Consider the following 45,588-nt stretch of genomic DNA (forward strand, 5'->3'; position numbering starts at 1 on the left):
GGAAAACGATAAACCAAATCGGGTACGGCTTGGCCCGATTCACGAAGATAAAGCTAGTCCCATTCTGGCAGAGACGGAACGGCAACTGAATGAGTATTTCGCGGGAAAAAGAAACTGTTTTGAGCTTGAGCTGGATTTTGCTGGAACCGAATTTCAAAGAAAGGTTTGGGAAGCGCTGTTGACGATTCCGTTCGGAGAAACTCGCAGCTACGGGGAAATCGCGGTACAAATTGGCAATGCCAAGGCAGTCCGGGCGGTGGGTGCTGCCACTGGAAAAAATCCGATCTCTATAATCACTCCTTGCCATCGCGTAATAGGTGCATCGGGTGATCTCACGGGATTTGCTGGTGGACTCGGAGCAAAAAAGATGTTGCTCACTTTAGAAAGTGGTGTAAAGAAAGATGCGAGAAGCGCATTCAGCCATTTCCAGATGGCAGACAGCCTAGGGATATCTGAGGCTACTGAAAAATTGAAGGAAGTTGAAAGTAGCAGGTCATCAAACAACAAAGATTGAAATCTGTGGATCTACTCCAAGTAATAATCAAAAACGTGATTACGGAGAGGCGTTATACGTACTCGAGCTGCCTAGAAGCGCTAGTCCTGCCACAGTAAGAAGCCATTGTTCAGGCTCTTTAGATGATCTGGGTTCTTAATTTACCAGGAGCAAAACCATGAAAACGGCACGCAACTTCAAAATCCCCAGCCTTATTCTCGTCGCAACGGTGAGTGGCGGTTTCGTGTTTCCTGCCTTTGCTGAGCAAGTGACCTCATATCTAGTTGACCTCAACACCAGGCGGGTGACCAGTCCCGGTACTCTTGGTGGAAACAATATCCCTTGGGGTATTAACGCTTCCGGGCAGGTAGTGGGAGACTCCCTGATCCCCTCTGGAGATTCTCATGCTTTTATTACCAGCCCCAACGGCGTGGGCATGACCGATCTCGGTACTTTGGGCGGAGCTAATAGTTCTGCCCGAGGTATTAACAATTCCGGACAAGTGGTGGGAAACTCCCAACCGACCGCGTCCAAGGACCCGTTGACCTCATATTTTGGTCATGCTTTTATTACTGGCCCCAACGGCGTGGGCATGACTGATCTCGGTACTCTGAACGGAGACTATATTAGTTTTGCTTTCGGTATCAATGCTTCCGGACAGGTAGTGGGATACTCTAAACCCATCAGCGGATACGCGCATGCTTTTATTACCGGCCCCAACGGCGTGGGCATGACCGAGCTCGGTAGTCTGACGGGAACCTTTAGCGAGGCTTATGGTATCAACGATTCCGGGCAGGCAGTGGGATACTCTTATACGGCCTCAGGTTATCGGCATGCCTTTATGACCGGCCCCAACGGCGCGGACATGACCGATCTCGGTACTCTGGGCGGAAACGATAGTTATGCTACTGGTATCAACGCTTCCGGACAGGTAGTGGGATACTCTTACACCGCCTCAGGTGATAGCCACGCTTTTATTACCGGCCCCAACGGCGTGGGCATGACCGATCTCGGTGGTCCCACGGGAGGCACTAGCGAAGCTTGGGGAATCAACGATTCTGGGCAAGTGACGGGATCCACATGGACCGCCGCCAATGGCAACCGTGCTTTTATTACTGGCCCAAACGGCGTGGGCATGGTAGACCTAAATTCCCTAGTTCATCCATCTGGTGGGGGAATTTTCATCATAGCTCACGGCATCAATAACATGGGGCAGGTCAGTGCTATCGGAGTCGTTCCGGAGCCCGAGAGCTACGCGCTTCTTCTTCCCGGCTTGGCCCTGATCGGATTTGTGGCACGGCGAAAGAAGATAGTCGTCCCTAGCCTTTAGCTTAGGATAGACCCAGATAAATTTTCGCGTTAATAACTTACCTTCCGCCGCTGGCAGATTTCCCCATTTCGCCGGCCGACAAATTCGATGATATTTGCCTGGGGCCGTGGCAATTCCCATGTTCCATCACTTATTTTACGCACTGCCTCGAACGGCCGCCCATCCGCATATGTTTCCAGTTCATCCAGACCGTTTGTGGTCACGGCTACGGTATCGCCGTTAATCTCCACTTTCAGTACCGTGCGCGGGATACCCGCAAGAAATCCGGCACAAAACGCAATCATTTCCCTATTTTCGTGGAGCAAATCGTCGAGGGTCATTTCATAAGGAATTCCCGGAATACCCAGATCCTCTATCGGCGTCCCATCGGCAGCACCGCTGCGAAGCGCGCGGCGAATGGCCACCGTATAGCCGACATCAGCGGGCAGGCCTTCAAGCTCAAAAGGCGTACCCACCAAGGCCTCGCGAAGATCATAATGCGTCCAGACGTTGGCTCCCCCCGCGCCGCTGCCCTCCCCCACGCATACCAGCGTGCCTATCGCATTGTCGACAAAGCCCGCGGCGAACAGATCACCTGCTGAATACGTATTGGGGTCCACTACACACACGACCGGCCCGCTATAGCGCTGGCCGATATCATTGCACCAGGCAGGATCGGTCAACGGCAAGGGTTGTGAATAAGCCTCTCCCGTGGCGATCGCCGCTTCAAGAGACGGCAGCCAGGCTTCGAACTCCATCCGGTTGAAAGGACTGCGCGCCAGGGCCCGCATCAGCGGAGTCGCCAGCACGCTAAAGCGCGCAGGCGTAACGGTATTCGGCGTAAACAGCTGCAGCAATCGCTCGGCCGCCCAGATCAGCCCCCCGGGGTTGCCGCGTAAATCAAGGATCAGGCCGGTCTCCGGCAAAAGATCCAGCAGCCGTATCACCTCGGCGATGAAGGCGTCATCATCATCGACATCGAAGCTCCAGATACGCAAGTAACCCAGCTCGCCCTGCGCCTTGTTTTTGATGACCTTGGCCGCGAGCGTATCTTGAAACCAGGTCTTGATCCATCCCTTGTCGCGTGCAACGGCGACACCACTGCGCTCAGCCTGCCACACACTTCCTGAAAACATCATTTTCTTCGCGCGCCGCACGACCTCCGCTGCCGGGTTCGCGGCAATATAACGTGATGCACGCGAACCCGGCCGCTGGCTGGTTTCCGCGCGGGCGGGATGGACGACGCGCCAGGGAATACGGATCTCCCGGCGCGTCTCGCCGGACAAAATCCGGTAGCCGATGTCCACCAGCATCTCATCCGGTGGCGGCCCTCCCTCAAGCGCCCTGAAAGTAAGGGATTCCAGCGCCCTGGCACGGCGCGCGTCCGGACGTCCGCCGGTTTCCCGATCTGAGTACAAATCCACCGCCCTGGCAAAGGGAATGCTATTCCAGCTTTCCAGCACGACGCCCGCCGTAAATTTGGGATCGCGCACCAACTGGGGTGCCGACACTTTTGAAACCACGAAAACGGGATCATCGTGCGAACCGTATTGCTCAACAAGAAATGGGAGTGTCGCCACCGCCCCTTGACCGGCCCTGGGTCCGCTATAACGGGTATGCGCATCGCGCAAGCCCAGAACAATCGAGGTAAGCGCCAGATGGAATTCCCCCTCCGACAACTCGGCGACGCGACTGCGCAGCAGATGTAATGCCTGCACCGGATCAAGCGCATAGGCGGCACGTTTTTGGGGCAAATGACAATAGGCACCGCTGATCACGGTAACCAGCGCATCGATAATGCGCAGCCGTTCCCCGCCATCCAGCACGTACGCCAGTTCTATCCGGGCACCCGCCTCGCCACCCGTCTCCCCGCGTCTGGCACGTGCCGCCGGGGGGGCCGTGCCAAAAAGAAATTCACTGAGGAGTTGCCCGGTCTGCGCTCTCAAGAGGGTGGTATCGGCGTCCCTGCCGCGGATCAGATTGATCATGTCAATGTTTTTACGTATAAAAATCGGTCAGTCCGTCAAGCAACCCCCCATGGAACCCGCGGCCTGGAATCGAAGCAAAGAATTCGTTATCGTGGGCAAGCGGCTGAATTGGCGGAACGATAATCTTTGCCAGATCTTTTGGCAGCCCCCCCACCGGCACCTTTCCCGTGGGCATGTCCAGGGCAAGACGCAGGCGCGGCGCGCCGCCCGAGCGAATCGATGCGAACGCAAGACGGCGCGCACGCTCGATGGCCGTCTTGGGATCGGCCCGGACTTCTTCCAGGCGCTTGAGGACATCTCCAAAAGACCAGGGCTGAGCGTCCGCATCATCAAACCGGGTGAGGGCAAGGCGGCGCGACTGGCCACTGAGTAGCCCATTGAGCTTGATCTCACTGGTTTGCGTCGCCCCACCCTGCCTCATGAGCGCTTCGGTACCGTACAAAGGCCGTCCGTTCACTACCACCAGCCGTACGTCGGCTTCGGTGGCATGAAGGATCGTTTTGAAGGGGTCGGCCTTGGGCTTGGCCGCGATCACAGCCACATCGCCCAGCGCACCGGGTTGCAGGCGTCCCACTTGCCGTTGCCATGCCTCGGCCAGCACGTCTCCCGGATTGGCAGTGATCATTTTAACAAGATCGAAATCCGTCAACCCCCATCCATTGGCTTCGCTCACCAGCGAAGCCACCTTTAATTCGCCGAGCACGTTTCGTGTGCCCGAGGGACCCCAGTCCGAACCCACGCAGAGGTTGATGCCCCGCACCAGCGCCGCCGGGGCATCGGTCGTAGTACCGTACAACCAAAGATTTGAAAACGGTGACCAGACAATCGCACCCGGTTCACGCCACGTATCATAGGCTGCCGGGTCGACCGAATTGGTGTGGATGGCGACAAGGTGGCGCTGCAAGCAGCCCGCAGTGCGGGTTGCCAGATACTCCCGCTGCACGATCGATCCCGGCCGTCCCTCGGCGCAATGGTAAATAAACGTCGCTCCCTGGCGCATGCGGGTAGCCCGTTCGCCGAGTTGCTCGGATTTGAGCGTGAGCGTTGACGCCAGCACCTGGTGGCGGCCGACCTCGCCACCCAGCGTCTCATCCTCGATATTGCGCACCAGCCATCCATCCAGTGGACGATTGCTGGGTGGCGAACCCTGGATGCTGGTCGTGCCGCCAATCAGTGCACGTATTTCGGCGTAGGCGAGCAGTTCCACCGGCGTCGACTCGATAAATGCATAGGCGGGCCAGGTCACGCTCTCGGGATAGGTTGGCCGCGTGGGCCATATATCATGATGCGGGAAGGGTACGGTACGATTGGGCTCGACCCAGAGGGGAAGCGTTGCATACGCGAGATGGCTGTGCAGATCGATAAAACCGGGAATGACAAGATCGTTATCGACATCCACCACCGGCGCGGTCTCGAATCCCGCGGGACCTTGGGCGGAGCCTTTGGTAACCGCGGCAATGCGCCCGTCATCCCCGATCCATACCTTGCCCTGAAAGGTCGCGGTCTCGCTCGGCGCGACTTTCAGGGCCCGGCTGAGCGGGACAATGCGGCCGGCAACGACAAGGCTCATTGGGTCATGGACGCAACCCTAAGCGGGAAGCACCCCTTTGGGTACACGCACGACAATGGTTCTGCGCTTCTCCAGCGGGGTCTCGCCCTTTCGAGTTGCCCAGCCCTCCTCAGTGCGCATCCATGCCGGTGTACCCGGCGGCAGATCATCCGGCAGGATATCCGGTAAATCACCGTCAGCAAAGGTGGTCCCATACGGTACCAGCGGTTCCGTTGTATCAGGGTGGTGAATGACTGGCCTGAGCGCCGCCAGTCCTTCGTTCCAGTTCTCAAGCATTTTCGTCACCGCCACCTGCCGCTCCGCGTTGGTGTCGGCCGAGCTCTCAGGCCAGGTCGGATGCGTCAGATGCCGGAATGGCAGTGGAGAACGTCCGGCCGCATCGGGAGAAGCGAGCCAGCTCTGCCATGCCGTGTTCGCGAGTCCACCCAGGGCCATAACTGCTTCAATCGGGCTGCCATCGAGAATAGCCTTGATCCACCGGTTGCGATAAGCGGTAATCCCGGGGTCCCCGATATGGCGGGTGCCGCCGCCCTGACCGTACACGCTATAGAGAAAAGTATTGATAAAAACATAGCTGCGAATGATGCCGAGACGCCGCAGGAAGCCTTGCGCACGCTTGCCCGCCGTTCCGACGAGAATTCGCCGCGTGACCACTTCGTGCTGCGCGGGGTCCTGGCCAATGATGAGCACGCGTGCGCTGCCATCCAGCCGGCCCCGATGAAAAACAGGACCCCATTCCACCCGGAAATCGGCTGAAGGATAAATATCTTCCGCTGGATATTCCGATACAAGCTTGGCGAAGGGCTGCTTGTAATAGCCACGATCAAACGGAATAGCCATGGATTTTCCCCTTTCCGGACACAGGTCTTTCGCAGCTCGCCCGGTTTGCGCCGGTACACGGTTGAGTCCGGCTTATTTTCTGAAACCGAATACTATGGTGTGATGGTTAAACCTGAATCCAGCGATTGACCGCTTACCTTTTTGTTTAACACAACGCCACGTATAGATTTTTCATCGCTTGATCGTCGCCATGCCGGACTTGTCGATTATCCCTCTCCATTTCTGGATGCCGGGCATACCAGTCAAAATCACGGATAGCATTTCAGAAGGACAGAAATTGCAACCTCCCCCCTTGCAACTTCCGTCCGGTTGAAAATTTACGCTCAACATACTGCTGTGTCAACGATGCCTTCTTCCGACGGCACACTTACCGTCCGCTCACACGGTACGGTTATTTGGCAAGCTCCATCAATTGATCGAGCAATACCCTCTTCTGCTCGCCTAATTCAGCGTAACGCGAATACAAGCGATTAAGATCGCGGGTGTACTGCTCGATACGTTCCTGGCGCTCCCTCTGCATCCGCACGTTATCATCATAACTTTGAGGAGGATTGTCCTTGAGGCCGCCCATGGCGTAAGGCGCCTGCATCATCGAGTGGGGCGTTTGTATCGACTGGGGATAATTCTCCTGAATCTCATTGCGGCGCAACTCCTGCGTCATCTGGAACTGCTGGTACACCGCCTGCTGCTCCTGCTGCACGTGATTCAATGCCATTTCCAGCTGAGCGACGCGGGGATTGGGTATCGGGGGGGCGGTTTTTGGATAGGGATTCGAAACAGTTTGTGCCAGCGCGGAACCGCCCAGACCTGAGCCTAGTAAAAAAAGGGCAAGAATGATCGGCTTCATGACTCCTCCTGGTAATGGGCAGGGGATTCCGTTACGATAGCCACGGTGATAACCTGCTTGGCAATACCTACTTGCATGTTGTGATCTACCCAACAACACAGTATATCCGAGACCATCATGTCTGGCGATGATCCTGATGCAGACGCACCGCCACCATGGGTACAACCCTCCTTCAAAGGGCGGAAAGGCCGAGGCGCGGCGTCGAATCTGCAGGGCCGCTATGAAGTGCTTGCACGGGAAGCTATTGACGACGGCTGGTCTTGTGGTAATACCGAGACAGGTGCCGAACATCATACCGGCGGCGATAACTTGTCAATCCTGAAGACGCAAGTCATTGAGGAGCAGGCCAAATCCATCTTGACCCGCAATCAGTCTCCCGATGTGCCATTCAGCGTGTCGCTAAATCCGTATCGCGGCTGCGAGCATGGTTGCATTTATTGTTTCGCCCGGCCCACGCATAGCTATCTCGGTTTGTCGCCGGGGCTGGATTTCGAGAGCAAGATTTTTGCCAAGATCAACGCACCCGAATTGCTGCGGCGCGAGCTGGCGAAAACCTCGTACGTACCGGAACCGATAGCGCTTGGCGTCAACACAGACGCCTATCAGCCCTGCGAGCGAGACCTGCGGCTGACACGCCGCATACTGGAAGTGCTGCATGCGTGCGAACACCCGGTGGTACTGATTACCAAGTCTTCGTTGATCGAGCGCGACATTGATCTGCTGGCGGAAATGGCTTCCAGGCGGCAAGCGGCGGTCGCGATAACGCTCACCACGCTCGACCACGCCATGGCACGTACCCTGGAACCGCGTGCGGCAGCCCCGGCACGCCGCTTGCGCACCATTCGCACCCTGACCGACACAGGGATTCCGGTCGGAGTCAGCATCGCGCCGGTAATTCCTTTTATCACGGAGCCCGATCTGGAACGGGTCATGGCGGCAGCGGCGGAAGCCGGCGCCATCAATGCTGGCTATGTCATGCTGCGCCTGCCATGGGAGGTGAGTCCGCTATTCCGGCAATGGCTGCAGGCACACTTTCCCGACCGCGCGCAACGCGTCATGAACGGGGTGCAGGATATGCGCGGCGGCAAAGACTATGACGCCACCTTTGGCAAGCGGATGCATGGCGAGGGTATATGGGCTGACATAATCCGTCAGCGCTTCGAAAAAGCAGTCGCGCGTCTTGGCATCGGCGTGCGCTCAGGGCGCTTCAGGACGCTGGATACTTCGTGTTTCCGTCCGCCTTCGGCGACTCAACCAGCAACGCCTGGTTGCATGCCAACTCCTGCTCTCTCGAATGCGAAAAATAATAAAACGGGAAATTCAAGCAAACAGTTGGATCTGTTTTAGCGACTCTGGCGTCGATCAGGCTGCCCCCACTCATAAACCACCCTCAATCTTATGGCATAATTCAAATTAATATCTCATATATGTAGAAATATCACTACCCTCTGCTGACTATTAGGGATCTACTGTCCTCCAATGAAAATACCTGTATTCGTCTCTTCACCAACCAGCTTGTCGCCGTCGCAAGAAGCGGCCCGAACAGTTATCATTCAGCAACTGGAAAATAATGATCTGGAACCTCGCGCGCTGGGACGCTCCGACTATCCGACTGAACTTCCTTTGCGCGAAGTGCTTCTGATCGCGCGCCACTGCTCGGGTGGTATTATTCTTGGATTCGAGCAATTTCGCGCTGAAACTGGGATAAGCAAGCCGGGGAGTATAGGCGAAAAACGAATCAGCACACCGGTGCCATTCCCAACGGCGTGGAACCATCTGGAGTCCGGCATTCTGTTCGGCCTGCGCCTCCCTATCCTCGTTTTCCGTGAGGAAGGGATTACCGGGGGTGTATTCGATAACGGCGTTTCAGATGTCTTTATTCATCCGATACCATCGCCCGGAATCAAGGGTCCTGCAAAGGACGCACTAAGGCAAGTCTTCCAGAGATGGGCAGGCAAGGTTCGCGATCACTATTATGATGACAGACATGCCTGATAGTCGGGTCGAATCAATCCTTTATCCACTCCTGTCCTTGCTGGTGGTGTGAATTCCATCTGGTTCCGCTACCGCTCTGCCAACGGGAGCCGTCGCCCCTGGAGACCACAAACCACTTCTCGCTAGAAAAATTCTCAGATATGGGGGAACAATATGACAACTGAAACACCTGATAATGATCAGGAAAATGCTAGAACTACGAGAGCGGATACCAATGAGCGCGCGAAAATTGGAAGAAATATAGTCTATTTTGCGTTGAGTGTTATAGGTATTCTTGGTTTGACCTCGATTCTGGCCGCATCCTTCGGAAAAGCCGGAGACAAGAGTTTCGAACAGGTAAAAGACATACTGGGAATACTATTGCCGGTTCTTGGTACATGGGTGGGAACTGTACTCGCCTTTTATTTTTCAAGAGAAAATTTTATCGCTGCCGCGCAACAAACCTCCAATCTAGTGCGCCAGTTAACACCGGACCAGAAATTGCAGGCTATCTCAGTCGAAGAAGCAATGATATCGATAACTGCCCCAACTACCGTCAAACTAACCCTGAATAAAAAAGAAGAAGAAATTAAACTCAAAACAGACATACTCGATGCGTTGCTTCCAGAGGGTGGTAAGAACCGTCTACCCTGCGTCGATCCGGAAGGAAAAATCAAGTATGTCATTCATCGCAGCATAATAGAAGGATACATATCCAAGCAGGCTTTTTCAGGGAACGCCAATCTTGCGGATCTCACGCTCGGGGATATGCTGGCAGTCAGTCAGATCCAGCGCATTGCAACTGCTTTTGGCGCCGTGGGCCAAAACGCCAAACTGAATGCTGTCAAAACACTTATGGATGGCAGTCCGGAATGCTCGGATGTCTTTGTGACCACGGATGGGACGAAAAGCGGCACCGCCGTAGGATGGATAACCAACATTATTCTGACCGAAAAGTGCAAGGTTTAACCCAGATAATCCATTAGTCGGCTCTCCGAGCCTACCCGATTGCTGGCGGTCTGTTTGCGGCCATTTCCGCTGCTTGCTCGGCGTCCATAGACCAGGCTATGAACTTCTCCCAACCGGCAAAACTGCCTCGCAACCTGCCTCACCATCGTCTCACATCCTAAAGGATTATCTGGGTTTAATTGACCGAAGTCCAGTACCTGGCCATTTCACCCGCGTCAACTTCAGGCTTGGTTTTATCGATCCTGATTCGATGTTGCTATGCTGCTTTCCAGGCTGCCCACGCATCAAGAGTTTTTACGGAAGCACGATCTGCTAAAACATCCACCAACCTCGGCAGCCACTCCGATTCAGGATGATTAGCCTTAAGTGCTTGGGCAATGACGCCGGAGAAGTCCCATTCATCTGTGCGGATGGAGAATTCTCTAATTAGGCGCTTAAGTTCAATGAGTGCATTGGTGTATGCCAGGGGAGCACAGCAATAAGCATACATCCAGCACTCCGCGTTAATTGTGGCGGGTTGTTTACCATCCAGCAGGTCTATAGCAATATCCAAGACGGATCTCGCTTCGTCCATCTGACCTCTGGCAAACAGTAAACCAGCGTAGTTGCCCAACGTGTTAATGTTCTTATAATTATCGGCTTCCAGCGCATGCTTGTACATCATCTCTGCGGCATCCAAGTCCTTGCGATAGTTTGCCAGAAAGATGGCATAGTTGCCCAAGGTAATTGCCCTCTTCGGATCGGCTTCCAGCGCACGCTTGTACATCGCTTCGGCGACATCAATGTCACTGTGATTCCTTACCAGAAAGTTGGCGTAATTGCCCAAGTTATTAGCGTGCTTAGGATCAGCTTCCAATGCGCGTTTATACATTATTTCTGCAACATTCGAATCCTTACGGTAATTTGCCAGGAAGTTGGCGTAATCACCCAAGCTGTCCGCATTTTTAGGATCAACTTCCAGTGCGTGCTTAAATACTACCTCAGCAGCGTCCAAATCTTTACGTTCACACGTCAAAAAAATGGCGTAGCTCCTTATTAAGTCTACACTTGAGGGAAGTGTTGAAAGCCCTTCGAGGTAGATATTATTACGTTTCTCTGGATCAGCTTCGGCACGAGCCCGCATTTCCCACGACCACCAATTATTCGAATCCTTGAACGCATCCGCCAATACCTGGCGGGTCGCCTCTTGATCGACGCTCGAAACAGTGGCCGCGTCACTTTCTTTTAGGAGATTCTGTACTTGGTTACGGTAGTTTTCGGCTCTTGCATTACCACGTTCTTCAAGGCGGTTGAGAATTTTTCCCATCTCGAAATTGGGAATCAATGTCGCGGCCAACTGCAACATAAATATGTCAAAACTGGGTATCGCCACCATTACTCCGTCATGTTTTGCCAGCAATTCCTGCACTATGGCAGACGGAAGCGAGCCGACACGATAGCACCAGATGATTCGACCCGTAATATCTCCGGGTTTCAAACTGTTCAAGAACCCCATCAGGCTGCCATCGTTGCCACCGTAGCCAATCACGAGCGGCATATAATGCTTGAACAGGCGGGTGAGCGCATCTATCCACCCTTGTTCAAGAGTGCTCACCCCCGCTTTGTCACTCTTGGGCTGAAGAAACAGATCGCGATGTATCTTGGCGACTAGCGGTCTGCGCAATGCAGTTCGCACATATCCGGTAAGCGATTCATGGCCGACGATCAGTGGCGGTTTGTAGGCATGAATGGCTAAAGCATCGGCTACCAGATTGTCGAAGTTAGTAGTGACAACGACCTTGTGTCGGGTTTGTTGTATAACCTCGGCCAGCATCGAATAACCGATGCTGGGTTCTTTCCCATCCATGGCCACTTCGAGCGCGGCAAATCCGGATTCAGGGTCGCCGCGAAAACGGCGCTCAAATATCAGGGGGTAGAACTCAGCCGCATGATCCCATGTGAGACCGTCAATGCCCAGCGCATTGGAGGCTATCCATGTATCACGATCTAAATCGTCGCGACACTCACGCAGATGTAACTCATTCAGCCAGTTCTCCGCCATTACTTTTCCGGTAGAGATACCGGATGAAAAAGAGGCGCCTGAACCGAGCACGAAAGACAAGGAACGGTCCGGCATGGACTTATTGAGGCTCGCTATTTCCTCAAGAACACCCGCTACTGTCCACTCCAGTGGAGATTTTTTAGACGCTGGCTCATTCATCTATATGCCTTCATACTGTTTTCCGTAGAGTGGGTGAAACGCAGCAAGATAGACTTCCGCCAGCAATTCCGCATCCAGCAGCGCCGTGCAATGTGCGCCGGGAATTATCGACCTTATAGCGCTCACTAAACACATCCGGATGATTTCTCGTTCTGGATAACGCTGTTTGGCTATTTTCAAAGGTATCGGTTACCGAATGGCATATGTGTTCAATGGTTGTAATTCGGCCAACCCCAATTCATGATCGAGAAATGCAACATTCAACACGGTGTCGTGCATGATAAGCTCCGTTCCTCAAAAAAATCGAGCAGCTTGGGCGTCGAACGATATAACGTAGTCACAGGATAATCGTCGCCCGGTTACGAAAAGCTCTCAGGTCTATTCGCTCCCCCGTTCGCCCGTACTGATACGTCCACTCTCGTTTACGTCGAGGACATAGACCTTACCGGCACCATGTTGATGAGTGTTGGCAACCGTCATTACTTCATTGAAAATACATTCCACCAGATTATCAGGGGCAAAAATTTCAATGCGCTTTTTTGGTACGTATGGCGTGAAATCTCGTCCAGTAATTAGTTTGACTCGCCCGAAGCCCTCGCAATCGGATACGCTCATACCCGGGAAATCAGGTATTTCAAGCAGCGTCTGGGTGAGTTTTGATAGCATGAAAGGCTCGATATAGGCGCGGATTTCTTTCATGGCGATGCCTCAAGGATGCGGTTGTTCAAAATTGCGGTAGAGTGCTGGGAGCATGGTCAAGGTTAACAACGTCGCGGTAATCAGTCCACCAATAATAACCACGGCAAAAGGTTTGATGGTTTCTGATCCGACGCCGGTGGACAACGCTGCGGGCAACAATCCCAGCATTGCCATCAGCGCCGTCATCACCACGGGACGTAAACGGCTGACAGAACCCTGCAAAATGGCTTCATTTAGCGAAATGCCCTCGCGCCTGAGTAAGTTGATCTGCGATAGCAGGATTACACCGTTTTGCACGGCAATGCCAAACAGCGCGATGAACCCAACCGCTGCCGAGACGCTTAAATGGATGCCGGTTAATAGCAAGGCTATCAATCCACCGATCATCGAGAAGGGAACGTTCATTACAATCAAGGAGGCATTCTTGATCGAGCGGAATGTCCAGAATAACAGTACGAAAATCAGAATAAAACTGACGGGAATGATAAAGGAAAGTCGCTTCATTGCGCGTTGCTGGTTCTCGAACTGGCCGCTCCAGACTATGCTATAACCCGGCTGCAGGTGAACCTGTTGACCGATTTTTTTCTGTGCCTCGGCCACAAAACTACCTAGATCGCGCCCTATCAGGTTACATTTGATGGCGATACGGCGCATGTTATCCTCGCGGCTAATACGCGAGGCACCTTGACTCGTCTTGATCTCCGCCAATTCGGCCAATGGAATACGGCTGCCATTCGTGGATAAAACGGTGATATCTTCAATTGCCCCCACTGAATCGCGTGCCGAACTGATGAGTCGCACGGTAATGTCGAAACGGCGTTCCCCCTCCAGCATTTGGGTAGCGGTTTTACCGCCAACCGCCATGGAAATCACGTCCTCCACATCAGACACATTGATACCATAACGCGCAATTTTGTCCCGATCGATGGAAATGACCAGCTGAGCCAGCCCGGACTGCTGCTCGGCGGCCACATCGGTGGCGCCTTCTATGGAGCGCAGGAGGCCAGTGATCTGATTGGCCTTCTCCTGAAGAATGTTTAGATCTTCGCCGAAAACCTTGATGGCAATTTCGCCTTTAACGCCGGAAATAGCTTCTTCCACGTTGTCCTGAATCACTTGGGAAAAATTGAACTGCAAACCGGGGAATACCGCCAGGCGTTTCTGCATCGCTTCGACAAGCTCATCCTTGTTGCGATGATGCCAGGTATCCTTTGGCTTGAGATCGACAAGAACCTCCAGATTATTGAAACCTTTAGGATCGGTACCATCCTCCGGGCGCCCCAATTGCGTAAGTATCGACTTCGCCTCGTGGAATTCAAGCAGGCGCGCGCGTATATCTCTTTCCAGATCCTTGGCCTTATTGAGGGAGACCGGCGTTGGCAACGTTATGGTCAGCCAGACATTGCCTTCATCCAGCTTGGGCATGAATTCCGTACCAATCAGTGGAAAAGAGGCCAGAGACAAGGCCAGCATTAAACCTGCGCCTGCGAACAATTTGCGCGGATGGCGCAACACGGCCTCCAGCAACGCCAAGTAACGCCGCTCCATGCCATGGATAAGCGGATTGTGCGATTCGGTGAGTCGAGGTCCCACCAGATAACTCAATAGCACCGGAACCAGGGTCAAGCTGATGAACAGCGAACCCAGCAAAGCAAAAGTAAGCGTGAGTGCCATCGGAGAAAAGATTTTTTCTTCAACGCGCTGAAAGGTAAAAATAGGTAAAAAGGCGATAATAAGAATGGCTTTGGAAAAAAGTATCGGCCGGGCCATTTCAGCCGTTGTCATGAGCATGGATTGGCGCATATGAGCCACACTTGCCTGTTGACGCATCTCCAGAGTCACTTTGACCATGACGGCTTCTACCAGCACCACGGCGCTATCCACAATAATGCCAAAGTCGATTGCGCCCAGGGAAATCAGGTTGGCGGAAACCTGCATGGCATCAATCAGGATAAAGGCAAATAACAAGGATAGCGGGATAACAACAATAACCACCGCTGAAACCCAGACCCGGCGGAGAAAAATAATCAGAACTACCAGAATAAGTGCGGCGCCCTCCAGCATATTCCGCTCGACCGTATGAACGGTATGCTGTATCAGTTCCGTACGATCATAAATGGGGACAATTTTGACGCCTTGGGGCAGGCCGTAATTATTAAGATGCTCGATTTTTGCCTTTACCCCATTTATTACTTCAATGGCATTTCTGCTCTTGATAAGCAAAACGATGCCCTGAACCACATCGTCGTCGTCGTTGTAACCAACAATGCCAGTACGCGGTTGGGAATCCACGACCACCTCGGCAATATTCTTGACAAAAATTGGAACACCTTCCTGGCTGGCAACAACGATGTTTCCAATTTCGTCACCGGATTTCAACAAACCTGTGCCACGCACTACCAATGCCTCATGGCCATGATCGAGATAACCGCCGCCGATATTGGCATTATTGACAGCGATAGCCTGATAGACTTGAGGAAGCGTCAACCCGTAATTCCTGAGCTTGCCTGGATCGATCTGCACCTGGTATTGCTTGATGCCTCCCCCGAAAGCGACTACATCAGCTACCCCCTGGACGGAGCGGAGCGTGCGCTCGATCATCCAATCCTGTAACGCCCGCTGTTCCACCAGCGGAATGCCAGGGGCTTCGATACGATAGCGAAAAATCTCGCCGATACCGGTCGTCAAGGGGCCCAGTATGGGCTTTACTTCCGCCGGAAGGCTAACCGTTTTTAGCCGCTCCAGCACCAGCTGCCGTGAAAAATAATCCTCGGCATCGTCATCAAATATCAGCGTTACCACCGACAAGCCGAAAATGGATACCGAACGCATATTAATCATATGCGGCAGACCATTCATTTCCCTTTCGATGGGCAGGCTGATCAGTTTTTCCACTTCTTCCGGGGCTTGGCCGGGATATTGCGTCACCACTTGTACGAAAACATTCTGCACATCGGGAAAGGCCTGTATCGGCAAGCGCTCGAACGACAAAGCACCCAGGGCAGCCAGAAACACGGACGTGCTGATAATCAACAGGCGTTGTTGCAGGCAGAAGGCGATGATCCTGTGGATCACGGCGCACTTTCCCCACTTTGCTGCTCGGTATCCTGTTCAGTACGCAGCAGCAAGGCCCCGCCCACTACGAGCCTGTCCCCGGGCTTCAATCCATCAAGAATCACCGCCCGGTCTTTCAGGCGCAGACCCACCGTAACCGGACGCTTCTGATAATGATAGTCGCCAATATTTACATATGCCCAGTCGGATTCCTTGTCGGCAAATATTGCGTTCAAGGGAACAACCACAGCCAGATCATCGGCATCACTTTGTACCGTGATGCTTGCGAACATGGCCGGCAACAACCTTCTCTCCGCATTGGGCAAGATGCACCGCACCTTCACTGTGCGGGTCGTTTCATTCACCACCTGGCTTATATAGCCGACGGTTGCGGTAAAATCTTCTCCCCGGTAGGCGGGAACTTGCAGCAACACCGTGGCACCGGCATGAATCAGTCCGATATCTTTCTCAAAAATATCCATCTGCACCCATAACTGATCCAGATCGGAAATAACGAACAACGGTACGGTCAGATCAGAGCGGACCTCCATGCCTGGATTGATATTGCGTTCGGTGATCGTTCCTGAAAGCGGCGCATGCAAAACAAAGCGGTTATCGGGGCGCTGGCTGCGAACACCCAGATTAACCAGTTTCAGGCGCGCCCGTTCGGCCTCGCTACGAGCCCGGATCAGGCTATCCTCCGCCTGCTCACGCTCCTTGCGCGGAGCGATGCCATTATCATAAAGCTCCTGTATCCGCTGGAAAGTCCGGTTGGCGAGATTCAAATCGGACATGGCTCCCGCATAGGCCGATTGCGCCTGCCCCAGTTCCGGGCTGTTCAGTTCAGCGAGCGTATCGCCTGTCCGGACATACGCACCTAACGCCGCAATGCCACCGGTCACCCGACCTGCAATCGGTGAGGAAACACGAGCGGTGCGGGTTTCGTCATACGTGATTTTTCCCGTGACGGCATCCATCAACGGACGTTGAACCAGCTCGATAGTTGTTTCTTTTATAAAATCGCGCTTGGGTGAATCCAGGCTGAGTATGACCTCGTCCCTGGGGTGATTGGCGGCTGGCAATGGTTGCTCATGACTTTGCTGCTGACAGGCTACAAGCGACAAACTCAGCAATCCGATGGCAAGATGCGTGACAGCGAAAAATCTCGTGCCTATAAGCTTTACCTGGCCTGGATTCATTCGCTTATCTGGACCGGGAGTCCACAGCGGGAAACCATCAGGCAGCTTAACCATTGCTGCCCGCCAGACCTCGGGAGGAACCTTTGGTTTCCTCTCCATATGCCATTAACAGATCTGCCCAGGCTTTACTGCGATTTGCCAGGGCAGTGTAATAATCCAGCATTATTGCTCTATAGCTGCGCTGTGCATCGATCAAATCCAGCACGCCCACCGCTCCTTTTTGATAAGCGATTTCCTGTGCTTTACGCAAGGTCTCGATGCGCTTGACCACCGATGTCTCGAAGCGCCGGGCTATCGCGTCGGCGCTCTGCCACGATGCCGAGGCTTTCATCACCTCCGCCCGGATGTCCTGCTCAGCCTGCGCCAGCGCCAGTTCAGAATTGGTTACACTCACACGAGCTTTGGAAATTTCACCTTTTTGCTGATAAAACACGGGAATGGGTAAACTGATACCGACGCCGCCCGTGCGCGGGAATTGGTTGCCCTGATCCTGGTCATAAAAAGCGGTTATAGTCACATCGGGGATGATCTGCCGCTGCGCCAGGGTCAGCATCTTCTTGGCTTGTGCGATGCGCACCCTTGCCGCACGCATATCCGGTCGCCGTTCCAGTGCGCGCTCAACCAACTGGTCTTGCCTGGCCAGCGCAATCTCTGGTGACGCTTCGGGCCAGGTTTCCACTGCGGTAATCTCTATGCTGTTTTCGGGCCAGCCCAGCAGCAGGAGCAGATCGGCTCGCGCCTGATTTAACGCCGCCAGGGCCTGATCCTGATCACCCTGAACCTTCAGGCTTTCCACTTCGATACGAATAAAATCGACTGTTGCGACATCCCCTACCTTAAGCCTGACTTCGTTGACCCGCAGGATTTCCCGGTAACGCTCAAAGTTATCGCTTGCCGCTTTAAGTATCTTTTGCGCCAGCAAAAGACTGTAATAACTGCGCCGCACAGCGTTGGTGAGCACGCGTGCGACATCCTGCACGTCAAACTCGACCGCTTCGGTGGCGAGTTCGCTGCTTTCTATCCGTAAACGGCGTTTTCCGGCAGTCACGATGAGTTGTTCAATTTGCGGGAGTATCGCCGGTACCGCCAGGTTACGGCTCTCCCGTGCAAATGCCCTCGGAGCCAGTTCTGAAGTGGTGAGCCTGAATACCGGGTTAGGAATCGCGGCAGCAATAATTTGCTCTGCCTCGGCACTATCAATGTTGAGGCGTGCCGCGATCAAACCGAGGTTGCGCTGATAAAATAGCGCGATAGCCTGCTGTTCGGTAATAACGAGCTGATCCGTGGGCACGGCTTCTGCCCGCAGCGTTACCGCCCATGAGACCAGCAGTATACATGCCAGAATTCGCAGGCTTGACGCCGCCTTTAGCAAACTCGGCACATCAGTAGTGTCCGTGAATTGCCATGATCGACATTTGCCTGAATGAAGCGGTGACGACTGCTGGCATCCAGGATGACAGGCAGTGTGTGGATGCCTGGATTAAAGGGAGAGGGCAGCCGACGGTCAGCCAGAGGTGGAAATTGCATTGCCATACAAGGTATTTTCCCTTGCCTGATGAGCGAATTTCGTCGATGTTGCTCCCGACGATGCAAAGTGGGAACAAATTTTATTATAGTACGGCTGCCAGCCGTCAATCTTGCAATCGCTCATCCAACCCCTCGCTCCGAATCCACCTTTTTCCAGGAGCCTTCACCGCTATTGCGTAACTAGCTCCCTATTGGCGCATCGGATTCCAACCGTTTCCATAGACACTTACCCTTGCTTTCGTGTTCAATCAATTCAAGCTGCTGTGCGTGGGCTTCCAGTTCCTCCGCGCTGGCGGGCAGTATTGTCAGCCGTAAATCCCGCAGATTGGCGGCGATCTCAAGCGCGGAGGGCGCCTCCAGTTCCATGAGGAGGCTGTCCTGTCCACGCGTCATGGCAAGATAGACTTCCGCCAGCAATTCCGCATCCAGCAGCGCACCGTGCAGCGTGCGCCGGGAATTATCAACCTCGTAGCGCTCGCATAACACATCCAGATTGTTTCGCTTTCCGGGATGCAGCTCTTTTGCCATTTTCAACGTATCGGTCACCGAATGGCAATATTCACTCAATGGCTGCAACTCGGCCAATCCAAATTCATGATCGAGAAACGCAACGTCAAATGAAGCGTTATGCATGATGAGTTCAGCCCCCTCAAGAAATTCAATCAGTTCGGGGACGACGTCACGAAATTTCGGTTTGTCCTGGAGAAACTCGACGGTCAGGCCATGAACCTGCAATGCCCCCTCATCGATCTCCCGATCCGGATTCAGATAGCGGTGAAAGCGGCGGCCGGTCAGTCGTCGGCTTAGCATTTCCACCGCAGCAATTTCGATGACGCGGTGGCCGAGACGGGGTTCCAGACCGGTGGTTTCAGTGTCGATAAAAATCTGGCGCACAGGTTTATATTCCTATTCAAAACTCATTTTTATATAGCCTTTTGCAGCTGAAATAGCTTAACCTCTCTCATCTGCTTATAGCATCTGTCTTGTCATTTATTCACTCTCCAGCACCGATTGCACACCGCGGTTAGCAAGTACGTCCGCCTGTTCGTTACCTTCGTGACCGGAGTGGCCGCGCACCCATAACCACTCGATTCGATGGCTCTGTGTCAACTCATCCAGTTCTTTCCATAAATCATCATTTTTTACGGGCTTTTTATCAGCGGTGCGCCAAGCACGCTTTTTCCAGGAGTGGATCCATTCGCTGATGCCCTTTTGCACGTACTGGGAATCCGTATGCAGCCGCACTTCGCACGGCTCCGTCAGGGCTTCCAGTGCGCGGATGACCGCAAGCAGCTCCATCCGGTTATTGGTCGTCAGCTTTTCACCACCATACAACTCCCGTTCGTGACCGTTATATCGCAGCAGCGCGCCCCACCCGCCAATGCCGGGATTGCCCTTGCAAGCGCCGTCGGTAAAAATTTCCACTACTCCGTCACGCTTCGCTTTCACTCTCCGCCTTGCGTAGGTGTCTTCACCAGAATCCCATTGCGCGCGGCCAGGCGCGGCTCTTGCCCGGAAGTATCGGCGCCGAGTTTTTGCGCGACCGGAGCCATGCCTCTCCTCGCGGCGCGCACCTCATTCCATTCAGGCTTGATGACGCGCATACCATGCACGCGCTTGACTGCCGTCAGGAAGTAAATACCGCCGGAGAATGGCCACCAGCGATCACCTGCGGCCTCCATGAAATTAAATCGTTTCAGCCATTTTTCCTGACTGAAAGGGGGTGCGTAGCAACATAAACGATCTTTAGTGATCTCGAAATCCAATAATGTCAACCAGTCCTTGAGCCTTGGCAGTGCAATGAACTTGCCGTGCCAGGGAAAATGCTTCTCCACCGGCGCGTCTCTGAGCTTCGGCATCAAATTGCCGCGCCAGGGAAAACGCTCCTCCACCGATCCGAAAAACCCTCGCACGCCCCAAAGACTGCGAGGATTGAAACCACAGACGATGACATGCCCCTCGGGCATGAGCACCCGTTGCACCTCGCGCAGAATCTGATGGGGATTGGCACTGAATTCGAGCACATGGGGCAGGAGCACCAGATCGATGCTGTTCGTTTCAACCGGCAGAAACTCAGGGGCTGCCCGTAACGCAGCACTTTCTTCAATGGCTGCACAGAATCGTAACGGCATGCGGTTGGCGCTTAGAAAATCGTATTGCGGAAACCCTATTTGCATGGCGTTGTAGCCAAACACATCCACCACGGCCTGGTCGAAATGGCTCTGCTCCCGCTCCAGCAGATATTGACCTAGACAAGTGTCAAACCATTCCAGCCTATTTTTTATCGGCATATAGTATTGAAGAACGGCAGAAGGGAATTCGATTATCCTAAATCCGGCAGTTGTACGGGGCGGAGTGTACGGTTTTTGGGGCGCGGGGCAAGGCGCAACGACGCGGAATGCGACCGCGTAGGGCGGAGCAGTGCCTTCCGCAGGAAGGTGCGACCCCGAAGCGGGATGCATGCGCCCCATGTACCTGAAACGCGATCACGGCATCCCCTACGCTGCCCGATCCCCGCTTCGCGGGGCCCCTCGTGCAACGCTTCGGGGCGCCATTCCATTCCAAGGAGTTGCAACGCCGCCCTGCGCCGTAAAAACCGTGCAATCCGCTCTGTAGCGGGCTCACCCAGAAGGCGAGGGTCAAATAGCACAAAATATTTTTATTAATCATAGCAATAACCAAATAAGTGAGCGGTCAACTGCCGGGTTTAGGATTATGGACTAATATGAATATTTATTACTCTGTTAAGTTCAATTCATCAACTCGCCATGCCATTTATCCGATTGAACACAAATTCAAAGTGACGCCTGCCCCATGACTACGCCGCATATCGTTGCGATTCACGCATTCACCGATAATTATATCTGGGTTATCCGCGACCACTACCACGCCGCCGTGGTCGATCCGGGCGACGCCTCACCCGTGCTCGATTACCTGAAACAAGAAAAACTGAAACTCATCGCCATTCTCAACACTCACCACCACAACGATCATGTGGGAGGCAACGCCGCGCTGCTGCGGGAATTTACGGTGCCGGTATTCGGCCCCGCAAACGAATCGATTCCCACCGTCACGCACCCTCTCAAGGAATGCAACGGCAAAGAAAGCGAGGAAGGCATCGCCTATATTCCCGAATTCTCTCTTAGCCTCAGGGTGCTGGATATTCCCGGCCATACCGCCGGACATATTGCGTATTATGGCGCAAACCTGTTGTTTTGTGGGGATACTCTGTTTGCCTGCGGCTGCGGACGGTTATTTGAGGGAACCGCACCGCAGATGGTGAACTCACTGCAAAAACTGGCGGATTTACCCAAAGAAACCGGGGTCTATTGCGGCCATGAATATACCCTCAACAATATCCGTTTCGCCAGAACCGTCGAGCCCGGCAATCAGGCATTGATCGAACGCGAAACGGTGGTTGAAGCATTGCGCAAACAGAATATCCCGACGTTGCCCTCCAGCATCGCGATAGAAAGGGCCATCAATCCGTTCCTGCGCTGCAATCAGCCCGAAATCATCCGTAATGCCAGTGTCTATGCAGGCAAGCCGTTATCCGATCCCGTTAGCGTATTTGCCGCATTGCGTGACTGGAAGAATCATTTTTAACCCGTGATAAAGCGGGGGAAGCAGGCGAATTCGCAAAGCGAATGCTCGCAAATTCGAATTTATAGAGGTGCTCATGAATGATCGGGCGCTTCCGTTGTCGTATAGAGGCGCCCTCTTTCATCAGCGCAGCATCCACTGCGCGCAATACCGCAAGTCAAGTACCGTTACGTAAATTCAACCACCCGCTATGGCACGATGAAACAGCAAATTACCGTTCATGACATTGTTTACCACAGCGGCACATTACGGGAGTTTAAAACACATGAATCCTTTAGAGCAGATCCTACAGTGCGGCCAATCCATCTGGCTGGATTCGATCAGCCGCGATCTCATCAATAGCGGAGAGCTGCAACGCCTGGTAACTGAAGACAAGCTACGCGGCGTAACCAGCAACCCCACCATCTTCGAGCAAGCCATCAATCACGGCAGCAGCTACGACGATGCGCTGGGCGCATTGCTGAAAGCTGATGAACACCAAACCGACAAAGCGCTGTTTGAAGCGCTGGCTGTTGCCGATATACGCAGCGCCACCGATGTGCTGCGGCCGGTCTATGACGCAACCCAGGGCGGCGATGGTTACGTCAGTCTCGAAGTCTCGCCGCATCTCGCCCATGACACGGAGGGAACCATTGCCGAAGCGAAGCGGTTATGGGACGCGGTGCAACGCCCGAATCTGATGATAAAAATTCCGGCCACCCCGGCGGGTATCCCCGCGATTTCGCAATCCATCGCGGCAGGCGTAAACATCAACGTGACCCTGATGTTTTCGCTGCGGCATTATGAAGATGTGGCGCGAGCCTATATCCGCGGGCTCAATGGCAGAGCGGAAGCATCGCCGGGTAAAATGGTAAGCTGGCCGGTTTCGGTTGCGTCATTTTTTGTCAGTCGGGTGGATAGTGTTGTCGATCCCTTGTTGGAAAAGAACGGATCGCCCGCAGCACTCGCCTTACGCGGCAAGATCGCCATCGCCAATGCCAAGCTCGCCTATCAGCGCTTCCACGAAATATTCCATGGCGAGGACTTTGCCGATTTGCGCCGCAAAGGCGCAAAAGCGCAACGTCCGTTATGGGGCAGCACCGGCACCAAGAATCCCGCTTACTCCGACGTGCTCTACATTGAGCAATTGATCGGCCCCGATACCGTCAACACCGTGCCGCCTAAAACGCTTGACGCATTCCGCGATCATGGCCACGTGCGTGAAACGCTCACGGAAAATATTGAACAGGCGCAAGCCGACACTGCACGACTAAAGGAGTTCGGCATCGATCTCGACGCCATCACGGAGAAACTCCAGGATGACGGCGTGGACGCTTTCGCCGCATCGTACGACAAGCTGCTTGCCGCGCTCAAAACCAAGCGGCAGGAGATCCTCGCCAATCACGCGGCCTAGCAGCCTGCCGCGACTCGCGTAGGGTAGGGAGAGCGTAGCGAAACCCATCACACCATCAAGGGTGCTACTTTACTGAACCTCTGAATAAGTCCTTCAAAGAGTGTATCTGGGGCTACATCGAAGACTTATTCAGAGGGCTTGAACAATCGGGAGAAAAATAATGGAACTTGGAATGATCGGCCTCGGACGCATGGGCGGCAACATGGCGCAACGACTGGTGCTCGGCGGCCACCGCGTCGTCGGCCATGCCCGCAACCCGGAAACACTCAGGGAAATCGAAAAAAAAGGCATTGTGCCGGCGACGACACCCGAAGCACTCGTTAATGAATTGAAATCGCCTCGCACGATATGGTTGATGGTTCCCGCGGGTGCCCCGGTGGATGAAACAATTACCGCGTTGTGGCCGCTGCTCATACCAGGCGACATCGTTATCGAGGGCGGCAATTCAAATTACAAGGATACGCAACGCCGTGCGCAAATGCTGGCGACAAGCAAGATTCATCTTGTCGATGCGGGCACCAGCGGCGGCATATGGGGGCTTCAGAACGGCTACAGCATCATGCTGGGCGGCGATGAACAAGTCATCGAGGGATTGCGCCCCATCTTTGAAACCCTGGCTCCCGCGCCGGATAAAGGCTGGGGGCGTGTCGGCCCCAGCGGTGCCGGGCACTTTACCAAGATGATTCATAACGGTATCGAATACGGCATGATGCAAGCATATGGAGAGGGATTTGCGATCCTGCGCCACAAGCAGGAATTCGACCTGGATCTGCATCAGATAGCGGAGATCTGGCGCGATGGCAGCGTGGTGCAATCATGGCTGCTCGACTTGACTGCTGCTGCCCTAGCGGAAAATCCGGGTCTGGAAGGTATTGCCCCGTATGTCGCCGATTCCGGCGAAGGACGCTGGACGGTCGCCGAAGCGATTGACCTCGATGTCGCCGCCCCGGTCATCACGTTGGCATTATTGCAACGCCTGCAGTCGCGTGATGCCGATTCATTCTCGAACAAATTGCTATCGGCACTACGCAACCAGTTCGGGGGACATGCGATGAAAAAGGAATGAATCTCCTGGCGAGCAGGAGACAAGGAAGCGCGCCAATAAGCGAAACATATTGCTCCGTATGCTGCGGCTACCGGGCTACTGGACTACTGGAGCGCTGTAAAACAAAGTATAGGGTATGGGGACGACGTCCCCACACTCCTCCCATTGCCAAATCCGGCCCATCGGACTATCTCACATTCGTCAAGACGTTCAGGTCACTCGATATGAATTCATGGGGTCAAAACACACTTTAAACATTATTAAGTTGACAAAGTGTTTTTAGTTGTATAAGATTCAAACCATGAATGCTGGGAATTGAAGAAGTGCTCGACGTTTCCCCACCCAATGCCAACGAAAATCGCTAGTAATATTAGTGAGGTACACAATGAAAACAAGGAATATTTTTTCAGCTTTATCCATGATCGGCTTCCTGGCCTCGGTGAGTTCATCCGTGATCGCTGCCGAGCCTGTTGATACTCCCGAGATTCGCGCGGCTGCTCAAAAAGCCGTTACTCGCAGCGACCATGAGGCCATAGCCAAATTCTATGAAGACGCAGCGACGCAGATAAAGGCAAAAGCGAAGGAACAACGGGAACTGCTTGAGCAGTACGAAAACAAAAGTTATCTGTATGGCAGACAGGCGCAAGACCTTCAATCGCATGCCTCCGCGCAGGTGCGTGAATATGAGCGAGCTGTCGAGGCAAATATCAAGGAAGCCCGCCTTCATCACCAAATGGCTCTGAAGGCCGACGAGAATCATGCCGCTGCTAACCAGCAAAAGCTGAGTGCCGTAAGCCGGTAACAAATTTTATGTAATTTCCTGATGGCAAACGGCACTTGGTTGGGTGCCGTCTTTTTTTCTTGACAATCCAAGACAACCGGTCGTATTATTTATCTATGCTTAAACCCACCAAAAAGGAATTCAACAGAGATAATCTGTTAAATCAGGGAGTTGCCCTGCTCAGGGGGCAGGGCTATCACGGTACCGGACTCCAGGAGATCCTGGATGCGGTTAATGTGCCCAAGGGTTCTTTTTACAATTACTTTGGCAGCAAGGAAGATTTTGGTGCGGAAGTCATTCAACACTATACCGATCCATTTATCGCACTGTTAACTGATCATCTGGAACGATCCGACGCTGATGCGCTCGGTGCAATAAGACGTTATTTTGATGAGCTCATCGTGGAACTTGAGAAGGATGAGTTTAAAGGCGGTTGCCTCCTGGGTAACCTGATGGGAGAAATAGGCGATACCAGCGAAGTTTGCCGTAAATCGCTTCAATCCGCCGTCAGGCGTTACCAGGATGTATTACAGTCCGGACTGGCCAAAGCACAGCAGCAGGGGACGGTAAGATCGGACAAATCACCTGAAATGATGGCCGATCTGCTGGTGAATACCTGGCAGGGCGCTTTATTGAGGATGAAAATAGAAAGATCATCCGCGCCGATCAAGCAGTGCTGTCAGGATTTACTGGACGATTTTTTCAAACCCTGATTTTTTTGCCCAATAATAATACGACCGGTCATATGTATTCCTGCCTCTGCATATTTTTTAGCAACCCATCATGGGGTTATTTCCATGCTTCACCACGTTGCAATCGCGCCGGCGGAAGGAATTTCCACTGCCTGGAAAAATTGTGTATTTTTATTAGGGAGGTAATGTCCATGCAATCCGACATCGTCCGTTCAACACTATTAATTCTGGCCCTGGTCGTCGCGGGTATTCCCGGCGCATTCGCCGAGACTGGCGCCGGGACTGGCGACGTGGCTTCGACCAAAAAGCGCGAAACTTCTGCAAGATCCGGAGGCGGCCACCAGCATTACGCGCAATCCGATATGGCAAACAAGCCAAGCCCGGATGGCAAGCTCGCACCCAGGCTGCAGAACCTGGGTACGCATACATTCCCCGTCAGCACGCGCAACAAGCTGGCACAGCAATACATCAACCAGGGGCTGAACCTCGCCTATGGGTTCAACCATGCCGAGGCGCGCCGGGCATTCCGTGAAGCGGCACGGCTCGATCCTGGACTTGCAATGGCCTACTGGGGTCAGGCACTCGTGCTCGGCCCCAACATCAACGCAATGATGGAACCGAACGAGGAGCCGCAGGCTCTGGAGATCGTGCAACAGGCCAAGTCGCTCATGGCGAAAGCATCACCCAGAGAGCGTGCGCTCATCAATGCTCTCGAGAAGCGTTACTCGGGGAATCCCGAGAGCCGGACAACGAACGACAAGGCTTACGCGGAGGCGATGCGGGAAGTGCACCAGCGTTTTCCGGATGATCTCGATATCGCGATGCTTTATGTAGAGTCGGTGATGGATCTGCGTCCCTGGGGCTACTGGATGCGCGATGGCCAGCCGTACGAGGGAACAGCCGAAATTGTCGCACTCACCGAAGAGGTGATGCGGCGCAATCCGAAGCATCCCGCCGCGCTGCACATGTATATTCACCTCATGGAACCGACCAGCACGCCTGAGCGGGCGGAGAAGGCAGCCGATACCCTGCTGACGCTGATGCCGGCGGCGGGGCACATGATACACATGTCATCACATATCTATCAGCGCGTGGGCCGCTACGCCGACTCGATGAAGAGCAATCAGCTTGCCATCGCGGCCGACGAGGATTACATCGCGCAGTGCCGCGCCCAGGGGATATACCCCATGATGTACTACCCGCATAACATTCACTTCCTCTGGTTCGCGGCGACGGGAGACGGTCAAAGCAAAGTGGCAATCAAATCCGCACGGGAAGCCGCCAGCAAGGTAGACGATGCGGTGCTGGAGGCGATGCCGCTGACGGCGATATTCCGCATGGTGCCGTATTGGGCACTTGCGAGGTTCGGCCACTGGCAGGAGGTTCTTGAAGAACCCGCCCCGCCATCCACTAGCCCGTTTCTGAAAGGAAGTTGGCACTATGTACGCGGCCTCGCGTTTGTTGCCACCGGGCAGTTGCAACAGGCCGATCAGGAACTAAGCGCGTTGCGCGAAATCATGAAGAACCCGGCTCTGGATCTCCCCCTTTTCTCGAAAAATACCGCGCGCACCGTGCTGAGCGCCGCACCCGAGGTGCTCGCCGGCGAGATCGCCGCGGCGCGCGGACAGTTCGATCAGGCTATCGCGTACCTTGAACAAGCTGTTCGCCTTGAAGACGCCCTGATATACACGGAACCATCGGAATTCAGCGTTCCGCCACGGCTGACCCTCGGCGCCATCCTGCTGGAGGCAGGACGTCCGGCCGAAGCGGAGACCGTGTACTGGGAAGACCTGCGGCGCAATCGCGACAGCGGGTGGGCGCTTTACGGATTGATGCAAGCATTGCGCGCACAAAAGAAGGATGATCAGGCGGCGCTCATCGAGGCACGTTTCAACAAGACCTGGGCACGTGCCGACGTGAAACTCAGGGGGTCACGCTTCGGACGCGGGGATGCAAAGATGTAACCAATACTCAAATCGCCAAGGAATCTTTGAATAAGTCTCGTTGCCACCAATGCGCTCCACAGAAGACTTATTTCAGAGATTCCATCCCTGAAGAGCCCTGCTGCGAGCTTGCCATTCTGTTCGTTATTGATCTATATTTCTCGTCCCACCCTCAGTCTTTGGTCTTCAGTTTTCCCTCATTCGCCGCTATGAATGCACGGATATCATCCGACATATCCACCAGCTTTAACCATTGCTCCTTGTAAAGCGTCACGGGAAAACGGCCCATGCCATACACCGAGAGCGCTCCCTTTTCGCTCACCTTCATGGTGATCCCGGTACTGGCTCCTTTTTTGAGTGCTTCGTTTTCTTTACGCAATCGCTCCAACTCAGCTTTCATGTCCTCGTCTGACATCATTCCTCCAAGATTATTGTGCTACCCGATAAGTATGCCTTTTTTTAATCTGAAGCACGATCTTTGGCTATGATAGCGTGACTAAAAAACATGGGGAACCACCGAACAATCCATCAATCCGGTAAAATATCTGGATTGAAGACTGATAAAATGGAACTGACTGACGTTATCCGGGACTAATTGATAAGTGCCCGGCTAAGTCAAAAACATTGATGGAAGTCTTCTCAGAAGGACTGCGCATCACGTCACCGCATCGGTTGTTGCCGTACTTTCACCTTCCATCTTGAATTCGTCGTCGTTACATTTAACCTGAACCCGGCGGTTGACCGTTTATCTTTTCAATTAAGCACCATGATCCACAAAAACATATACGCTTGAGCTTCACCTTTGTGGTGAGTTTCACTACAACTACCGGATTCAGGTTCAAAGAAGAACGTCCATGCGCAATCCATTTCAAAATGATGCTTTAGGCAAATTTATTTTGCGCCTTACGGTTGGCACGCTGATACTGCTGCATGGAGTATTCAAAATGCTCAATCCAGGCTCTCTCGAATTCATCAGTAAGCAACTTGCCGGGTTTAATTTACCTGCAGTTCTGGCTTACGGCGTTTACGTGGGCGAAGTTATTGCGCCGCTAATGATTATTCTGGGAATTTTTTCTCGCCTGGGTGGATTGCTGGTTTTTGGCAATATGATATTTGCATTGGTACTGGCGCACCGCAGCCAGCTTTTCTCGCTAACGAGCAATGGAGGCTGGGCACTTGAATTGCAGGGTTTCTATTTATTTTCCAGCCTCGCGATATTATTCCTTGGTAGCGGTAGAATAGCGATCAAACCGGATTGATATAATGTACGTACGGACGAATTGGCTATGCGCGTAAAATCCCCACAATCTCCTGATTCCACTCATTCCGAACAATGCAGATGGCATCCGATCGCGGATATGCCGGAACTGCAGAATGTAGCGCTGAATATGATACTAGACAGCGCCGCCGCGGCGATCCGGACACGGGGACAGTTTCACTTCGTACTCGCGGGCGGCGACACACCCCGCGCAATCTACAAACAGCTGCGGGCAGCACATACCGACTGGACAGCCTGGTACGTCTACTTTGGCGACGAACGCTGTGTGTCACCCACCGATCCCCGGCGCAACTCCGTCATGGCCGGAGAAGCGTGGCTCGATTATGTCGAAATTCCGGCGGATCAGTTGTACACAATTCCGGGGGAGCTTGGCGCGGATCTAGCGGCTTGCGAATACGCGCAGACCTTGAATACCGTAGGCATATTTGATTTAACGCTGCTTGGACTCGGCGAGGATGGCCATACCGCCAGCCTGTTTCCCGGTCACGAGTGGGGAACCGAACCCGATTCACCTGACACGCTGGCGGTGCTGAATGCGCCCAAACCCCCACCACAGCGCGTTTCACTGAGCGCGGCGAGACTCAGCCGTTCACGGCAGGTGATATTTCTGGTCGGTGGTGAGTCCAAACGGGATGCGGTGGCACGATGGCGTGCGGGCGAAAATATTCCGCCGCGGGCAATAGCGCCGGAGAAGGGTGTCGATGTACTGGTGGAATCCGCTTTACTGAAGCCTCTCTAAACGGCTATTTATCTTTATTTACCTTTGGATTCGTCGTCCTCTGGCTTGAATCTGAACCGGCACAAGTTACCGCCGTGAACCATGCATTCATGTTGCTCGACCTTACTTTCGGTGAAAGTCTCCATCAGGCCCCTGTCAAGATGGCAAATGTCAGTATCTCTTACCGCCATCCTGTGGAACACGCAATTATCCGCTTCGATTACCGTCTCGCCACCCTCGAATGCCACGGTTTTTGCGTTATAACCAAGCTGATCCATTACCTCGGCAAGCTTCTCGATTTTCTCCGCGTGCGTCGCCAAGCCGGGATGTTCGCTGCGAAGCTGACGTCCCACCCCCGCACCAATCTCGCCCAGACGCCTGCTCATGTTTTCCGCACCTTCTTCATTCTGAACAGAAGCCACTACCAACTGTGCAAGCCACGAGTACTGGCGCGGAAAACTCTCCCGGCCAAGCTCGGTATGAATATAAAGCTGCTGCGGACGTCCTCCTCCTGAGGGTCGCGTGTTACCGGTCTCCACCAATCCTGCCGCTTCCAGCGAGGCAAGATGTTGCCGTACCGCATTGCGCGTAATTTCAAGTCCCTTCGAAAGCTCGTCTACGCTCAGGCCCGGCTTGCCCCTGCGCAGCAGCTTGAGCAATTGTTTCTGCCGTTCACCCATAGTATTAAGCATTTGGCTTCCCTTCCTTTCTCCCGTCCAAGTAATTATAAAAAATTATTATGGAACACATTATCACCTGTTACATCTACTAACAGAATACAACATTAAGACACTTTAAGCATAGAAAAGTTGACAAAATGCGGTTAATGTTTTATGGTTTTTTCGACCCCAAAGATAATTCAAACTGTTCATCGCTGTCGATGAGCCCCGCTTAAAGGAGGTACCTTTATGAAAACAAGGACGTTTTTTGCAGCCATGTCCCTTGGTTTGTTGGCTGCCTGTGCCCAGATGACTCCTCTCGAAGCTGTTCAGAATACCCATGTTCGCAAAGCTGCCCAGAACGCCCGAACCCGTAGCGACCATGATGCCCTGACGAAGTATTTCGAAGATAAAGCAAAGGAAATGCATTCGAAGGGCGAGGAACAGAAAAAATTGCTTGAGCATTACGAGCAAAAAAGCTATCTCTATGGTCGGCAAGCCCAGGATCTGGAATCACGCACTTCGGCTTTGGTACGCAAATACGAAGAAATCGAACGGGCAAGCATCAAAGAAGCCACCGCTCACCGGCATATGGCGAAGGAAGCGGCTGACACCGAGGGCCGGCTCGTGGATAACGCTTCCCAGACACGTCCGCAGCACAACTAAAAGCGTATGGATTGCTCCTTGTCCGGAGCGCTCTGAGTAATCCTGAGGAATACGGTTCTGCCGTCCCGCGATGGTGCGATGACATGAGAGAAAGCTGATTCCTGGGGCAAGCTTTCGTGTCCTCCAGTTTTCGGATGGACTGTGCTCATTCTCTCCAGGCTGGAAAACCCGGCAAGCTCCGGAAAAAATCCATGTCGTGGTTGGGCCAGAGTTCCGCATCTTCCTTGCGGCCTAACGCCTTGAGCTTGCGGATACTCGCCAGCGCCAGCGTCTCGTTATCCTGCCAGCAATAGCCCGGCGCAATTTCCTCCGACAGATTCTCACCCAGATCGGCCGCGTCGCCGCACAAAATGACGGGCTGGCCCTTTTTCAGCTCGATGAATAGCGACATGTGCCCTGCTGTATGGCCAGGGCTAGCGACGGCATGCACACCCGGCGTCACCAGATACTCGCCCGTTTTCACCCGCCATTGATCCGCATTGGCCAGCTCACCGGTAAACACGCCGCTATCCAGGCCGGTACCTGCCGCAGCCAATTCATCACCCTGGATATGGACCTCGCAACCCGGCAGATCGCAAAGCCCGCCCACATGATCAAAATGCAAATGGCCGATGAACACGAGATCGATATCGGATAGCGAGAGTCCCAGTTGCGCCAGATAGTGGGGGATGCGCTGCGCTTCCCGCATGGCGGGCGCCTCCACCCGCGGGCGCATGGGATCATAATACCTGGCGCGCAAGAGCGGATCGGCCAGCTTGCGATAGTCGCATCCCGCATCGTAAAGAATGCGCCCGTTTGGCGTTTCGATCAGATAGGCAAGGATCGGCGCATCGATGAATTCGCCGTGACCACGGTTGCGCGTCGAGATAGTCTTCTCATAACGAATCGTACCCGTGAGCAGCGGCCAGATTTTCAGAGCGCGAGACATGATGGAACTCCTGGAGAAGGTGATACAAGCCTGAACAGGATTACGTTAATCCTAAATCCAGCAGTTGGACAGGGTGGAGTGTGCGGTTTTTAAGGTGCAGGGCAAGGCGCAACGACGCGGAATGGTCATTCCATTCCAAGGAGTTGCAACGCCGGCATGCGCCGTAAAAACCGTACAATCTACCCTGTAGCGAACTCACCAAAAAGGTGAAGGTCAAGTAATGCAAACGGTCTTTGTGGATCATAGTATTAAGCTAAAAAGCGAGTGGTCAACTGCCGGATTTAGGTTCATCTTTCAACCTGCCGTTGTCAAAGCTCATCCGACACATTCATCGGTACTCTACTCATGAATATGCTACTTCAGTTAAAAGAATACGGGCAGTCCGTCTGGCTCGATCATATCGACCGTGATCTCATCCACGGTGGCGGCCTGAAGATAATGGTGGATGAAGGTGAAATATGCGGCCTCACCACCAACCCGGCCATTCTTGCAAACGCCATGGGTTCAGATGCCGGGCATGCAAGGGAAATACGTGCCCTCCTCCGCCAGGGACATACCCCCACAGCCGCCTACGAAAAACTCGTCATTCCGGAAATAGCCGCCGCAGCCGACATGCTGCGTCCGGTTTATGAGAATACGCACCGCCGCGATGGCTATGTCTCATTGCAGGTCGCCCCGGCATTCGCCGATGATACCGCGGGAACAATAGCGGAAACCCGCCGGCTGTGGCGAACTGTGGGACGGGAAAATCTCCTGATTAAAATTCCGGCTACCGAGGCCGGCATCCCCGCCATTACCCAACTGACGGCGGAGGGAATTAACATTAATGTTACGCTGCTCTTTTCGCAAGCCCTGTATGAGCGCGCTGCGTATGCTTACCTGGATGGACTCGAACAGCTCATCGCGTGTGGCGGAAATCCGGCCCCTGTCGCCAGCGTGGCGAGCTTTTTTATCAGTCGTCTCGATACCGCGGTCGATGCGATCATCTCCTCTCACCTCAACCAGTGCGGCTGGATCAAGACCTACAACGCGCTGGAACGCGAATCGCTCAGAAACCTGTCAGGAAAGGTAGCTATCGCCAATGCCAAAGTTGCCTACGAGCGCCAGCAGGCGATCTTCTCCGGCCCCCGCTGGGATGCACTCGCTGCGCAGGGCGCACAAAAACAGCGGCTTCTCTGGGCCAGCACTGGAATCAAAAATCCCGCTTACCGGGACGTAAAATACATCGAGGAACTGATCGGCCCTGACACCGTGACCACAATTCCCCCGCCAGCGCTGGCGGCTTTCCGTGACCATGGGAGAGTGCGCTCCAGCCTGCAGGAAGATATTGCAAGCGCAACTGCCCCCTTAAGTACCCTCAAGACCCTGCGCATCCCGCTCGACGATATCGCCAGCAGATTATTATCCGGCGGAGTGAAACAATTCAGCGCCGCATACGAAAAACTCATCGATGCGATTCCACAGCCTCTTCCGTAGTATCTTCCGCATCTTCCGCATGATGGAGGATCTGGGATACGAAATGGGCGGAAAAATTCATTACAAAAGGCACCAGCAGAATAACCACCAGCAATGCCAGCAAGGCCGTGTTGACGCTTACCCCAATCTCTCCCCGCATGACTTTCTTGAAGAACCACGTGCACGCCCCGATAACGCCTACCAGGAACGTGGAACCAATCATTATGTACTCGCTGTCATCCATGATTCTGAATCGGGGGATTAGAGGTTGGAGTGCGCGGTTTGATGTGCGTCCTGTAGCAAATCACTCATAAAGGTGAAGATCAAATAACGCAAGAACCATCTGGAGATCATAATAGAAGCGAACAATAGCTACCAACCATAGGATTCAGAATCATATCCAATTTGACCTGCGAATTGCTATCGCAACCAAAGAATATTCAACATCATCATAGGTCAGATTGATGCTATTAGCCGGAAGGAAGTAATGGATAGAGCGCCATGCACAATTCCATCCAAAGAAAAAAACAATCGATCAAAAGAATTTAGCCCTGTCAGCCGTAAAAAGTTAAATATCACGACTAAAGCGCTGACGTTGGCGGCAAATAATCCCATAAATCAAGGCATCTCGGGCTTTTCGATTGACCACCGAGCCTCAAACAATTAGTATATGCACCTCTCCAATTCCCCGATAGCTCAGTCGGTAGAGCGACGGACTGTTAATCCGCAGGTCCCAGGTTCGAGCCCTGGTCGGGGAGCCATATAATCAATGAGTTAACATAGGTTTCTGGTTCGGGGCAGCCGCCTTTGAGCCTGGTGTAAGTCCCTGTGTAAGGAAATCTTCTATACAGTTACCTCATAGCGAACTCTTGCATGCCCCCAACCGATGCAAATCGGACATCATCCCCCACCCTGCCACTCCTTCAATCCGGCGGCAAACGCCTCTGATCCCCCGCTTCCAAAAATTTTTTAATTTTGCGTTTTTTGAGAGCAAAGCAAGATTAAGCGACTGAGCGAGGGTGTGCTCGGATCTCAGATAACTTCAAGTTTCATTGAGTTGCCCAGTCAGCGGGGTTTGTTCGGGAATGTGTGCTACCGAATTAGTCTGTATTGAAGAGTTGTAGATAGCCGGAAAGCGGAGTACTTGTATCGTCCAGAGACACGGTAGATGGTTCCTGGCGGACGACAATCTCGTTATCTTGGTAGCGCGTTCTTTCTGCCCTCAGCCTTGCGCCGTGCAGCTTCCTTCTCTGCCTTGGCCTTTAACTCTGTTTCGGATTGCTATCTGAGTCCGAAATCTGGCCGGTCGCCGCCGCCGCTTCGGCTTTCCGCTGATCCAGGATCTCACCGTTCATCTTTGCATCGCATGATTTTCCAGCGCAGGCTGATGTATAGGTCCCGTCGGCGCCGTCGAGACAATTCTGCGAACGGGATGAACCGGTCAAGTCGGTGCAGTGCTCGTTTTCTCATTGCGGGGTATCGTTTCTTTCAGGGGTGACGTCTGGCGTATTATTTAGCGAGGCTAATCCAGCTTGTTTTCGAAATCCATCAGCTGTGATACCGGTACATTAAGCGTTTCGGCTAATCGGCAAATATTGAGCAGGGCAATATTTCTCTGGCCGCGTTCAATCCCACCAAGATAGCTGCGGGCTAATCCACTCTCAAGAGCGAGCTGTTCCTGTGACCAGCCGAGCTCTTTTCGAAGCTGCGCCAATCTTTTCCCAAATAAGAGACGTGGATCGGGCTGCTTTTCATTTTTGACCATCCCCTAATTTTCAGGATCAGGCCACTATCAGACCACGCTCTATGAGTGACAATTGGATCTATTTCTACTATATTTCTCATCAATCTCTTCAGTTTGGCGAATCAAACGAATAAGCGCGTCCTTGACCCCGCAATCGGGCACTTAAGCAGTGCCGAAATTGAGGCAGTAACTGCGGAATACCTCTCTGGCGAGAAAGTGTCCGTATTGATCAGCCGATTTAATATTAAATGCGCACCGAGCCAGCTTCGGAAGGTGCTGCCACCCCGGATCCTTGGCCAGCTTTGCTCGGTATGTGGCGGAGTCCTAGTTCAGGATTTACCGAGTCGCTCATCTCCAGACTCATTATGCAAAATCTATTGTTCGTCATGTTCACATGAAGAAGGCAACAAGTGTCGTTGCAACCATTGCCTGGAGTTGCGAGATCGCTTGGTTGCAGAGCAACAGGCCAAGCGTGAGGCCGAGATATTTCTCGCGATAAAAGCTGAACGCGAGCGGCATGTTTGTTCAAGTTATTCAATAGATGAGCTTCCACTTTCCTTAGTTGTGGCCTTTCTTTCATTCTCACGGTGTTGCCCAATAATCAAGAATGAATTGTACGGCCGACTCGCCGATTGCTCTGTGCCTTACACGCCTACAGAAGCGTACCGAGCCACCTTGCTCGGCTTGCTTCTCGAGGGCGGGTTAATTTGTATATCGGAGCATTCAGCCGTGGGCACCATTACTTATGAAAACTCGCAGCTATATTGCGATTTGGGAAGAGTATATTGGACAGGAGACATCGAAAAAAACCTCAAGCTGGCTGAAGACATAGAATTACGTGCGTTGACCGGAAGCTGGCCTGAACATTGGTGCCCCGAAGTCGAGGCTATATGGTTAAATCTTGCGCTTGCCGAGTGCAGGGAATTTTACAATTATTGCGCGGATAGTCGCGGACTTCGAGCTCAAGGTGATCAAGCGGTAACAACCATGTTGGCAAATATCCTCCGAGATTTCTCAGTTGCGCAGTGCTACCACATCATCTGGCAAGGCGCAAAACAGGCTTCGGATTTCCTTGTCAGAAAAAAAACAAGCAGTGCGCACGCGTCAAACTTTATGGTAGGCGCTTGTCAACGATGGGCAGATCGTGCTCGGGCTGAGGGATGGCAGGTGAGTCCGTTCAAACGCAACTTTGATCTTCCCCGTAGCATGATCAGCTATGTGTTATTTGACGTAATCCTTAAAATTGGCGAGCGTGGTTTTAACGATCCAATCGGAATACCTACTCTGGAAGGTGGATTAACAATGGATGGTAGTTCTGACGATATCAGAACAGCAAAATCTCCAGGAGATTAATAGAATGTTTAAGTTTGGCGTTTGGGGGCTCACCATTTTGATGGTCGTTGAAAATATGATCTAGAAATAAAGAACCAAGTTATATGGTATTCCGTGCCAGTGACGAGTCATTTTTGTCGCCTCCTTTATGTTGGGCCTCAACAGCCGGGCCTTGCCATAATCCATCCAGGGTCCTGCCCGACGTAGCGAGAAACATATGGGCAAAATCCTCAGTTATATGACGTAATTTCGTTTCCTACGGATTTTCCGCGGGAGAGAACAGAGAAGATCTCGTTGCCGAATTTCTGGTCAACCACCTGCTGCGCAAATTCGGAGTCAGTAGCGGCACGGTCATCCCACATGATGGCGCCTTCTCAAATCCTGCAGAAGGAGGCCAAGGAGGCAAAGCGGGGCTTATGGGGAGATACCTCTCTTACCCCACCTTCGGAATTTCGCAAACGGCCCCAGAGCACATTCGGGAGAGTTGAAATCTCAAACTGAAGAATGAATTTATGCTACATTGAACTCTGTACAGGGTTCGATAAGGGCAAGTCATGGGTACTCGCGGCGGCAGAAGAGAAGGGTCAGGTCCCAAGAAATCCATGGGCCCGTATGGAGAAAAGACGGCACTTGTTCGCGTCCCGATGAGCCGAAAAGCCGAGGTGCTGGTCTATTTGGAGCCCTTCAGAAGAGCAAGGCAGGAGTGCAGTAACGATAAACCCGAACTTCCGCAGGCAATGCCCAATCCGCCTCCCCTACCGCGCCCCATCTACAGCGGCAAGATATCCGCTGGCCAGTCGCGTTTTCCTTCACCTGCCCAGGACTATGAGCAGAAGACGCTGGACCTCAATGATCGCTTCATCGCCAATCCGCCCGCGACCTTTTTCTTCACCGTCAAGGGCGACTCCATGGTGGGAGCTGGCATCTTCGATGGCGCCACCCTCATCGTGGATCGGGCATTGAAGCCTAAGTCCTCCAGCATCGTGATTGCCGATGTAGACGGGGAATGGATGGTCAAACGCCTGTACAAGCGCAATGGCGTCCTCAAGCTATTGTCCGAGAATCCCAACAATGCCCCTATCGTGCTCAAGGAAGGTCAGGAACTGGTTATCTTCGGTGTCGTGACCTATGTCATCAACGAAGCCAAATAGACCTGTCTTTGCCCTGTGCGACGCTAATTCCTTTTATGCTTCCTGCGAGAAAGTGTTCCGACCTGATTTAAGAACCGCACCTGTCGTCGTCCTTTCCAACAATGATGGCTGTGTCATAGCCCAAAGCAGGGAAGCCAAGGTATTGGGCATAAAAATGGCAGGGCCGTGGTTCGAAGTGGAAGAACGTGCTCGAGAAATCGGAGTGGTGGAGTTCTCTTCCAACTATGAACTGTATGCCAACATGAGCAACCGCTTCATGGCGACACTCAGACAGTTCAGTCCCCGGCAGGAGGTCTATTCCATCGATGAGTGTTTTCTTGATTTAACCGGCATGAAACTTGATCTGGTGGCCTATGGGCACACCATCAGAGAAACGGTCATGCGCTGGACGGGACTACCGATCTGCGTGGGCGTCGGCCACAGCAAGACACTGGCCAAGCTTGCCAATTACTATGCCAAGAAAGAACCAGAAACGAAGGGCGTGTGCGACTTCAGCCAATTAAGCCAGGATGAACTGAATTCAATTCTGGAGATATTGCCAGTCTCTTCCGTATGGGGGGTGGGGCGCAGATTGGAGGCCAGTCTCAAAGCGGTGGGGGTTGAGAATGTACTGCGGCTGAAGAATGCCAATCTGAGAAGAATTCGGGATCGTTTTGGTATCACGATGCAGCGCACTGTTCAGGAGCTCAATGGCGAGGCGTGGCTGGAACTGGAAGAGGAAACACCCATGGCCAAGCAGGTGATGAGCTCCCGTTCTTTTGGCGAGCGCGTGGAGAGCCTGCCGCAGCTGCGGGAAGCGATTAGTTATCATGCCGCCAATGTTGCCCAGCGGCTTCGCAGGCAAGGCCTGTATGCGAGGGCCGTATCGATATTCATCCAGAACAGCCCATTCGATCAGGCAAAATTCTATGGTAGGAGTGAAACCATCGCTCTGCCAGCCCCGACAGATTGCAGCTTTCAGATCACGAATGCGGCGCTGTGGATACTGAAGAAAATGTATCGGCCCCAGGTTTATTACCAGAAGGCTGGGGTGATGCTATCCGAACTGGTGCTGGAAACCGGGCAACAGATCGATCTGCTGGGATTCTCATCGACCCACAACAAATCGGGCAGGCTGATGGAGACAGTAGACACTATAAACAGGAGGTATAAAAGAAGCACGATTCACCTGGCATCAGAAGGAACTGTCCACACCTGGAGCATGCGGCGCAGCTTCAAAAGTCAGAATTACACGGGAGACTGGAAGGAGTTGCCGGTGGTTAGCTGATGCCAGGAAAAGATCGTTCGATGTAAGAGAAAGAGTGGCAACCACCCAAACGCAAAGGCCGCGATTGGCTTGTGAACAAGGCCAGGTATAATTCCCGGCGGCCACAAGCCAGAGGTGACCCTTGGCAATGCGATTATATACAATGAAGGGCCGAACCAAACAAATGCTTATTTTTCCGTCGTACCGCCCCCGATGAGGCCAAGATCGACAACGCTGAGGTGATTGGGGTGAACACCATTGGATGCAAGGTCGTAGACATCATGTGTTCCGACTGCAACGATTTTGGACGGATGCACCCCTTGCCCCTCAGTTCCCGGAGGAAGGGTAGCGCCGCCAATGACGTGAATTCGACCATTCAGATGGATAGCATTGGCAGAACCACGCACCTGAGGAAGGGGTGCGAGATCTTTCCAACTGTCAGCCTGCGGATCGTATACCCATGTTTGGTTGATCGGCACCCACTTTTCCTTTCTTTTTTCTGGCAGGGTAAAACCACCAAACATATAAATACGGCCACCCACCTCTGCAAGGGCTACATGATGAAGGTAACGAGGCATATTCCCCTTACGTGTCCACCGGTCGGTCTCTGGGTCGTATTCCATAACCATGCCCATCGCTTTCCAGTCCAATCCAAGGCCACCAAAAACATAGAGCTTGCCTCCCGCCGCGATTCCATAAACTTCTTCTGCGCCTTTGAGGATGGGGGCGGCGGACTTCCACTCCTCGGCAAGCGCGAGCCGACCGAACAACATATCAGAATAGATATTGCAATCATTCTCCATCTGATTACTGCGGTGGAACTTTCTTTATTCTTCATGTTTCACTCCTGAAATACAAAATCCTTTTTCTTCGGGACTTATGGATCGGATGAACGACGGCGTAACTAAATCAAGTCTCAAGTGAGGCAAAAACTATGATGCATTACTTTAATACTTCCGATGGGAGAAGAATTTCTTTCAGTTAAGCCATTGCTTGAGTTTGTAGGCGAGCTAGACCTCTCCGATATCTATTGGGTGATAGTAGGCGGTGAGTCTAGTCATAAGGCGCTACCAATGGGACCAAAGTGGGTGGAAAATATATAACAGCAGGCAGAAGACGTGAATGTGCTGTTCTTTTTTTAGCAGTAGGGTGAGTGGGACGCCGTAATTCAGTAAAAAGCTGAGGAGGCTAAATATTAAAACTGTCCATTCCTGTTTGGCTGTACCTTTGCCGCCATCTCAGCTATGCCGTGATGGGAGGCGTTGAGTCTGCCAGGGCTTCCTGAAGCTTTTTTTCCTGCTCGGGAGATAGCGACGTTCGCAAGACGTTGCCTTTAATGCCTGAGAGTTCCGCTAGAACTCTTCCTGGCTGCGCCTTACGTACGAGAATGAAAAGTGCCGGAGTTGATGGGAATGGTTTTGCCCAGCGACTTAATGAAATCATCGTCGATGCCGTAATCGGAGAGCGAACCGGACAGCCCACCTGCCCCTACGCCGATTGCACCACCCAGTGTAGAGCCGGCAAACGGACGTAGAAATAGCAGTCCGACCAAGGCACCCCACAAGCTGCCGGAAATAAAAAAGAAACTGGAACTGGTCGTCGATCCGGGAGCCATGAGATTAATGCTCTGCTTGAGGTGGACCTTGCCGGCCTCGTCACGGATGACGACAATGGCGCCCTCAAGATCTATTAGGTGTTCCTTTTTTAATTTGGCAAGCTTGAACAAAACACGATCGGCTTCTTCGGCATCTTTAGAATCCACTACAATCAATTCGGACATATTTTCCTCCCGTCATAAAACTAGCCGGAACGCATGGGAACATCCAGTTCCATTTCCAAAAGAAAGTTCATGGAGATTTATGTGTTTCTTCTAGAGTCGATTGCTCACTTGGACGAGCATGAGTGAACAGCAACCAGTCAAATTTAGCGAAAGGGTTGGGGAATAAGCAGGAAGATTTCTAGATTTCTTATCAATACCTTCGAATAATGAGTCGCCCCTAATAACCGGTTACCAAACCTGTAAATTCTTCTGAAGGAATCGATGTCCTTCTTCAATACAAAGTTTTTTCAGTCAAGACCATCAAGACAATTCTCCTTTTGTCTCAGATTGGAGGATATCGTCAATTTTGAAGTAGCGCATGTCTGACCTTAAGGCAATGCGCTACTGAACTCTAATCCGGCTCGTAAGTGGCCCTACGCGCTAGAGTTCCTAATGGCATACTTTAGCCATTCATAAAATAGCAATCATCGCAGTAATCCGAATAGCTTCTTATTATTTACCTGCTTCGCGCATTTGATCGACCAGCGGCTGAATCTTTTCGGCATGTTCGAGATGTGAAGCAACTGAAGGACGTACCTTGACCAGCAAGGCTTTCAATTCTTCATTTTTTGCGTTTGGCAATAGTTTGTTATCTATTACGTCAAGTACTTGTTTATGAAATACGATTTCTTGAGAGATATACGCCTTATCGAATGACTTCCCGTCCAGTTTGTTTATTCTGTCGAGATTTATTTTGCCATCCGATTTAAGACCTTTGCTGATAGCATTTTCCTCGGGTTTAACTTTCAGTTTTGTGACAAGCGCCGTTGCCTGCTTGTTAACGTCGGTATGATCGCCAATCATGCGATGGGCAAATGCCTTGACTTCCGAATTAGATGATTTCGATTCGGCCGCCTTGCCCGCGTCGATATCGACTTGATTTGCAGCCACCACAATTGCGGCAATCTGCGCGTCGTTTAGATTGGTCTTGTCGTCCGCAGCCACTTCCAGTGTCGGAATAAGTAAAGCAATAGCGAGAATTAATGAATTTTTCATTTGAGCCTCTTAAAGAAAGTTAAATTAGAAATTCGCCTCCTATAAAGGATTTGAAACATCAAGATATGCTAATGCTATTAAACTTTCCGTACGATATCACACTGATGTTTGTGAGGATTTCTTGACGCCGACCATGGGCGCCAGCGATAGGCCGATATCGAAACCTACCGAAGAACGATCTAGACGAGGCTCAGTTAGAGAAAAGGGTTGGGGAATTATGCACAATAGGAAATTGAGGAAAAGGGCAGAAGTAAAGTTCTGGATGAGGAATTAGACCGCCTGTTTGCCAGGGTCTGGCCTATGTGGATTGGAGCCAGCAGAATTTGGCATTGCCTCTGCGCTCTCTGGTGCTCCGGCGATGATGTTGGCCTACGGCAGTGGCGACCCTTATCTGGCATTAATTGGGCCCAAGGTGTCCAATGTGATCTTTCAAAGTGGTGCGGACACCATCCCAGGCGCGCGTGCAAAGTCAGGGCTTGGCAGATCTGTATTGCAAGGACTTTCTTTCCCTTCAATATCGTCTTTTTTTCATAATTTTTATCTTCCTTAAACTTTTTTTAATTTTATTGTAATCTTCAGTCAGAAGTGAAATCGCATCCACTTTTTTTCCGCGCTCTTGTTCACGGCGTGGCGTTCCTGTTAGCAGTATTTTGTATCATCGGCATGTTAGCGGTCTTCAGTTTAATGATTAATAATAAAATTTACTCAGCAATAATATTTATAACGCATACATTATAATGCAATAGATGGACGGACGTGGACGGCACAATAAAGCATGAGGCACCGTGATTTTATGTGGTATCCCACATTCACCTTTTACAGAAGAGTTTGTGTAATCAATTGTTTGATAGCGTACAGATCGAAGATAAATTGTCCAGTAGTATGCGCCCATCTCTCGTGTTAATTCCAATAAATGAGATACGTCTTCCATAAGCAGTCAATAGGAAGCACTTTCTTATTATGCTTATGGTATCAATATCAATTCTTTATTTAGGAGATTTATGATGGCTTCAGACAATGAAAAAGGCAGCAATCACGGTGGTTCCAATCGCGGGCAATTCGATTCAGGCTCAGCCCGGGAGGCAGGAAAAAAGTCGCATGGCGGCAGCGATTCGATTGGGCAAGGTAGTAGTTCGGGAGGCTCTTCAACCCGCGGCGGTTCTTCTGAACAGCACGCTGATGCTGGCAGGAAAGCGAGTGAAAACAGCCATGGCGGGCGCTCGGGTGGCGGTAATCAGGGAAGCGACAAAGAGTCGGGCTCTACTCGCGGCGGTTCTTCTGAGCAGCATGCCAAGGCGGGCAGCCAAAGTCACAAAAATAAATAATATTTTGTGTGAATAGTGGGGAGGGGCAAGGCCCCTCCCCCCTTCACTCGATACGAGTCCGCAGTGAAGGATTTCTTGGAAGCTGTCATTGAGCTCCTAGTGTTCGGGCAGGTACGGTTTACATGAGAGCATATGACTAGAAGGCAGCAAGAACCGATACAGGTTCTGGACAGCGATCCAAGCGATCAAAATAGATTAAGAGGATTCAACTCAAGAATAAAGAGGGCATGAAAAACCGAGTGGGATAATATTTTTCAGTGTGGGCTATCGTACCGATTCAAACACCTTTATTTATTATTCTTAGCAATCCTTTTTATCATTTATCTGGAGATAAACATGAGCTACGAAGATCGCGATACCTACGGTATGTACAAAAATTACGACGAGAAAGGTCCCGGGCCCCGATTAATGGGCGCCGATACGCTCATCGGAAATGATGTTTACAATCAGAAGGATGAAGACCTGGGCGATATCAAGGAAATCATGCTGGACGTGAATAACGGCAGAATCGCTTATGCGGTGTTATCTTTTGGCGGATTTCTCGGTATTGCCGACAAACTGTTCGCCGTACCCTGGAGTGCGCTGAAACTCGATACCGTGAACAAGCGCTTTTTGCTCAATGTGGAGAAGAAGAGCCTCGAATCTGCCCCTGGATTTGATAAAGATAATTGGCCGAATATGGCGGACCCCACTTGGCAAAACACAGTGCATTCTTACTACGGAACAAAACCCTACTAAGATAATTCAACCTTCATCCAGTTCGGTTGTTCGTAAGGATTCGATCGAAAGTGCAAGTGGGTAAAGCTGCAGCTGTCATCGTGGAGTGCTCGCCTGTTCGGATGAAGGTCTGAATGACGTCCCGCTGTAATTTATTGAGGTCGCTGGAGCGCACTGGTACTTCGCGCGCGAAACGGACCCTCCACGGTTTAGCGCCATAGCGAGGATGAGGGGGGAGGGATCATAGACCCAAGAGGCTGGGCCGATATTCTTTCGTTGCGCCGAAAGACGTCGCCTGTGTAGAACTGCGGCCGCTGCGCAATCCTCATGATGATCTGTAACCGTAGCATGCCGGTAACTGTGTTGGGGTGGAAGAGATGAGAACCTGGCCCACTCTTCATTCCAAATTAACGTCTCTTTAAAATTTTTCTAGACAAGTTTCGTCGAGAACTAACATTGTTGCTGGCTACATTTTTTTTGGAGCCGATCAGCTATTGCCACTTCAAAGTTCTATGTCCTGAACCATTTTGCCCGTAAACAATCCGCTGGTGGAGATAGCGAGGAGGCATTTCTTTCTGGTCGGACCTCCTCTATTCTTGTAATCAAAATATATTGTATGTCCTGCTTATCATGACGGATTCCCCCCTTTATTTTAAATATCATGAAATCCGTAATCGGACCCTGGCCTTGATCGAACCCCTGTTGGACGAAGACTGCTGCGTGCAATCCATGGAAGAAACAAGTCCAGTCAAATGGCATCTTGGTCATATCGCCTGGTTCTTTGAGACTTTTGTGCTGCAGCATTATGAGAAACCTTATAAGCCGTTTCATGAACACTTTGCACCTATGTTCAGTTCTTATGACAAGGCTGGTAAAACGCACCCGGATCCGAAGCGCGGGTTATTCACGCGCCCTGCACTGGGAGAGATCCGTGAATACTGCCAGAACGTAGATGCTCGCATGGGTGAAGTATTGGAATTGGCCGAGCAGGACGAAATATTGCGGATGTTGATTGTCCTTGGCATGCATCATGAACAACAACACCAGGAACTCATTCTCACGGATATTAAGCATTTGTTCTCGCAGAATCCGTTATATCCAAGCTATCGATCCCTTTCGCCGGACTCCCCATCTTGTCCAGGTGCAAACCTGCCTCTATTGGAGTGGCATCAATTCACAGGCGGACTCGTGGAGATCGGATTTGAAGGAGAAGGCTTTAGCTACGACAACGAATCTCCCAGACATAAACAGTTCATACAACCCTATTCGCTTGCGACGCGTCTCGTCACGAATGGCGAATATCTTCAGTTCATTGAAGCAGGCGGGTACGAGAACCCAGTATTATGGCTTTCAGAAGGATTGGACTGGGTCAAATCAAACAAGAGATATCATCCCCTATACTGGCGTGCCGACAAAAATGAATGGAA

At 52.4% G+C, this 45,588-nt stretch carries 43 protein-coding genes, 1 tRNA gene and 1 pseudogene (1 of these 45 running past the window's edge); 23 read left to right on the forward strand and 22 right to left on the reverse strand.

The annotated features are described in order from the left end of the window. Both BLO43_RS03350 and BLO43_RS03355 read left to right on the forward strand, forming a co-directional pair. Positions 1-514, forward strand: the 3' portion of a protein-coding gene (locus BLO43_RS03350; protein ID WP_090905771.1) for a methylated-DNA--[protein]-cysteine S-methyltransferase. It extends 86 nt beyond the left edge of the window; the window shows 514 of its 600 coding nt (coding positions 87-600); the start codon falls outside the window, past its left edge; the stop codon is at positions 512-514. Between the two features lie 157 nt (positions 515-671). Continuing rightward, positions 672-1,823 (forward strand): HAF repeat-containing PEP-CTERM protein, encoded by a 1,152-nt coding sequence (locus tag BLO43_RS03355; protein ID WP_090905772.1) that lies wholly within the window; start codon positions 672-674, stop codon positions 1,821-1,823. A gap of 29 nt (positions 1,824-1,852) precedes the next feature. On the opposite strand, the gene BLO43_RS03360 is transcribed toward BLO43_RS03355, so the two are convergent. The 4 genes from BLO43_RS03360 to BLO43_RS03375 form a co-directional block, all read right to left on the reverse strand. Beyond that, positions 1,853-3,790, reverse strand: coding sequence for a S41 family peptidase (locus BLO43_RS03360; RefSeq protein WP_254773299.1), 1,938 nt, complete (start codon positions 3,788-3,790; stop codon positions 1,853-1,855). A gap of 10 nt (positions 3,791-3,800) precedes the next feature. Then, a complete protein-coding gene (locus tag BLO43_RS03365; RefSeq protein WP_090905773.1) occupies positions 3,801-5,360 on the reverse strand; it encodes an amidohydrolase family protein in 1,560 nt (519 codons plus the stop codon). A gap of 18 nt (positions 5,361-5,378) precedes the next feature. Beyond that, entirely contained in the window at positions 5,379-6,200 is an 822-nt protein-coding gene (locus BLO43_RS03370; protein ID WP_090905774.1) for a uracil-DNA glycosylase family protein, read from the reverse strand. 391 nt (positions 6,201-6,591) lie between these two features. After that, positions 6,592-7,047, reverse strand: coding sequence for a hypothetical protein (locus BLO43_RS03375; protein WP_090905775.1), 456 nt, complete (start codon positions 7,045-7,047; stop codon positions 6,592-6,594). A 117-nt stretch (positions 7,048-7,164) separates the two neighbouring features. Between BLO43_RS03375 and BLO43_RS03380 the strand changes: the two genes are divergently transcribed. The 3 genes from BLO43_RS03380 (at position 7,165) to BLO43_RS03390 (ending at position 9,990) form a co-directional block, all read left to right on the forward strand. Continuing rightward, positions 7,165-8,394, forward strand: coding sequence for a PA0069 family radical SAM protein (locus BLO43_RS03380; RefSeq protein ID WP_139149231.1), 1,230 nt, complete (start codon positions 7,165-7,167; stop codon positions 8,392-8,394). A gap of 132 nt (positions 8,395-8,526) precedes the next feature. Further along, positions 8,527-9,042: a hypothetical protein gene (locus BLO43_RS03385; protein WP_090905776.1), complete on the forward strand. Its 516-nt coding sequence runs from the start codon at positions 8,527-8,529 to the stop codon at positions 9,040-9,042. A gap of 153 nt (positions 9,043-9,195) precedes the next feature. Further along, positions 9,196-9,990 carry a hypothetical protein gene (locus BLO43_RS03390; protein WP_090905777.1) on the forward strand — a complete coding sequence of 265 codons (795 nt, stop codon included), beginning with the start codon at positions 9,196-9,198 and terminating at the stop codon, positions 9,988-9,990. A 256-nt stretch (positions 9,991-10,246) separates the two neighbouring features. On the opposite strand, the gene BLO43_RS03395 is transcribed toward BLO43_RS03390, so the two are convergent. From BLO43_RS03395 to BLO43_RS03430, 9 genes are all read right to left on the reverse strand, one after another. Next, on the reverse strand, positions 10,247-12,031 hold the full coding sequence (locus tag BLO43_RS03395) for a hypothetical protein (RefSeq protein WP_175443840.1): 1,785 nt from the start codon (positions 12,029-12,031) through the stop codon (positions 10,247-10,249). Positions 12,032-12,190: 159 nt separating this feature from the next. After that, positions 12,191-12,316: a hypothetical protein gene (locus tag BLO43_RS17145; RefSeq protein ID WP_302847664.1), complete on the reverse strand. Its 126-nt coding sequence runs from the start codon at positions 12,314-12,316 to the stop codon at positions 12,191-12,193. Between the two features lie 252 nt (positions 12,317-12,568). Continuing rightward, positions 12,569-12,889 (reverse strand): P-II family nitrogen regulator, encoded by a 321-nt coding sequence (locus BLO43_RS03400; RefSeq protein ID WP_074632777.1) that lies wholly within the window; start codon positions 12,887-12,889, stop codon positions 12,569-12,571. Positions 12,890-12,898: 9 nt separating this feature from the next. Then, positions 12,899-15,964: an efflux RND transporter permease subunit gene (locus BLO43_RS03405; protein ID WP_090905779.1), complete on the reverse strand. Its 3,066-nt coding sequence runs from the start codon at positions 15,962-15,964 to the stop codon at positions 12,899-12,901. After that, the gene (locus BLO43_RS03410; protein WP_254773300.1) at positions 15,961-17,196 is read right to left on the reverse strand and encodes an efflux RND transporter periplasmic adaptor subunit; all 1,236 of its coding nucleotides are present in this window, start codon (positions 17,194-17,196) and stop codon (positions 15,961-15,963) included. The genes BLO43_RS03405 and BLO43_RS03410 overlap by 4 nt, the downstream gene beginning before the upstream one ends. Beyond that, a complete protein-coding gene (locus BLO43_RS03415; protein ID WP_254773301.1) occupies positions 17,189-18,523 on the reverse strand; it encodes a TolC family protein in 1,335 nt (444 codons plus the stop codon). The genes BLO43_RS03410 and BLO43_RS03415 overlap by 8 nt, the downstream gene beginning before the upstream one ends. A gap of 326 nt (positions 18,524-18,849) precedes the next feature. Next, positions 18,850-19,563 carry a DNA polymerase III subunit epsilon gene (gene dnaQ / locus BLO43_RS03420; protein ID WP_090905781.1) on the reverse strand — a complete coding sequence of 238 codons (714 nt, stop codon included), beginning with the start codon at positions 19,561-19,563 and terminating at the stop codon, positions 18,850-18,852. Between the two features lie 96 nt (positions 19,564-19,659). Next, entirely contained in the window at positions 19,660-20,118 is a 459-nt protein-coding gene (gene rnhA / locus BLO43_RS03425) for a ribonuclease HI (protein WP_074632784.1), read from the reverse strand. Beyond that, a complete protein-coding gene (locus BLO43_RS03430; protein WP_090905782.1) occupies positions 20,115-20,960 on the reverse strand; it encodes a class I SAM-dependent methyltransferase in 846 nt (281 codons plus the stop codon). The genes rnhA and BLO43_RS03430 overlap by 4 nt, the downstream gene beginning before the upstream one ends. A gap of 523 nt (positions 20,961-21,483) precedes the next feature. On the opposite strand from BLO43_RS03430, the gene gloB reads away from it, so the two are divergent. From gloB to BLO43_RS03460, 6 genes are all read left to right on the forward strand, one after another. Further along, a complete protein-coding gene (gene gloB / locus BLO43_RS03435) occupies positions 21,484-22,275 on the forward strand; it encodes a hydroxyacylglutathione hydrolase (protein WP_090905783.1) in 792 nt (263 codons plus the stop codon). A gap of 262 nt (positions 22,276-22,537) precedes the next feature. Continuing rightward, positions 22,538-23,665, forward strand: a complete 1,128-nt coding sequence (gene tal / locus BLO43_RS03440; protein ID WP_090905784.1) for a transaldolase — start codon at positions 22,538-22,540, stop codon at positions 23,663-23,665. 160 nt (positions 23,666-23,825) lie between these two features. After that, a complete protein-coding gene (gene gnd, locus BLO43_RS03445; protein ID WP_090905785.1) occupies positions 23,826-24,731 on the forward strand; it encodes a phosphogluconate dehydrogenase (NAD(+)-dependent, decarboxylating) in 906 nt (301 codons plus the stop codon). A 364-nt stretch (positions 24,732-25,095) separates the two neighbouring features. Next, entirely contained in the window at positions 25,096-25,512 is a 417-nt protein-coding gene (locus BLO43_RS03450; RefSeq protein ID WP_074632799.1) for a hypothetical protein, read from the forward strand. A gap of 95 nt (positions 25,513-25,607) precedes the next feature. Then, positions 25,608-26,204 carry a TetR/AcrR family transcriptional regulator gene (locus BLO43_RS03455; RefSeq protein ID WP_090905786.1) on the forward strand — a complete coding sequence of 199 codons (597 nt, stop codon included), beginning with the start codon at positions 25,608-25,610 and terminating at the stop codon, positions 26,202-26,204. A gap of 170 nt (positions 26,205-26,374) precedes the next feature. Continuing rightward, positions 26,375-28,147, forward strand: a complete 1,773-nt coding sequence (locus BLO43_RS03460; protein WP_090905875.1) for a tetratricopeptide repeat protein — start codon at positions 26,375-26,377, stop codon at positions 28,145-28,147. 151 nt (positions 28,148-28,298) lie between these two features. On the opposite strand, the gene BLO43_RS03465 is transcribed toward BLO43_RS03460, so the two are convergent. Beyond that, positions 28,299-28,541 (reverse strand): hypothetical protein, encoded by a 243-nt coding sequence (locus BLO43_RS03465; RefSeq protein ID WP_004176061.1) that lies wholly within the window; start codon positions 28,539-28,541, stop codon positions 28,299-28,301. A 439-nt stretch (positions 28,542-28,980) separates the two neighbouring features. Here BLO43_RS03465 and BLO43_RS03470 point away from each other — a divergent pair, with 439 nt between their 5' ends. Together BLO43_RS03470 and pgl are read left to right on the forward strand one after the other, a co-directional pair. Continuing rightward, positions 28,981-29,385, forward strand: a complete 405-nt coding sequence (locus BLO43_RS03470; protein ID WP_090905787.1) for a DoxX family protein — start codon at positions 28,981-28,983, stop codon at positions 29,383-29,385. A 99-nt stretch (positions 29,386-29,484) separates the two neighbouring features. Continuing rightward, complete coding sequence (gene pgl, locus BLO43_RS03475) at positions 29,485-30,144, forward strand: 6-phosphogluconolactonase (protein ID WP_090905876.1); 660 nt, start codon at positions 29,485-29,487, stop codon at positions 30,142-30,144. 14 nt (positions 30,145-30,158) lie between these two features. On the opposite strand, the gene BLO43_RS03480 is transcribed toward pgl, so the two are convergent. Then, positions 30,159-30,815, reverse strand: a complete 657-nt coding sequence (locus tag BLO43_RS03480; RefSeq protein ID WP_090905788.1) for a helix-turn-helix transcriptional regulator — start codon at positions 30,813-30,815, stop codon at positions 30,159-30,161. A 216-nt stretch (positions 30,816-31,031) separates the two neighbouring features. On the opposite strand from BLO43_RS03480, the gene BLO43_RS03485 reads away from it, so the two are divergent. Beyond that, positions 31,032-31,448, forward strand: a complete 417-nt coding sequence (locus BLO43_RS03485) for a hypothetical protein (RefSeq protein WP_090905789.1) — start codon at positions 31,032-31,034, stop codon at positions 31,446-31,448. Positions 31,449-31,593: 145 nt separating this feature from the next. On the opposite strand, the gene BLO43_RS03490 is transcribed toward BLO43_RS03485, so the two are convergent. Beyond that, a complete protein-coding gene (locus BLO43_RS03490; RefSeq protein ID WP_090905790.1) occupies positions 31,594-32,376 on the reverse strand; it encodes an N-acyl homoserine lactonase family protein in 783 nt (260 codons plus the stop codon). A 345-nt stretch (positions 32,377-32,721) separates the two neighbouring features. Between BLO43_RS03490 and tal (BLO43_RS03495) the strand changes: the two genes are divergently transcribed. Then, positions 32,722-33,852: a transaldolase gene (gene tal, locus BLO43_RS03495; protein ID WP_090905791.1), complete on the forward strand. Its 1,131-nt coding sequence runs from the start codon at positions 32,722-32,724 to the stop codon at positions 33,850-33,852. Here tal (BLO43_RS03495) and BLO43_RS16345 read toward each other — a convergent pair. Continuing rightward, on the reverse strand, positions 33,821-34,075 hold the full coding sequence (locus BLO43_RS16345; RefSeq protein WP_107878324.1) for a hypothetical protein: 255 nt from the start codon (positions 34,073-34,075) through the stop codon (positions 33,821-33,823). The two genes, tal (BLO43_RS03495) and BLO43_RS16345, sit on opposite strands and share 32 nt — an antisense overlap. A 441-nt stretch (positions 34,076-34,516) precedes the next feature. Between BLO43_RS16345 and BLO43_RS03510 the strand changes: the two genes are divergently transcribed. Beyond that, positions 34,517-34,592: transfer RNA gene (locus BLO43_RS03510), tRNA-Asn, on the forward strand. A gap of 761 nt (positions 34,593-35,353) precedes the next feature. Here the strand turns inward: BLO43_RS03510 and BLO43_RS03515 are convergent. After that, positions 35,354-35,596, reverse strand: coding sequence for a helix-turn-helix domain-containing protein (locus tag BLO43_RS03515; RefSeq protein ID WP_090905794.1), 243 nt, complete (start codon positions 35,594-35,596; stop codon positions 35,354-35,356). A gap of 369 nt (positions 35,597-35,965) precedes the next feature. Beyond that, a complete protein-coding gene (locus BLO43_RS17150; protein ID WP_302847665.1) occupies positions 35,966-36,094 on the reverse strand; it encodes a hypothetical protein in 129 nt (42 codons plus the stop codon). Between the two features lie 210 nt (positions 36,095-36,304). Between BLO43_RS17150 and BLO43_RS03520 the strand changes: the two genes are divergently transcribed. From BLO43_RS03520 to BLO43_RS03530, 3 genes are all read left to right on the forward strand, one after another. Continuing rightward, entirely contained in the window at positions 36,305-36,928 is a 624-nt protein-coding gene (locus BLO43_RS03520) for a hypothetical protein (protein ID WP_139149232.1), read from the forward strand. 533 nt (positions 36,929-37,461) lie between these two features. Continuing rightward, positions 37,462-38,058 carry a LexA family protein gene (locus BLO43_RS03525; RefSeq protein ID WP_175443841.1) on the forward strand — a complete coding sequence of 199 codons (597 nt, stop codon included), beginning with the start codon at positions 37,462-37,464 and terminating at the stop codon, positions 38,056-38,058. Then, complete coding sequence (locus BLO43_RS03530; protein ID WP_090905797.1) at positions 38,036-39,325, forward strand: Y-family DNA polymerase; 1,290 nt, start codon at positions 38,036-38,038, stop codon at positions 39,323-39,325. Before BLO43_RS03525 ends, BLO43_RS03530 begins: the two co-directional genes overlap by 23 nt. A gap of 167 nt (positions 39,326-39,492) precedes the next feature. Here the strand turns inward: BLO43_RS03530 and BLO43_RS03535 are convergent, their stop codons facing one another. After that, positions 39,493-40,107 carry a Kelch repeat-containing protein gene (locus BLO43_RS03535; RefSeq protein ID WP_090905798.1) on the reverse strand — a complete coding sequence of 205 codons (615 nt, stop codon included), beginning with the start codon at positions 40,105-40,107 and terminating at the stop codon, positions 39,493-39,495. Positions 40,108-40,263: 156 nt separating this feature from the next. Between BLO43_RS03535 and BLO43_RS03540 the strand changes: the two genes are divergently transcribed. Beyond that, positions 40,264-40,407, forward strand: coding sequence for a DUF5131 family protein (locus tag BLO43_RS03540; protein WP_090905799.1), 144 nt, complete (start codon positions 40,264-40,266; stop codon positions 40,405-40,407). Positions 40,408-40,546: 139 nt separating this feature from the next. Here the strand turns inward: BLO43_RS03540 and BLO43_RS03545 are convergent. After that, positions 40,547-41,084: pseudogene (locus BLO43_RS03545) on the reverse strand (DUF1269 domain-containing protein). 492 nt (positions 41,085-41,576) lie between these two features. After that, complete coding sequence (locus BLO43_RS03550; RefSeq protein ID WP_090905800.1) at positions 41,577-42,119, reverse strand: DUF4142 domain-containing protein; 543 nt, start codon at positions 42,117-42,119, stop codon at positions 41,577-41,579. Positions 42,120-43,120: 1,001 nt separating this feature from the next. Between BLO43_RS03550 and BLO43_RS17000 the strand changes: the two genes are divergently transcribed. From BLO43_RS17000 to BLO43_RS03565, 3 genes are all read left to right on the forward strand, one after another. Then, a complete protein-coding gene (locus BLO43_RS17000; RefSeq protein WP_175443842.1) occupies positions 43,121-43,444 on the forward strand; it encodes a hypothetical protein in 324 nt (107 codons plus the stop codon). 336 nt (positions 43,445-43,780) lie between these two features. Further along, entirely contained in the window at positions 43,781-44,182 is a 402-nt protein-coding gene (locus BLO43_RS03560) for a PRC-barrel domain-containing protein (protein ID WP_090905801.1), read from the forward strand. Positions 44,183-44,848: 666 nt separating this feature from the next. Beyond that, positions 44,849-45,588 (forward strand): DinB family protein (locus BLO43_RS03565; protein WP_254773304.1); only part of this gene is annotated, 740 nt, incomplete at its 3' end.

This window comes from Nitrosospira sp. Nsp13 (assembly GCF_900101945.1).
Taxonomy (GTDB): domain Bacteria; phylum Pseudomonadota; class Gammaproteobacteria; order Burkholderiales; family Nitrosomonadaceae; genus Nitrosospira; species Nitrosospira multiformis_D.

Bases quoted from the DNA above. Each gene is read 5' to 3' on its own strand.
- BLO43_RS03355 (WP_090905772.1), top strand. From the start codon at position 672: ATGAAAACGGCACGCAACTTCAAAATCCCCAGCCTTATTCTCGTCGCA.
- BLO43_RS03360 (WP_254773299.1), bottom strand. From the start codon at position 3,790: ATGATCAATCTGATCCGCGGCAGGGACGCCGATACCACCCTCTTGAGA.
- BLO43_RS03365 (WP_090905773.1), bottom strand. From the start codon at position 5,360: ATGAGCCTTGTCGTTGCCGGCCGCATTGTCCCGCTCAGCCGGGCCCTG.
- BLO43_RS03370 (WP_090905774.1), bottom strand. From the start codon at position 6,200: ATGGCTATTCCGTTTGATCGTGGCTATTACAAGCAGCCCTTCGCCAAG.
- BLO43_RS03375 (WP_090905775.1), bottom strand. From the start codon at position 7,047: ATGAAGCCGATCATTCTTGCCCTTTTTTTACTAGGCTCAGGTCTGGGC.
- BLO43_RS03380 (WP_139149231.1), top strand. From the start codon at position 7,165: ATGTCTGGCGATGATCCTGATGCAGACGCACCGCCACCATGGGTACAA.
- BLO43_RS03385 (WP_090905776.1), top strand. From the start codon at position 8,527: ATGAAAATACCTGTATTCGTCTCTTCACCAACCAGCTTGTCGCCGTCG.
- BLO43_RS03390 (WP_090905777.1), top strand. From the start codon at position 9,196: ATGACAACTGAAACACCTGATAATGATCAGGAAAATGCTAGAACTACG.
- BLO43_RS03395 (WP_175443840.1), bottom strand. From the start codon at position 12,031: ATGGCGGAGAACTGGCTGAATGAGTTACATCTGCGTGAGTGTCGCGAC.
- BLO43_RS03400 (WP_074632777.1), bottom strand. From the start codon at position 12,889: ATGAAAGAAATCCGCGCCTATATCGAGCCTTTCATGCTATCAAAACTC.
- BLO43_RS03410 (WP_254773300.1), bottom strand. From the start codon at position 17,196: ATGGTTAAGCTGCCTGATGGTTTCCCGCTGTGGACTCCCGGTCCAGAT.
- BLO43_RS03430 (WP_090905782.1), bottom strand. From the start codon at position 20,960: ATGCCGATAAAAAATAGGCTGGAATGGTTTGACACTTGTCTAGGTCAA.
- gloB (WP_090905783.1), top strand. From the start codon at position 21,484: ATGACTACGCCGCATATCGTTGCGATTCACGCATTCACCGATAATTAT.
- tal (WP_090905784.1), top strand. From the start codon at position 22,538: ATGAATCCTTTAGAGCAGATCCTACAGTGCGGCCAATCCATCTGGCTG.
- gnd (WP_090905785.1), top strand. From the start codon at position 23,826: ATGGAACTTGGAATGATCGGCCTCGGACGCATGGGCGGCAACATGGCG.
- BLO43_RS03450 (WP_074632799.1), top strand. From the start codon at position 25,096: ATGAAAACAAGGAATATTTTTTCAGCTTTATCCATGATCGGCTTCCTG.
- BLO43_RS03455 (WP_090905786.1), top strand. From the start codon at position 25,608: ATGCTTAAACCCACCAAAAAGGAATTCAACAGAGATAATCTGTTAAAT.
- BLO43_RS03460 (WP_090905875.1), top strand. From the start codon at position 26,375: ATGCAATCCGACATCGTCCGTTCAACACTATTAATTCTGGCCCTGGTC.
- BLO43_RS03465 (WP_004176061.1), bottom strand. From the start codon at position 28,541: ATGTCAGACGAGGACATGAAAGCTGAGTTGGAGCGATTGCGTAAAGAA.
- BLO43_RS03470 (WP_090905787.1), top strand. From the start codon at position 28,981: ATGCGCAATCCATTTCAAAATGATGCTTTAGGCAAATTTATTTTGCGC.
- pgl (WP_090905876.1), top strand. From the start codon at position 29,485: ATGCCGGAACTGCAGAATGTAGCGCTGAATATGATACTAGACAGCGCC.
- BLO43_RS03480 (WP_090905788.1), bottom strand. From the start codon at position 30,815: ATGCTTAATACTATGGGTGAACGGCAGAAACAATTGCTCAAGCTGCTG.
- BLO43_RS03485 (WP_090905789.1), top strand. From the start codon at position 31,032: ATGAAAACAAGGACGTTTTTTGCAGCCATGTCCCTTGGTTTGTTGGCT.
- BLO43_RS03490 (WP_090905790.1), bottom strand. From the start codon at position 32,376: ATGTCTCGCGCTCTGAAAATCTGGCCGCTGCTCACGGGTACGATTCGT.
- tal (WP_090905791.1), top strand. From the start codon at position 32,722: ATGAATATGCTACTTCAGTTAAAAGAATACGGGCAGTCCGTCTGGCTC.
- BLO43_RS16345 (WP_107878324.1), bottom strand. From the start codon at position 34,075: ATGGATGACAGCGAGTACATAATGATTGGTTCCACGTTCCTGGTAGGC.
- BLO43_RS03515 (WP_090905794.1), bottom strand. From the start codon at position 35,596: ATGGTCAAAAATGAAAAGCAGCCCGATCCACGTCTCTTATTTGGGAAA.
- BLO43_RS17150 (WP_302847665.1), bottom strand. From the start codon at position 36,094: ATGCCGCTCGCGTTCAGCTTTTATCGCGAGAAATATCTCGGCCTCACG.
- BLO43_RS03525 (WP_175443841.1), top strand. From the start codon at position 37,462: ATGGGTACTCGCGGCGGCAGAAGAGAAGGGTCAGGTCCCAAGAAATCC.
- BLO43_RS03530 (WP_090905797.1), top strand. From the start codon at position 38,036: ATGTCATCAACGAAGCCAAATAGACCTGTCTTTGCCCTGTGCGACGCT.
- BLO43_RS03535 (WP_090905798.1), bottom strand. From the start codon at position 40,107: ATGGAGAATGATTGCAATATCTATTCTGATATGTTGTTCGGTCGGCTC.
- BLO43_RS03540 (WP_090905799.1), top strand. From the start codon at position 40,264: ATGGGAGAAGAATTTCTTTCAGTTAAGCCATTGCTTGAGTTTGTAGGC.
- BLO43_RS03550 (WP_090905800.1), bottom strand. From the start codon at position 42,119: ATGAAAAATTCATTAATTCTCGCTATTGCTTTACTTATTCCGACACTG.
- BLO43_RS17000 (WP_175443842.1), top strand. From the start codon at position 43,121: ATGATGGCTTCAGACAATGAAAAAGGCAGCAATCACGGTGGTTCCAAT.
- BLO43_RS03560 (WP_090905801.1), top strand. From the start codon at position 43,781: ATGAGCTACGAAGATCGCGATACCTACGGTATGTACAAAAATTACGAC.